Annotated in this window: 53 protein-coding genes and 1 pseudogene (2 of these 54 only partly in view); 34 read left to right on the forward strand and 20 right to left on the reverse strand. The window is 44.3% G+C overall.

The window, feature by feature from the left end; all coding sequences use genetic code 11:
* From J4N43_RS07930 to J4N43_RS07955, 6 genes are all read left to right on the forward strand, one after another.
* Positions 1-142: the final stretch of an ABC transporter substrate-binding protein gene (locus tag J4N43_RS07930; RefSeq protein ID WP_252094165.1), read on the forward strand. The gene continues 677 nt to the left of window position 1, outside the view; the window shows 142 of its 819 coding nt (coding positions 678-819); its start codon lies off the left edge, out of view; it ends in the stop codon at positions 140-142.
* A gap of 6 nt (positions 143-148) precedes the next feature.
* Positions 149-847, forward strand: a complete 699-nt coding sequence (locus tag J4N43_RS07935; RefSeq protein ID WP_005396188.1) for an ABC transporter permease — start codon at positions 149-151, stop codon at positions 845-847.
* Positions 848-897: 50 nt separating this feature from the next.
* Positions 898-1,617, forward strand: coding sequence for an energy-coupling factor ABC transporter ATP-binding protein (locus J4N43_RS07940; RefSeq protein ID WP_005396189.1), 720 nt, complete (start codon positions 898-900; stop codon positions 1,615-1,617).
* On the forward strand, positions 1,595-2,182 hold the full coding sequence (mobA, locus tag J4N43_RS07945) for a molybdenum cofactor guanylyltransferase MobA (protein WP_005453897.1): 588 nt from the start codon (positions 1,595-1,597) through the stop codon (positions 2,180-2,182). Before J4N43_RS07940 ends, mobA begins: the two co-directional genes overlap by 23 nt.
* On the forward strand, positions 2,179-3,957 hold the full coding sequence (locus tag J4N43_RS07950) for a bifunctional molybdopterin-guanine dinucleotide biosynthesis adaptor protein MobB/molybdopterin molybdotransferase MoeA (protein ID WP_140100933.1): 1,779 nt from the start codon (positions 2,179-2,181) through the stop codon (positions 3,955-3,957). Before mobA ends, J4N43_RS07950 begins: the two co-directional genes overlap by 4 nt.
* 74 nt (positions 3,958-4,031) lie before the next feature.
* On the forward strand, positions 4,032-4,298 hold the full coding sequence (locus tag J4N43_RS07955; RefSeq protein WP_005377584.1) for a DUF2960 domain-containing protein: 267 nt from the start codon (positions 4,032-4,034) through the stop codon (positions 4,296-4,298).
* 203 nt (positions 4,299-4,501) lie between these two features.
* On the opposite strand, the gene nagK is transcribed toward J4N43_RS07955, so the two are convergent.
* Positions 4,502-5,410, reverse strand: coding sequence for an N-acetylglucosamine kinase (nagK, locus tag J4N43_RS07960; RefSeq protein ID WP_005495063.1), 909 nt, complete (start codon positions 5,408-5,410; stop codon positions 4,502-4,504).
* Between the two features lie 173 nt (positions 5,411-5,583).
* Positions 5,584-6,333 carry a tRNA-uridine aminocarboxypropyltransferase gene (locus tag J4N43_RS07965; protein ID WP_252094166.1) on the reverse strand — a complete coding sequence of 250 codons (750 nt, stop codon included), beginning with the start codon at positions 6,331-6,333 and terminating at the stop codon, positions 5,584-5,586.
* A gap of 140 nt (positions 6,334-6,473) precedes the next feature.
* On the opposite strand from J4N43_RS07965, the gene J4N43_RS07970 reads away from it, so the two are divergent.
* On the forward strand, positions 6,474-7,289 hold the full coding sequence (locus J4N43_RS07970) for a sterol desaturase family protein (RefSeq protein ID WP_025766660.1): 816 nt from the start codon (positions 6,474-6,476) through the stop codon (positions 7,287-7,289).
* Positions 7,290-7,393: 104 nt separating this feature from the next.
* Here the strand turns inward: J4N43_RS07970 and J4N43_RS07975 are convergent, their stop codons facing one another.
* From J4N43_RS07975 to J4N43_RS07990, 4 genes are all read right to left on the reverse strand, one after another.
* The gene (locus J4N43_RS07975) at positions 7,394-7,612 is read right to left on the reverse strand and encodes a hypothetical protein (protein ID WP_005389537.1); all 219 of its coding nucleotides are present in this window, start codon (positions 7,610-7,612) and stop codon (positions 7,394-7,396) included.
* A gap of 48 nt (positions 7,613-7,660) precedes the next feature.
* Positions 7,661-8,041, reverse strand: a complete 381-nt coding sequence (locus J4N43_RS07980) for a hypothetical protein (RefSeq protein ID WP_025766661.1) — start codon at positions 8,039-8,041, stop codon at positions 7,661-7,663.
* A gap of 210 nt (positions 8,042-8,251) precedes the next feature.
* Positions 8,252-8,665 carry an NUDIX hydrolase gene (locus J4N43_RS07985; RefSeq protein WP_132936671.1) on the reverse strand — a complete coding sequence of 138 codons (414 nt, stop codon included), beginning with the start codon at positions 8,663-8,665 and terminating at the stop codon, positions 8,252-8,254.
* Between the two features lie 270 nt (positions 8,666-8,935).
* Positions 8,936-10,954, reverse strand: a complete 2,019-nt coding sequence (locus J4N43_RS07990; RefSeq protein WP_017820668.1) for a methyl-accepting chemotaxis protein — start codon at positions 10,952-10,954, stop codon at positions 8,936-8,938.
* Positions 10,955-11,088: 134 nt separating this feature from the next.
* Between J4N43_RS07990 and J4N43_RS07995 the strand changes: the two genes are divergently transcribed.
* Positions 11,089-11,583 (forward strand): NlpC/P60 family protein, encoded by a 495-nt coding sequence (locus tag J4N43_RS07995; RefSeq protein WP_005377619.1) that lies wholly within the window; start codon positions 11,089-11,091, stop codon positions 11,581-11,583.
* Positions 11,584-11,627: 44 nt separating this feature from the next.
* On the opposite strand, the gene J4N43_RS08000 is transcribed toward J4N43_RS07995, so the two are convergent.
* From J4N43_RS08000 to J4N43_RS08010, 3 genes are all read right to left on the reverse strand, one after another.
* Positions 11,628-11,972 (reverse strand): DUF3802 family protein, encoded by a 345-nt coding sequence (locus J4N43_RS08000; protein ID WP_005377620.1) that lies wholly within the window; start codon positions 11,970-11,972, stop codon positions 11,628-11,630.
* A 190-nt stretch (positions 11,973-12,162) separates the two neighbouring features.
* Positions 12,163-13,125 (reverse strand): GGDEF domain-containing protein, encoded by a 963-nt coding sequence (locus tag J4N43_RS08005; protein WP_005377621.1) that lies wholly within the window; start codon positions 13,123-13,125, stop codon positions 12,163-12,165.
* The gene (locus J4N43_RS08010) at positions 13,125-14,099 is read right to left on the reverse strand and encodes a response regulator (protein WP_042523017.1); all 975 of its coding nucleotides are present in this window, start codon (positions 14,097-14,099) and stop codon (positions 13,125-13,127) included. Before J4N43_RS08010 ends, J4N43_RS08005 begins: the two co-directional genes overlap by 1 nt.
* Positions 14,100-14,323: 224 nt before the next feature.
* Here J4N43_RS08010 and J4N43_RS08015 point away from each other — a divergent pair, with 224 nt between their 5' ends.
* Both J4N43_RS08015 and J4N43_RS08020 read left to right on the forward strand, forming a co-directional pair.
* Positions 14,324-15,190 (forward strand): fructosamine kinase family protein, encoded by an 867-nt coding sequence (locus J4N43_RS08015; RefSeq protein WP_252094167.1) that lies wholly within the window; start codon positions 14,324-14,326, stop codon positions 15,188-15,190.
* Positions 15,191-15,443: 253 nt separating this feature from the next.
* Positions 15,444-15,638 (forward strand): CPXCG motif-containing cysteine-rich protein, encoded by a 195-nt coding sequence (locus J4N43_RS08020; RefSeq protein WP_047102257.1) that lies wholly within the window; start codon positions 15,444-15,446, stop codon positions 15,636-15,638.
* A gap of 75 nt (positions 15,639-15,713) precedes the next feature.
* Here the strand turns inward: J4N43_RS08020 and J4N43_RS08025 are convergent, their stop codons facing one another.
* Positions 15,714-16,325, reverse strand: coding sequence for a riboflavin synthase (locus J4N43_RS08025; RefSeq protein WP_005377625.1), 612 nt, complete (start codon positions 16,323-16,325; stop codon positions 15,714-15,716).
* 392 nt (positions 16,326-16,717) lie between these two features.
* Here J4N43_RS08025 and J4N43_RS08030 point away from each other — a divergent pair, with 392 nt between their 5' ends.
* Positions 16,718-18,088: an MATE family efflux transporter gene (locus tag J4N43_RS08030; RefSeq protein ID WP_005377626.1), complete on the forward strand. Its 1,371-nt coding sequence runs from the start codon at positions 16,718-16,720 to the stop codon at positions 18,086-18,088.
* Between the two features lie 161 nt (positions 18,089-18,249).
* The gene (locus tag J4N43_RS08035) at positions 18,250-19,221 is read left to right on the forward strand and encodes a DUF3080 domain-containing protein (protein ID WP_053350553.1); all 972 of its coding nucleotides are present in this window, start codon (positions 18,250-18,252) and stop codon (positions 19,219-19,221) included.
* 15 nt (positions 19,222-19,236) lie between these two features.
* Here J4N43_RS08035 and J4N43_RS08040 read toward each other — a convergent pair whose 3' ends face one another.
* On the reverse strand, positions 19,237-20,082 hold the full coding sequence (locus J4N43_RS08040) for a DNA ligase (RefSeq protein WP_062730621.1): 846 nt from the start codon (positions 20,080-20,082) through the stop codon (positions 19,237-19,239).
* Between the two features lie 422 nt (positions 20,083-20,504).
* Between J4N43_RS08040 and J4N43_RS08045 the strand changes: the two genes are divergently transcribed.
* From J4N43_RS08045 to J4N43_RS08120, 16 genes are all read left to right on the forward strand, one after another.
* Positions 20,505-20,825, forward strand: coding sequence for an STAS domain-containing protein (locus tag J4N43_RS08045; protein ID WP_017634929.1), 321 nt, complete (start codon positions 20,505-20,507; stop codon positions 20,823-20,825).
* A gap of 26 nt (positions 20,826-20,851) precedes the next feature.
* Positions 20,852-21,718, forward strand: coding sequence for an OmpA family protein (locus J4N43_RS08050; protein WP_053350556.1), 867 nt, complete (start codon positions 20,852-20,854; stop codon positions 21,716-21,718).
* The gene (locus J4N43_RS08055) at positions 21,715-23,817 is read left to right on the forward strand and encodes an SLBB domain-containing protein (RefSeq protein ID WP_053350557.1); all 2,103 of its coding nucleotides are present in this window, start codon (positions 21,715-21,717) and stop codon (positions 23,815-23,817) included. The genes J4N43_RS08050 and J4N43_RS08055 overlap by 4 nt, the downstream gene beginning before the upstream one ends.
* A complete protein-coding gene (locus tag J4N43_RS08060) occupies positions 23,817-24,503 on the forward strand; it encodes an AAA family ATPase (RefSeq protein WP_033905258.1) in 687 nt (228 codons plus the stop codon). The genes J4N43_RS08055 and J4N43_RS08060 overlap by 1 nt, the downstream gene beginning before the upstream one ends.
* A gap of 11 nt (positions 24,504-24,514) precedes the next feature.
* Entirely contained in the window at positions 24,515-24,895 is a 381-nt protein-coding gene (locus J4N43_RS08065; protein WP_005377636.1) for an Hpt domain-containing protein, read from the forward strand.
* A gap of 308 nt (positions 24,896-25,203) precedes the next feature.
* Positions 25,204-26,730: a sigma-54-dependent transcriptional regulator gene (locus J4N43_RS08070; RefSeq protein WP_252094100.1), complete on the forward strand. Its 1,527-nt coding sequence runs from the start codon at positions 25,204-25,206 to the stop codon at positions 26,728-26,730.
* Positions 26,705-27,775 carry a glycosyltransferase family 4 protein gene (locus J4N43_RS08075; RefSeq protein WP_033905256.1) on the forward strand — a complete coding sequence of 357 codons (1,071 nt, stop codon included), beginning with the start codon at positions 26,705-26,707 and terminating at the stop codon, positions 27,773-27,775. Before J4N43_RS08070 ends, J4N43_RS08075 begins: the two co-directional genes overlap by 26 nt.
* Before the next feature lie 144 nt (positions 27,776-27,919).
* Entirely contained in the window at positions 27,920-29,104 is a 1,185-nt protein-coding gene (locus tag J4N43_RS08080) for a glycosyltransferase (RefSeq protein WP_053350559.1), read from the forward strand.
* An 11-nt stretch (positions 29,105-29,115) separates the two neighbouring features.
* Complete coding sequence (locus J4N43_RS08085; RefSeq protein ID WP_017634933.1) at positions 29,116-30,288, forward strand: glycosyltransferase; 1,173 nt, start codon at positions 29,116-29,118, stop codon at positions 30,286-30,288.
* The gene (locus tag J4N43_RS08090) at positions 30,281-31,711 is read left to right on the forward strand and encodes a lipopolysaccharide biosynthesis protein (RefSeq protein WP_186436821.1); all 1,431 of its coding nucleotides are present in this window, start codon (positions 30,281-30,283) and stop codon (positions 31,709-31,711) included. Before J4N43_RS08085 ends, J4N43_RS08090 begins: the two co-directional genes overlap by 8 nt.
* Positions 31,708-33,072, forward strand: a complete 1,365-nt coding sequence (locus J4N43_RS08095; protein ID WP_005377645.1) for an O-antigen ligase family protein — start codon at positions 31,708-31,710, stop codon at positions 33,070-33,072. The genes J4N43_RS08090 and J4N43_RS08095 overlap by 4 nt, the downstream gene beginning before the upstream one ends.
* A 115-nt stretch (positions 33,073-33,187) precedes the next feature.
* Positions 33,188-34,312, forward strand: coding sequence for a glycosyltransferase (locus J4N43_RS08100; RefSeq protein ID WP_053350561.1), 1,125 nt, complete (start codon positions 33,188-33,190; stop codon positions 34,310-34,312).
* Positions 34,309-35,742 (forward strand): GumC family protein, encoded by a 1,434-nt coding sequence (locus J4N43_RS08105; RefSeq protein WP_005377649.1) that lies wholly within the window; start codon positions 34,309-34,311, stop codon positions 35,740-35,742. The genes J4N43_RS08100 and J4N43_RS08105 overlap by 4 nt, the downstream gene beginning before the upstream one ends.
* A 221-nt stretch (positions 35,743-35,963) precedes the next feature.
* Positions 35,964-37,082: a glycosyltransferase gene (locus J4N43_RS08110; protein WP_053350562.1), complete on the forward strand. Its 1,119-nt coding sequence runs from the start codon at positions 35,964-35,966 to the stop codon at positions 37,080-37,082.
* Positions 37,075-38,265 (forward strand): glycosyltransferase family 2 protein, encoded by a 1,191-nt coding sequence (locus tag J4N43_RS08115; RefSeq protein WP_042522924.1) that lies wholly within the window; start codon positions 37,075-37,077, stop codon positions 38,263-38,265. Before J4N43_RS08110 ends, J4N43_RS08115 begins: the two co-directional genes overlap by 8 nt.
* 10 nt (positions 38,266-38,275) lie before the next feature.
* Positions 38,276-38,914, forward strand: coding sequence for a sugar transferase (locus tag J4N43_RS08120; protein WP_053350563.1), 639 nt, complete (start codon positions 38,276-38,278; stop codon positions 38,912-38,914).
* Positions 38,915-38,933: 19 nt separating this feature from the next.
* Here J4N43_RS08120 and J4N43_RS08125 read toward each other — a convergent pair whose 3' ends face one another.
* From J4N43_RS08125 to hrpA, 5 genes are all read right to left on the reverse strand, one after another.
* Positions 38,934-39,323: an ATP-binding protein gene (locus J4N43_RS08125; RefSeq protein ID WP_005377656.1), complete on the reverse strand. Its 390-nt coding sequence runs from the start codon at positions 39,321-39,323 to the stop codon at positions 38,934-38,936.
* Between the two features lie 126 nt (positions 39,324-39,449).
* Positions 39,450-41,030, reverse strand: a complete 1,581-nt coding sequence (locus tag J4N43_RS08130) for a BCCT family transporter (protein ID WP_053350564.1) — start codon at positions 41,028-41,030, stop codon at positions 39,450-39,452.
* A gap of 362 nt (positions 41,031-41,392) precedes the next feature.
* The gene (locus tag J4N43_RS08135; RefSeq protein ID WP_005377661.1) at positions 41,393-41,908 is read right to left on the reverse strand and encodes an outer membrane beta-barrel protein; all 516 of its coding nucleotides are present in this window, start codon (positions 41,906-41,908) and stop codon (positions 41,393-41,395) included.
* A gap of 199 nt (positions 41,909-42,107) precedes the next feature.
* Positions 42,108-42,587 carry an outer membrane beta-barrel protein gene (locus J4N43_RS08140; protein ID WP_021033871.1) on the reverse strand — a complete coding sequence of 160 codons (480 nt, stop codon included), beginning with the start codon at positions 42,585-42,587 and terminating at the stop codon, positions 42,108-42,110.
* Positions 42,588-42,769: 182 nt separating this feature from the next.
* A complete protein-coding gene (gene hrpA / locus J4N43_RS08145) occupies positions 42,770-46,756 on the reverse strand; it encodes an ATP-dependent RNA helicase HrpA (RefSeq protein ID WP_172677732.1) in 3,987 nt (1,328 codons plus the stop codon).
* A 185-nt stretch (positions 46,757-46,941) separates the two neighbouring features.
* On the opposite strand from hrpA, the gene J4N43_RS08150 reads away from it, so the two are divergent.
* Positions 46,942-47,526: an FMN-dependent NADH-azoreductase gene (locus J4N43_RS08150; protein WP_025766683.1), complete on the forward strand. Its 585-nt coding sequence runs from the start codon at positions 46,942-46,944 to the stop codon at positions 47,524-47,526.
* Between the two features lie 94 nt (positions 47,527-47,620).
* Here J4N43_RS08150 and J4N43_RS08155 read toward each other — a convergent pair whose 3' ends face one another.
* On the reverse strand, positions 47,621-48,010 hold the full coding sequence (locus J4N43_RS08155) for a hypothetical protein (RefSeq protein ID WP_228009997.1): 390 nt from the start codon (positions 48,008-48,010) through the stop codon (positions 47,621-47,623).
* A gap of 62 nt (positions 48,011-48,072) precedes the next feature.
* Positions 48,073-49,377: a MipA/OmpV family protein gene (locus J4N43_RS08160; RefSeq protein WP_053350566.1), complete on the reverse strand. Its 1,305-nt coding sequence runs from the start codon at positions 49,375-49,377 to the stop codon at positions 48,073-48,075.
* Positions 49,378-49,612: 235 nt separating this feature from the next.
* Between J4N43_RS08160 and J4N43_RS08165 the strand changes: the two genes are divergently transcribed.
* The 3 genes from J4N43_RS08165 (at position 49,613) to J4N43_RS08175 (ending at position 52,543) form a co-directional block, all read left to right on the forward strand.
* A complete protein-coding gene (locus J4N43_RS08165) occupies positions 49,613-49,963 on the forward strand; it encodes a VC1380 family protein (protein WP_005377676.1) in 351 nt (116 codons plus the stop codon).
* 9 nt (positions 49,964-49,972) lie between these two features.
* Positions 49,973-51,913: an alkaline phosphatase D family protein gene (locus tag J4N43_RS08170; RefSeq protein WP_017634943.1), complete on the forward strand. Its 1,941-nt coding sequence runs from the start codon at positions 49,973-49,975 to the stop codon at positions 51,911-51,913.
* Positions 51,914-52,102: 189 nt separating this feature from the next.
* Complete coding sequence (locus J4N43_RS08175) at positions 52,103-52,543, forward strand: tellurite resistance TerB family protein (protein ID WP_017820644.1); 441 nt, start codon at positions 52,103-52,105, stop codon at positions 52,541-52,543.
* 241 nt (positions 52,544-52,784) lie between these two features.
* Here J4N43_RS08175 and J4N43_RS08180 read toward each other — a convergent pair whose 3' ends face one another.
* Together J4N43_RS08180 and J4N43_RS08185 are read right to left on the reverse strand one after the other, a co-directional pair.
* Positions 52,785-53,315 carry a 3'-5' exonuclease gene (locus J4N43_RS08180; RefSeq protein ID WP_005377684.1) on the reverse strand — a complete coding sequence of 177 codons (531 nt, stop codon included), beginning with the start codon at positions 53,313-53,315 and terminating at the stop codon, positions 52,785-52,787.
* An 83-nt stretch (positions 53,316-53,398) separates the two neighbouring features.
* On the reverse strand, positions 53,399-54,940 hold the full coding sequence (locus J4N43_RS08185; protein WP_005377686.1) for a sensor domain-containing diguanylate cyclase: 1,542 nt from the start codon (positions 54,938-54,940) through the stop codon (positions 53,399-53,401).
* A 291-nt stretch (positions 54,941-55,231) separates the two neighbouring features.
* Between J4N43_RS08185 and J4N43_RS08190 the strand changes: the two genes are divergently transcribed.
* Complete coding sequence (locus tag J4N43_RS08190) at positions 55,232-55,864, forward strand: DUF2760 domain-containing protein (RefSeq protein ID WP_005389474.1); 633 nt, start codon at positions 55,232-55,234, stop codon at positions 55,862-55,864.
* Positions 55,864-57,671 (forward strand): annotated as a pseudogene (locus tag J4N43_RS08195) (Hsp70 family protein) (it continues 158 nt past the right edge of the window). The gene J4N43_RS08190 and the pseudogene J4N43_RS08195 overlap by 1 nt, the downstream one beginning before the upstream one ends.

Here is a 57,671-nt window from a genome sequence, read left to right on the forward strand (position 1 = left end):
CCCTGAGCGTTACCCAACAATCAACTACCAAGGCGCGAAAGCTTTCAGTGATTGGTTGGTGAACCCTCGCGGTCAGGAACTTATCAATGGTTTCCGCCTGAACGGTAAACAACTGTTTGTTGCGAATGCTGAGAGCAAATAACGCAATATGAATCTTGCTGATACAACACTGGAAGCGCTTCGCTTGCTGGTGAATTTTGATGCAGACCTATGGGAGATCGTCGCGGTCTCCTTTAGTGTTTCTATCACGGCAATATCCTTAGTGGTATTGCCGGCTATTTTGATGTCCTTTGTACTGGCGTATACCGACTTTCGCGGTAAATGGTTTTTGCTGTCGATCGTGAATACGCTGCAAGCGGTTCCTACCGTCGTGATTGGTCTTTTGCTGTATATGTTGCTATCACGCGCTGGCCCTTGGGGAGACTGGCAAATGCTGTTCACTCAGAAGGCGATGATCTTCGGCCAAATGGTGATCTGCTTCCCTGTTTTGGTATCGATGATGCATGGCGCATTGCAATCTAGCGACCGTCGCGCAGTGGAAACCGCCATCACCCTAGGCGTCTCCATTCCGCGCGTGGCCGCTACGATGATTTGGGAAACCCGCTTTCCTCTACTCGCAGCTATCATTGCAGGGTTCTCACGTATCGTAACCGAGGTGGGCTGCTCAATGATGGTGGGCGGAAACATTATGGGCGTAACGCGCAATATTCCGACCGCTATCGCAATGGAAAGCAGCAAAGGTGCTTTTGCGCAAGGAGTTGCATTAGGAATTGTATTACTATCTTTAGCGTTGGCTCTAAACTTCTTCTTATCAAGCATGAGAGGCAAAGGCTACCTCAGAACATAGAACATGAAGCAAACAAACGACTCACCATTAACCCCATGTAGAGGCGCATTATGACTATAAAAATCACCGCCGAGCAGTTATCCATGCGCTTTAAAGAGCGTGTGCTTTTCCACATCCCTGAGTTAGCCATCGGCCCAAATGATGCCATTTATCTCAAGGGTGACAATGGTGTGGGCAAAACTACCCTACTCAAAATCCTTGCTGGCTTGCTAAAACCTTCTACCGGCGATGTTGTTGCACCAAAAGATACGTGGCTGAAAAGACTGACGCGCCGCAACGGCCGTGTCGATGTGATTTATCTCCATCAATCTCCTTACCTTTTTGACGGCACTGTTTATGAGAACGTAGTCTATGGAGTGAAATATCAACAAGACACTCCAAAAGATAAGCGAGCTCAAGTTATTCACGCACTACGCATGGTAGGTTTAGAAACATTAGCGGACGAACATATCTCCGTGTTGTCCGGCGGTGAAAAACAGCGTGTTGCCATGGCAAGAGCTTGGATTTTAAAACCGTCGATTTTATTGATGGACGAGCCAAGTGCGTCTTTAGACCAAGAGTCCATTGAACGATTGGTGGTGATGGCGAAAGATCTTTTGGATCGTGGTTCCAGTATCGTGGTGACAAGCCATCAAACCAACGCACTGACCGACTTATGTAAAAAACAGTGGTGGATTAAAGACAAGACTTTGATAGAGTCTCCCCTGTTGTATGTCATACCAAAAGAAACATCCCAAGAGAATGCATATGCTTCAACCAACACAAACTAGTTGGGTCATTTTGGCTGGTGGCCAAGCCAGCCGTATGGGTGGAAAAGATAAAGGTCTGATTGAATTAAATCAGAAGCCACTCATCGAACACGTTATTGAACGTTTATCTCCACAAACACCACGCATTTTAATTAATGCCAATCGAAACCAAGATGCGTACAGCAAATTTGGTTTCGTATTTAGTGATCAATTCAAAGATTTCCCTGGACCTATGGGCGGTATTCACGCGGGTTTGATGCATGCTGAAACTGACTGGGTCGGATTTGTACCTTGCGATAGCCCTCAAATTAACACCGACCTTGTCGAGCGTTTCTGCCAGGCAGTCAAAGAAGACAGTGATATTTTAGTCGCGCATGATGGTGACCATCAGCAACCTGTTTTCACGCTCTACCACAAACGCGTACTGCCAAAACTCACCGCATTTTTAGAACGTGGCGACCGCAAAATCATTCTGCTCTACAAAGAGTGCAACACCAGTTACGTTGACTTTAGCGACTCACCAAACTGTTTCGTCAACTTGAACACTCCGGAAGAACTGGCGCAATTTGGACAATTAGAATCATGAAACACACGCTAAACATTCCTATTCTTGGTTTTGCAGCTTATTCAGGCACAGGCAAAACCACGCTACTTGAAGCCCTATTGCCAAAGCTGACTGAAGCAGGTTTACGCATTGGCATGCTAAAACATGCGCACCACAACTTCGATGTCGATAAGCCGGGTAAAGACAGCTACCGTTTACGCAAAGCTGGCGCGTCTCAAATGCTGATTGCTTCTCGCAACCGTTTTGCGTTAATGACAGAAACGCCAGAAGCCGAAGCGGAGTTTGAATACCTCTTAACTCGTTTTGATGAAGACAAGCTCGATGTGGTTTTGGTTGAAGGCTGTAAAAACATCGCGTTTCCTAAAATTGAATTGCACCGTGAAGAAGTGGGTAAACCTTGGCTTTACCCTCACGATGAAAACATCATTGCCATCGCTTCCGACAGTGCGGAGTTAGATTCTGAGCTCCCTCAAATGAACATCAATGATTTGGATGCCATCGCTCAATTTGTTCTTCAATACGTTCAAGATGCAAAAGCACCAAAATCTAAAGAGAAAGACGCCGCATGTTGCGACACACTTTCTCCGGCTTTCCTTTCTGTGGTTCAAGGCCAAGAAAAAATCCTTTCTTTGGTGAACACGGTTTCGGAAATAGAAGCATGCAAGATTGAAAACGCCTATGGCCGCGTTCTCGCGGAAGATATAATTTCACCAGTAAACGTGCCGCAGTACACCAACTCCGCGATGGACGGTTACGCCATCCGCAGTGATGATGTTGACCGCAGTAGCTACCAAATCGTCGCAGAAGTGATGGCGGGCCATGCTTACGATCAGCCTCTGGAAGTTGGTCAAGCGGTGAAGATCATGACTGGCGCACCAACACCACGTAACGGCGACACAGTGGTCATGCGTGAGCAAGCCTCTCAAGAAGGTGACAAGGTCACCTTTAACGGTGCGAATATCAAAGCAGGCCAAAACGTTCGTCAAGCAGGTGAAGATCTCGCTATCGGCAGTGACGTCTTTACCGCAGGCACTCGCCTAGCCTCTCCAGAAATGGGCATGATTGCTTCGCTTGGTTTTGGTGAAGCGAATGTGTTCCGCAAATTGAAAGTTGCCGTGTTCTCCACCGGTGACGAAGTACAAGCGCCGGGAACAGAGCAAAAAGCGAATTCTATCTACGATTCCAACCGTTTTACCATCATGGGCATGCTTGAAAAGCTCGGCTGCGAGATCTTGGATTTCGGTATTCTGGAAGACAACGAACAGTTAATGATTGAAGCGTTGGAAAACGCATCGGCGCAAGCAGACGTGGTTATGACTTCTGGTGGCGTATCTGTAGGTGATGCGGATTACATCAAACTTGCCTTGGATAAACTTGGTCAAATCGATTTTTGGCGAATCAACATGCGTCCGGGACGTCCACTCGCGTTTGGTCAAATCAACAACAAGCCGTTCTTTGGTCTGCCGGGCAACCCTGTTGCCGTGATGGTCTCTTTCATTAACTTTGTCGAGCCTGCACTGCGTAAGATGCAAGGCGAACAAGGCTGGAAGCCTCTGAAAGTGAATGCCATCGCGACTGAGAACCTTCGCTCTCGCCAAGGTCGTACCGAGTTTAGTCGAGGAATCTATGAACTGGATGACACTGGCCGTTTAACCGTTCGTACAACAGGCAAGCAAGGCTCTGGTATTTTGCGCTCAATGAGTGAAGCAAACTGTTTAATCGAAATCTCCCCAGCTATTGATACAGTAAAAGCGGGAGAAAGCGTGACAATTATCCCACTTCAAGGCAGAATCTAGCCCAAACTAGAAATTCAAAGGTCAGCGAGTCTGGCCTTTTTGTTTAATACAGAAACCTTTTCAGAGAGACAGCTATGGCTCGCACCATTCTTTACACTTACAAAGACCAAGACAAAGAACTGACGTTCTCATACCAGCAGCACCGCAACATTCAAGAAGCGGTTGCAGAAGCAGAAGGTATCGATATCACTGAGTTCCTAAAGATGGAGCAACAAATCGAAGCAGTGTCTGACACTAAAGCGGTGCGCAACTACCGCGATAACTACTTCAGAAAATTAGGCTTTAGTAAAATCACCCTAGCTCAAAAAGAAAACCTAGGCGTAGGCAAAAAGAACAAATAAGCTTAGCTGTAAACAGAAAACTCGCGATTCGTCGCGAGTTTTTTATGCATGCTACTTTTGTTCGTGCTCTATACCCAAGCATACCGAAATTACTTAGGTATATGAGTTACTTCGATATATAAGTAAAAAGCCCCGTTTTACCTTGATGGTCTAAACGGGGCTTTAAATTTCTTCTTACTTTATATCGAGTAAGGTTTCAGTCACTACTTGATGTTTAGGAACGCAGCGCCACGTACACCACCTGAATCACCGTGTTTTGCTTTGATGATCTTCGGACACTTCGCGACAGAAAGCAGGTACTTAGGAATACGTTTTGGCATCTCTTCGTAAATCAATTCGAAGTTGGAAAGACCACCACCCAGCACAACAACATGTGGGTCAGTCGCTGTAAAGATGTTTGCAAAACAGATAGCCAGCAACTCCATAAAACGCTCAACGTGCTCAACAGCTTTCGCCTCACCTTCTGCGTGCGCTTTAATGATGTCGATCGCTTTCTTCTCTTCACCGTAGTAATGGGCATAAAGAAGTTCGAAACCTCGGCCAGAAAGGTAACTGTCTAAACAACCTTTCTTGTCACAACCACAACCCAATAGAGGTGCGTTTTCGCCTAAGTGGAACCAAGCATCGATAGGTAAACGAGTATGGCCCACCTCACCTGCTACGTGGTTACGACCAGAGAAAACTTTACCATCGTAGATAAAACCGCCACCAAAACCAGTACCTAGGATCAAACCAAGTACAGAAGGCTCATCTTGAAGCTCTTCGTCCCATGCTTCTGATAGCGCAAAACAGTTCGCATCGTTTTCAATCTTTACGCTGCGACCGATTTTCGCTTCAAGATCCGCGCGCAGTGGTTTGCCTTTCGCCGCAGGAACGTTAACCGTTAATACCGTTGCATCGTCTGCGTCTTCCATACCTGGTAGGCCAAGACCAATGGTGCCTTCGCAACCAAACTCTGCATCGTATTTGTTAACCAATTCCGCAATGGTATCAACCAGCAGCTCGTAGTTGTCTGTTGGTGTAGGTACACGTTCCGTCGCTACACGCTCAAGCTTCTCGTTAAATGCACCAAATTCAATTTTAGTGCCGCCGACATCAAAGCCGTAATACATGTATTTCTCTCCTAAAAAATGCTTAAACGACTCCCAAAATGGCTGGAGTCAAAAGTATAAACTAATGGCATTATCCATATCTGTACGCCTGCAAACCGTGACCGAATGCAGATTTATCCCCTCGCTGAAGTCAGTTGAACAACATGCCATCAACAAAAGTTCATTCCTTAGAGTCAGCTCTCGGTTTTCACCCACTCTTTGAAACGTTTCAAATGTGGTCGATTAGGATCGTTTTTGACTCGAGTCTTGGTTAGCATGTAGGTTTCTCTAAAGGCTTCAAACCACAATTGAAGACATTCCGATGCTTTAGGCTCACCAGCTTGTTTTAAAACTAATGTCGCGACTTCGGCGGTTGAAAGATGCTGATCATTCTCGGAGCGGCGCATGATGTATTCAGACAGAGATTCCGGCTCAATGGAAAGCACAGGCAAAGATTTAAGAAAATCAGAACGACGGAATATCTTTCGTGCCTCACGCCAGCTACCATCAATAAAGATCAGCAACCATTTTTTGTTCTCGACATCTTCTTTTACCAATCGCCCTGGCTCTAGATCTTCAATTAAACGAGAGGGATCATCCACATAGTCTGCAGGAAATACAATCACCGGTTGGTAACTGTCATCCTGTAGTAGCGCTAGCATCTCTTCAGACGGTTCTGTTCGGTTCCATTGATACACGTAAGTCTCTTGAATCGTATCAGCGATTAGACGACCGGTATTACTTGGCTTAAATACTTCGTTTTCAGAAACAATCAACATACATGCAATATTAGCCTTAATGTTTGGCTGAAGGTCGCACAAACAGTGTTGCTCAGAAACCTGGCAATATTGGCAACGAACCACTTTACATCCACGCGCGTTGAAAGGCTTGGTTGAGATAGATTGTCGGTACTGATATAAACGGTGGAAAGCGTGAATTCTCATGGTAAGTAATGCCAAGTAAAAAGTAGAGCGCGATTCTACTGATATTATGGTTTCGCCTCAAGATAAGCCCATCAGCAGTGTGTTGAAATAATTTCACACTTATCTCGGTCATAGATAAAGAAATAAATAAGGGAATGACAGTGACAGAAACGACATTTCAAGAACCCTCATGGCTCAGATTAGGCTTTTTCCTTGGCGTATTATTGCTTTGTGCCATTTGGGAGAACAAATTGCCTAGAAAAACACTGACCGCTTCGCGCAGGTTTCGCTGGGTCAATAACTTGTCATTGGTCGCTTTTAACAGCCTAGTTATTGCTTTAATCATGCCTATCGCCGCCTTTCAAGCTGCGGTCATAGCTCAGGAGCAACAATGGGGGCTGCTGAATATTCTGTCCCTCCCCGATTGGTTAAACATTTTCCTAACCGTCATTTTGCTTGATTTCGTCATTTACGCTCAGCATGTTGTCTTTCATCATGTAAAACCGCTGTGGAAGATTCACCGAATGCATCACGCCGATCTCGACATAGACGTCACTACAGGCGCACGCTTTCATCCCTTCGAAATAATCATTTCAATGGGAGTAAAAATTGCAGCCGTGTTTATCTTAGGTGTTTCACCTATCGGAATTGTGGTATTTGAAATTGTGCTTAATGCGAGCGCGATGTTTAATCACAGTAATGCAAAACTGGCTTTATCTATGGACCAAAAACTGCGAAACGTCATCGTTACACCAGACATGCATCGCGTGCACCATTCAGTGATAGTAAAAGAGACCCACTCAAACTTTGGTTTTTTCCTTTCAGTTTGGGACCGCTTTTTTGGGACATACCGAGCTCAGCCTAAGTTGGGTCATGAAGATGTTGTTATTGGTGTGCCGGAAATTAGAGACGAAGAAGAGCAAAGATTAGATAAGCTGTTAACGCAGCCCTTTCGCTACAATAAAGAGAAGAAGTGATGGTTGAAAAAATATTGTTGGATGAAGTATGTCAACAAAACGAATAGACCAAGCCTAAACCCCAGTTAAACACTACTTTCATCCTCATGATGTGTAAGAACAGATTAGTTTTCTGCTAGCTGACGCTTTTTGTTTAGCTGAGTAATACCAACAAATAAACCAACAACACCAAGCACTGCACATGCCAAAGCATTGGTGTTCATTACTTGCTGTGCCTCTATTGAGCTGTATAGAAAAGCAAGGCTGAAGAAAGTGGTGGCAAAGCTCAAACCTGTCAGTACGCTGAAACCAGCAAAACTGGCCAAGTCTTTAAAATCGTTCATAACGAGTCCCTGTTTACAATCCTTAATCGAGTGTTGTGAAAATAATAATTAACGAAATATTTGGCGCGATTGACTATGTTTTCGCGCATTCCATAACCAGATAGATACCCCAAATGAGAACCCTAAAAACAGTGTCTTCATTTGTAGGGCGACGTTGTTATCTAATATTTCTAATGTATAGTGAGCGTGGGAACTAAAGATAACATTGGTTATAAGAATCAATAACATAACGACTATGCCAGAGCGGCGATGCTTGACCAATAGATACGCTGCTAATAAGTCCAATAGTCCCAAAGCGCTCCAATACATATTCAACCAGCGTGGCGCAAAATCGTAAGGTAAAAAGCCACCAACAATGTTGTCATAAAGATGAACCACTCCGCCAACTGTCATAAAAAGGCATAAGAGAAACAAGACGAATTTATCCATTACCGTTTCCTTATCTGAATGAATGAGCAAAGCATATAGAAGTCACTTAAACATTTGTAATCTCATCGCCATTTTTGAGATCGACAGTGCCATTATCAACACGATGAGAACAGTAACGGCTACTCTACCTTCTTTATTTGCTTCTAGTAGAAGCATAGTGTTTGCTTTGTCATTGTCCCAAATCCGCCAATGCAACGACAGAATCCTCCTTTAAATCACGCCTTGGTTTAGCAACTCTCGTACCTTTTCCAGCCCGCGCTGAAACACAGTATGTGCATTCGCGGGAAGGCCGCTCTCGACATCGTGCCAGAAGAACGCGAAATCATGTCCACCATCGTCTTGCGTATGAAACAGCCATGAATTAGCGAGATCAGCACACTCACACAAAACAAAATGCCATGCTTGATTTTGAAAGCCACTGTCCCATGAGCATAAATATCGTGCGGAACGAACATGTGTGATACCAGACTCCTCAGCGAGCTCCCGCTTGGCCGCTATGATGTAACTTTCATCAAACACTTCAACAGTGCCCTTGACGAGCTGAACACCCGCCAACGGATGTTTAAAAAGTAGGATCTCTTGATTTTGATTACGTAGAACGACGGGGCAAACTTTATCGACCACAAAACCACTCCTTCTTATGGCTTTAGCTTTCTCTGGATATAAAAAAATCGCATGAAGCTGCATGATTCATTCCTTTGAATTCTGGCGACATTCTAGTCAACGAGTCCCTCGAACAAAGCATTAACATCACGTTGTGATAACTAAACCCTTTAGAAATGAACGAGATGAGATGTAACTCACTTTTGCGATGCAAATAGGAGCCATTAAATGAGTAGCCGTAACAAAAAAGCAGAACCGAGGTTCTGCTTTTAGTCGGTGGAAACATCTCATTTACTTGGTCTGATGAAGCTCATACTTGTGCAGCATTGCTTGCTGGTGCCCAGCAATTTCCGCCACTTGCTCAGAACTCTCAACCATAGACTCAAGCTGCAGCTTTGTGCGTTCGCCAAGATCAGAAATATGTGTGATGGATTGAGATACATCTGCCGTCGCTCGTTCTTGTTCTTCTGTAGCAACTGAGATTTGCTCAACACGTTCTTGAATGTGCTTAACCGCGAGGTTGATATCAGAGAATGTCGATTTCACTTCATTGCTGGACTGTAGCGCGTGGGTCATTTCTTCTCTTGAATCATTAACTGCTTGGCGCGAGCGCTCTGCGGCAGTAATAAGCTCGCTCATCATTTCTCGGATGTTCGTAGTTTGTTGAGAGGTATCACTTGCAAGTTTGCGAACTTCATCAGCGACAACCGCAAATCCACGCCCTTGCTCACCAGCACGGGCAGCCTCTATTGCCGCGTTGAGAGCAAGTAAGTTGGTGTTGTCCGCGATCCCACTGATCATATCCACCATTTCACGAATCTGTTTAACACGCTGGTCTAGCTCTAACATTGACTGTTCATTTACATCCAAAGAGCTTTCTAATGACTCCAAACGTTCGCGGTTTTGTTCCACGACTTGAACCCCTTTTTCAGTGTGTTGGGTTGCAAGGAGCGAGTCCTGTGAAGATGCATTTGTCACCATTGCTATTTCACGAATAGAGGCTTCAAGCTGCGTTATGGTCGTGATCATACTCGACAACGCTTCATTTTGTGTTGCCAACCCATCACTTGTTTGTTCGGCTGCACTGTGACTTACTTCTGCCGTCTGATAAAGCGTTTCACAATTGCGCGTCACCGTTTGAATGGAGTCATGTGTGGAATCGATTACTTGATTCAACTTTCGTGCTACTTCTTTCAGCTCATAGGGGCCAACTTCTTCTGCCTTGTCACGAAAATCATGTTCGGTAAGTGCTGAAAGACGCGTTAGTACATTCCTTAACCCTCGGTTTGTCCATGACTTGAGACTAAACCAAGTAACAAGAATAATAAAAGAAATCACACACGCCGCAAACACGAGCACAACGCTCACCGATTCAATGGTCTCGTTGACCACCCGCTCCTTTTCATCGATCAACTGACCAGCGGTTTGGGAGATTTGATCAAGTAACCGCATGGTTTCATCCGCAAGCATCGAAGCCTGTTTAAACTCTGAACGTTGCAATTCCCCTTGTTCTAGTTTGGCGAGGATCAAACGCAGCACGCCCTTTTCACTAAAGCCTTGTTTCACCATCTCATATGGTGCGGTTAAGCTTGCATATTCACTTACTTCAGGATGGAAAGATTGGAAGTCTTCATAGGCGAGTTTAATACCTGCTATGCGATTTCGCATTTCTCGGTATTCTTTTTCGGCTTTGTTTAATTCTGAGTGCATCATCATGACTAAGAACGTACTTTCCATTGAGCTTGCAGAAGCAATGAAACGGTTAGCGGCATCGCTCGACTCAGGATTATCAGCACTAAGGAACGAACTGATTCGATTCATTTCCGGGCCGATAGAGCTAAGCCCATAGCGAAAACCACCAACAGCGGCATCAATATCCATTTGAATTTGTATCACCGAAGATTGCTTCAACAAAATGGACTGCGTGATGTTATGTAAACGCGCTAGTTTGGTGTCTAACTCCTCCGAGAGTTGCTGAGCTACACCAGACGCTTTCACAACCAAAGTTGTGCTTTGAGTTGCAAGAGAGTCGATTTGCTCTTTTACGAGAGGCAACTCTTTCGGCTCAGTAATCTGCATACCATGGTTGAGTAGCTTAACCATCTCCAATACATTCCTGGTTAACTTTGCGTTTGCCATCGCGATTGGTAATGCTTTTTGCGACAAGTCTTCAAATTGTTCCCCTACCTGTTCCATTCCTTTGAAACTTGAGACAGAAAGGGCTATAACAAGAGCAATGATAGTTAAAAATGTTGCACTGACAGCCTGAATCAGTGAAAGTGATGTGCGTGAGCGTTTTCGCTTTGCCATAATCAATTTTTATTCTTTCTTAAGGTTGAATCGGTTCTGCAGTGATTCCGTCACATTTGTGAGACAAAACCGTGATTTGCAGCCCATACTATGGATTGGTTATGACACTAATATTTCAGTTGTGAGTCATAGAGATGACAGGTGGTGATTTGCGTCGAGTATATTTTCCTTTGATAATCAGTGTGCTACTAAGCGCCTGCTCTTCTGGGCCTGAGCCTAGTGAGCAAGCTCAAGTGACAGCACCTACAAATCAGCTATTGTCGGACAACCCCGACTTGTTCGAGTTTTACACAGAGTGGCACGGCACGCCTTATCGCTTAGGCGGGACACAGAAATCTGGAATTGATTGCTCAGCATTTGTACAAAAAGCGTTTATTGAGGCTTATCAGCTCTCGTTACCAAGGACAACGAGGCAGCAATCAACGCAAGGTGTGGAGTTAAGTTGGACGGATGCCAAGCAAGGGGATCTAGTGTTTTTTAAAACAAGACGTACAACTTATCATGTCGGAATTTACTTGGGTAACAAGCAGTTCATGCATGCATCGACGTCTAGAGGTGTGATTATTTCAAGAATCGACAACCCATACTGGGCATCTAAGTTTTGGCAAATAAGAAGAGTTACAATGTAACTCTTCTTACTCTTAACCGGACATTGCTGTAAGTTAAAACAATATCAGTCGTAAGTCGCAACAGCATTATCGAACAGATTTTTGACCAGAGCGATGTATTCATCAAGGAACGTGATCTGTTCATTGGTCGCTTTTTTATGCCATACCCCAGCCAATATCTCACCAAGATCTTCAACAACTGCATCAGCCTCTTTCAACAATTTGAAACGTACGCTCGAGTGAAGTTCTGGATTTTGCTCAAAAATCGCCATGATGTTTGAAGCCACCATATCGGTGACAACATCTTCGATGCTTTCGGATCCAGTGTCGCCAATTTCGGTCGTAAAAATATCTAGATTTAGAGACAAGTGCTCGATAAGAGCGAGATATCCATCGGTTTCTAAAACCACTGTTTTTCTCCGTTTATTGCAAGCCTTCGAAGCTGAAAGCAGAATAGTTTCAATAGTAAGACATGCCGAGAAAATTTCATTAACTTATTTCATATTAACAAACATTCACGAACCAACTGGATGATTTTCAAACAATTGAGCTTTGCTTCACTGAATTCGGATACAGGGTTTCTTCAAACCTTTTTATATTTCAGCCATTTTCATGCAAACAGGTTTGGTTACGACCATTTTCTTTTGCACGATACAGCGCAGCATCGGCACTCTTTAACCATTGAGTGTGAGTTTCAAAATAAGGCTTATACTCGCAAACACCAATACTTATCGTGTAATTAATCAAAAAATCTTCCACTTTCACGATCTCTTGCTCAATTCTTTTGCGCAAACGCTCTGCGAAATAGCAAGCTTGCTCCTGGTTTGTGTGAGGAAGTAGTACGGTAAACTCTTCACCACCAAAACGACCGCAGATGTCACTGCTTCTTGCTGTTTTTCTCAACAAGGCAGAGGTTCGACGAATGACTTCGTCCCCTGTCGGGTGACCATAAGTATCATTCACCTTCTTAAAGTGGTCGATATCGAATATTACTAATGAGCATGGTCCGTCGATAACTTTTAAGTGAGCAAACTCATCTTTCAATGATTGCTCCCAATAAGCGCGATTAAATAAACCTGTTAAACCATCTTTGCGACTGATTTCCGACAAATGTTGATTTGTTTCTTTCAAATGAATGCGATTTCTCGCAGTTTCAGAAACATCATTGACTTGAATCGCTATGTGGCTGACCTCTCCTGAGAGCCCAATTAACGGCGTGATCACGATATCTTGATACATAAAATCACTGCTGTTTGAAACCGGAGAAAAATTGTTGAACTTAAAAAGATACGGTCGGTTTTCCCAGCTAGAAAAAGAACGAGTTTCCAGATCGGCGGCAGCTTTTATCTTGGTTTCTAGCCAAGTTCTTGGCAGCTCTTCAAAATGCTCAAATAAACATTCACCAAGAATTTCTTGTGATAGAATGCCACTGTATGACTGCATAAAACTGTTCCACACACACACTTTATACTCTTGATCCAAAACAATAAGCCCTGAATCCATCGTATCGAGAATTTGTGTGACCCAATGAAAGTCTGCTATGTCCAGCGTGATATCGGACATTAGATTAGCTCCATGATTTCATAGATTATTTCTACGGATGGCTTATCAATTAAAAACAGTACCTCGCACTCGAAATCGAGCGCTTCTGCCATGTAGGTGTATTCGATAGTAAAGAGCTCACCCAACTCGCCTTGCTCTTCACAATAAGGTGTTAAGGTATCCACAATGCCTGGCTGACGAAGTGAGAACTGCTTGTCGAGTTGATCGCCCAATGATGTGAGAAATGACGAAACCAGTAGGTTAGAGATATTCAAGATGATTTCATTATGAGGCGTAAACTCAAGGAGGTAACCTAATTTTTCCCCAATCTGATTGATATCCCTACCACGTAAGCACACCAGTGCCTCTCCGTGAATACCACCACCGACAAACCTCTGCGCTACCGCAACGGAACTGTCACGCCCAACCACATCAACCAGTGTCATATGAAGCTCGCCGTAGGACAACGGTCCAACATGAGGAACAGGAAGTTGTATGAACTCATGTAAATGGTCGGCCATAATCGCAGCCCCTTTACCAAGGGCAATGTTCGCAATTTCACGGAATTTGGCTAGTAAGGAAAGCTCTTCGCAACCCTGGTTTTTAGAATCAACCGAATGACTAGGTTTGAACGCATAATGCAGTCCTAATTGTTCGTATAGTGGGAGCACCTGCTCTTCTGTCAGAGGCTTAGCGATAAAAGCTTGAGCACCAAGATCGAGACAGCGCTGTTTTGCCTCTTGTTGAACATCTCCAGAAATAATGACGATGTTGGTCGGGTACTGACTAACAGGTAATGATTCGAGGACCTCAAAACCATCCATTATGGGCATCGTTAAATCGAGAAACAAAATATCGATATTTTGCTCAGCAAGAATATTAAGCGCCTCATAACCATCTTGCGCTTCAATAAGATGCAATGATGTATCTTGTACGATAGAACGCGCAATAAGCTTTCTTGCAACAGCTGAGTCATCACATATCAGTATTTTCATGCCACCAATGGAACTAACGTCAAAAAAATCATAATACCTGTTGTAAACGTTCATCTCCATATGCTAAGCCAACAAATCAGAGGCTTATAAGCGATTTGATTCACATTTATACAAATTGACTACACTAAGAGGAAGGTTTCTTTACTAAGTATGCTCAACATAGCGCCAACTCCCTGCTATTTATCCTAAACTATTGGTGGTCAAATAGATTCGCGAGGTTTTGTATGTGGCAAGCAATATCGCAACAGCTTTCTGATACTTTATTGTTCGATTACCAGATCACGGAAAAAGTAAGGCTGTCTGGTGGGGATATCAGTGAAAGCTACATGATCAATGATGGCGAGCAACGTTATTTTGTGAAAATTAACGATCGCGAGTTTTTGTCTAAATTTGAGGTAGAAGCTGAAAGCCTGCATCTTTTGCGTGAAACATCAACCCTATTTGTACCTGAGGTGGTATTGGTTGGTAAAACCAAAAATGCCTCATTCCTAATTCTTAACTACCTTCCAACGAAACCATTAGAAGATGGTCCCAACAGCTTTAAATTTGGGCAGCAATTAGCTCACCTACACCAGTGGGGCGAGCAAAAAGAGTTTGGTTTTGATACCGACAACTATCTCGGTTCGACTCTACAGCCCAACAAATGGCACAAGAAATGGTGTGTATTCTTTGCTGAGCAACGCATAGGATGGCAATTACAGCTCCTTAAAGAAAAAGGCGTCACCTTGGTTGATATCGATGACTTTATCGACGTCGTAAAACAGCGGCTAGCAAACCATGCTCCGAAACCTTCTTTGTTGCATGGCGATTTATGGAATGGAAATGCGGCACTCACTGCATTCGGTCCTATCTGTTACGATCCTGCGTGCTATTGGGGGGACAGGGAGTGTGATATTGCGATGACAGAGCTTTTTGGTGGATTTCAACCAGAATTTTATCAAGGCTACGAATCGGTTATACCACTTTCTTCAAGCTATGAAGAGCGTAAAGATATCTATAACCTTTACCATGTTCTCAACCATTGTAATTTGTTTGGCGGCCATTACTTGGAACAGGCTCAACTGGTTATTAATAAAATCATTTCTTATTAATTTGGAAGCCACTGCATATTTCAAGATGTAAAATCTCGAGGCACATCACTACAGAAAATCACCCTAAGCTCAAGGTTGAGTTTGGGGTCAAGTTTTGTACTTATTTCGACTCAATTAGCAACAACTCGACCTAATATCAAAGGAGACTTAACTTTGGATTGTGCCTATTTTCCTTGTAGGCAAAGTAAGTAAAGGGCTGTACTTCCTTGATGAATAGTGTGTTTAAAAGCCCTGCGAGATTAGGAGTTGTTGTATGAAAAATTATACCGAAAGGTATGTAAAGTGCCCGCATTGCGGACATTCTATCAGCATTACATTGGATGCAAGCAATGGTGACCAAGAATTTTATGATGATTGCCCAGCTTGTTGCCACGCTATCCACCTAAATATGCGAGTGGATGAGCTACAAGACAAGGTCGAACTATTTATCGATGACAATTACGAATAGCAGCTCGAGCATGTGAACATCAGAAATATAAAAACGCTTAAATGAAAAAGGAGCACTCGGCTCCTTTTTCTCATTCTAAAGCTGTTTTGCTGCAAGAACGCGCTCAACAGTATCAACAATTGCTTGAGTCTGAGGATCAAACTCAATATTAACACGCTCCCCTACTTGTCTCACTCCGAAAAGCGTTCGCTGCAAGGTTTCTGGAATTAGGTGTACCGAAAAACGACACGCTTCAACTTCACCAATAGTTAGCGAGCAGCCATCTAAACCAATGTAACCTTTCGCTAATACATATTTCATTGATTCTTGCGGCAGTTGGAACCAAATCGTGCGGTTATTGGGCGTATCGATGATATCGACAATATCTGCCGTTAAACTAATATGACCAGACATGCTATGCCCGCCTATTTCGTCACCAAACTTAGCCGCGCGCTCAATGTTTACGCTATCCCCTTCCACCAGCCGACCTAAATTAGTAAGAGCCAATGTCGCTTGCATTAAATCAAAACTGATAAGGTTGCCTTCGATCTTAGTCACAGTTAGACAACATCCGTTGTGTGCAACGGATGCACCAATTTCTAACCCTTTACAAAGTTCATCGCTTAACTCGACAACGTGCGTTTGAAAGCGTTCTTTTTTATCAATTTTAACGACCTTCGCCGTACCCTGAACTATTCCTGTAAACATTTCTTTTTACCTATTGATTTAATACCAACTGTAGTCGAAGACTAAGCCCTAAACACTGCGCTACAGGTCGGAAATAAAGACCGCAGACGATAAAGCCATGGCTTAATGAACACTGGTTTGTTCTCATGCATGCTTCAACATTACCATGATTCGCTGCTGTTCTCAGTAAAAGCGTATCCTTAGCGTGGAGAGCGTCCAGTCAGTGTTATCGACTATTCGCTACCTAGCTATGGAATATGAACATACAATTGTTTATCATTTGCGCGGAGTTTCTCCGAGGCATTTTTTCACCTTATCGTGACTAAAATCAACCATCAGATCCGTTCACCACATCTTTTGCCCTCGAGTACTCTCATTCTTTCAACTTATTGTTCCGCTCTGGAGTATTTTTCGTGCATCGCTATAAAGAAGAAGCATCAAGTCTTATCAAATTGGCGACCCCGGTATTGATCGCATCTGTCGCTCAAACTGGTATGGGGTTTGTTGATACCGTAATGGCTGGCGGCGTTAGCGCCACCGACATGGCTGCGGTTTCTGTCGCTTCAAGTATTTGGCTACCATCCATTTTGTTTGGGGTGGGTTTATTAATGGCATTGGTCCCTGTTGTCGCACAGTTAAATGGCTCTGGTCGTCGAGTGAAAATCCCCTTTGAAATTCAGCAAGGCGTCGTCTTGGCATTGCTTATCAGTGTGCCGATAATTGCAGTCCTGCTTCAAACCCAGTTTATTCTCGGGCTGATGGATGTTGAAGCACTGATGGCAGAAAAAACGGTGGGATACATTCATGCCGTTATATTAGCAGTACCCGCTTTTTTACTTTTCCAAACGCTTAGAAGCTTTACGGATGGTATGTCATTGACGAAACCGGCAATGGTTATTGGCTTTATCGGTTTGCTGCTCAACATTCCTCTAAACTGGATTTTCGTGTACGGCAAGTTTGGTGCACCTGAATTAGGCGGTGTTGGCTGTGGTGTAGCAACCACGATTGTTTACTGGGTCATGTTTGCCATGCTATTGCTGTATGTGATGACATCAGAGCGATTGAAAAGCATCAACCTATTTGGAGAATGGCATCGCCCACAATGGAAAGCGCAAGTTCGTCTATTCAAGCTCGGCTTTCCTGTTGCAGCAGCGCTGTTTTTTGAAGTGACACTGTTTGCTGTCGTTGCACTGCTCGTTTCACCACTGGGTCCTATCATTGTGGCAGCGCATCAAGTCGCGATTAACTTCTCCTCGTTGGTATTTATGCTACCAATGAGTATTGGTGCAGCAGTAAGCATTCGTGTCGGCCATCGACTTGGTGAAGAAAACGTAGATGGCGCGCGCGTAGCGTCACGAGTCGGCATTATGGTTGGTCTAGCATTGTCCGTTCTCACAGCGATTTTAACCGTCTTGTCTCGTGAGTGGATCGCCGAGCTTTATACTAGCAACCCAGAGGTAATCACTCTAGCGATGCACCTGCTCGTGTTTGCCGCTGTTTATCAATGTACGGATGCGGTTCAAGTAATCGCAGCTGGTGCATTACGCGGCTATAAAGACATGCGAGCCATCTTCAACCGTACTTTTATTGCTTATTGGATTCTTGGCTTGCCAATTGGTTACGTCCTTGGCCGTACAGACTGGATTGTTGAGCCAATGGGAGCACAAGGCTTCTGGCTTGGTTTTATCATCGGCCTATCTTCTGCGGCCTTTATGTTAGGCGTCAGAATGCGTTGGATGCATCGCCAAGAGCCAGAAGTGCAATTGAACTTTTCAGTTCAATAAAAAGTAAAAAAAGCCAGCATCCGCTGGCTTTTTTGATCGAATAATCACACGGTTGAGTATACTTATAACAAGATTACAAAGCGGTTGATTTTGCTCTCTAGACAACGGATACGAAGTTAGAAAAAAGGATATTTGTGCGGTCTATTTTATTGTTCTTAATCATGATTCTTAATGGTTGTGATAACTGGTTCAATCCAGAGAACGCCATGTTTGATAAGTATCATCAACGTGTAGCCAATGTATTGGACGTTCCTGCTATTCCAATAACACTACAGTCTACGGTAACGATTCCTGCGAAACGCGTTTTGTTCGAGCCATTGCCAAGGCTATCTATTGGCCTGCTAGAGAGCTATCAATTACGACAATGCGGACTCTTTAATTTACTTGCCGAGAAAAACTCACAACTTGGAAAGGTGCAGGATGCCTTTCATGATTTTGATTATCAAACTGCCCTTTTAAGAGTCATGAATCGATGTTTATCCGAATTTCCACTTAGCGATGAAGAACGCGCGACATTGACAGAGCTTTACTCAACCAAGTGGCAGCATTTAGACATTCATCTCGACAACTTACTACTCGTAAGTGATGCCATGCAAAAGCAACTAACTGCCTCTGATTGGCTATCTCAAAATACGACGAATGATATTGCACGCATTAACGATGTCTATCGTATTTTCAGCGAAATGTATGATTTACCCCACCGCGCGGTCTCACGTCTACCCGATGTGGAAGTTACTCAATATCAAGAAGAGTTAGAGAAATCTCGTTTACTCGGACGACTTTACTATTCAATGGTAAACACATCCCTTTGGTTAAAAGCAACAACTCAGCTACTTGAGCAGAACCAGAGCAACGTATTGTGCGGGCCGAACAGAGACACCACCCAGTTCCGCTACTTAAGAAATGTCTTTCAATCCATTTACGTTGAAGAAGTGCAACCTTATTTGGCTTATTTAGACAGTACCTATCAACAACTTAATGATGGTGCCACTTTGGTGGAGAACCGTATGCAACTCCATGGTCACCAGTATGGCATCATTGAGGCACATAGAACATTTAGGCAAGAAACCCTAAACCACGTTCAGTTTTGGCAGGGTCTCTTCAAACGATGTGGCGTAACCGTTGGCAACTAGTAAGTGCAGAGCGTTCTATTCCTTCAACCTTTCACGCAAGAATCGAGCAAAACGTGGTTTACCAGTATGTGTAAAACCGTTATATCTAAATGTAATGGTTGAACCAATTTTCGGAGGCTGGCGACGCACTTCATCGGTAAATCCGCTACCGATGTAAAACTCAATGCCATTTGGTAAGCGAACTAACATTGCTCCCATCATACCTAATAAGCGCCCTGTTCCTGGCTTATAACCCACAACTAACGCTTCATCATCTGCGTATCGTTTTAGTTTAAGCAAATCACTACCGCGTCCAGCCTGATAGCGGCTTGATACCTTCCGCAACATCACCCCTTCACCGTCGGATATTGAAATTTTATCCAACTGTGTAAACAGATGAGCTTCATTTTGAATGGCTCGGTGCTCGACATATTTGATATGAGGCTGGTCGACTTCAAGCACTAAATCTTTGATGTTGTAATAACGCTTCCGATAATCACCAGCGGAATATGGCATATCAAAGATCATAAAGTCGATATGTCGCCAAGCAGACTCTACAGGAGTTTTATCTAATACCGTTTGCTGAACAAGATGGAAGTTACCTCTCCCAGCCCAAAGTTCACCGTCCAACGGATAATCAGGCAAAGGTCCTGTAAACCAATCTGGGGCGTAGATTCGATTACCATTTCTCGTCACGAGATGTTGCCCAGTCCAATAAGCGCGAACACCATCAAGTTTTTCGCTATACCAATATTCAGACACATCAATACCATCCTGATAGCTTTGTGCAAGAGAAACTGGTGGTGCGAAAGACGTATCCGCTTGAAGCTGTGAAGACGCTGCCATAACAGCCAGCGCAATTAATGTCATTTTTAATGGCATAAGAAGACCTTGTACAAAAAATCGTCTTTATTGAAACGTAAGTCCTCTCGATGACCTATTTATTACTAGTTGTTCTTCGACTCATAACAATCAACATTAGTAATAATTTGCAAAGATAATCATAAACTTTAGACAGGTTTTGCATTTAGTCGTTACACGTTATTCACTTAAGGCGGATGGTTCGTCAATCGAGTTGGAATCTAATCATGACGAGATCCCCCGCTCTAATGACTTCTTTAGGTTCAACACCTCTTATAAGCAAACCATTTCTCTGTGCATTTTTGATTCTCAATTTGAGAATCAGTCCTTTCTCAAATTGAACAACATCATCAACAGCGCTTAAACTTTTGATTTTTAAATAGTTTAAAATTGGCACGTTACCTGCTCTATATCCAATTAGAAAAACAAACGGAGACAGAGTCATGGAATTACGCAAACTAGAAATCAATCAAGACAAGTTAGCCATTGAGTTTTTTGGTGACTTAGACGCAAGCGGCTGTCGACAAGCACAACATCACATTGATGAAGTAATTCACAACAATCATCACAAAGAAGTCGAAATTAACCTACAGCACGTCCAATTTCTTGATTCTTCAGGGATTGGTGCCATTGTTTACTTATATAAGCGTCTAGTTGAACGTGAAAGAAGCATGAGTATTGAAAACGTATCAGGCCAACCTTTAGAAATCATGAGCTTGCTTCGTATCAACCATGCCATTCCCGTTAACTCAAAAGGACATTAAAAATACCGGTTTAAACGGAGGTTGGCATGGTAAATCTTATACGACGATATGCATTAAGCGGTCTTGTTGTCGGCATGTTTGGTTGTTCGTCGTTTGACTACCCAGAACACGGAAAAGGTGGCTTGGCGGAAAGCTATCAAGATATCTCGATCGAGAATTATCAGTTTTCCCCTGTGATGCCTGACGAGCCTTTAGGTCCAGAACATGGGTTAAGGTTTGATTGGCAACTGACCAAGTTACATCTAGACGCACTAATCCAAGAGGGAGCGCGCTGGTGTTTTCCTGCGGCAGTTGTTCAGGCCCTTGAAAAACAAAATAGAATTGCGCGCGAGTTGGAAGGTGGGCTTTTACTCGACGCTGCCAACGACCTTGTGATTCAGCGTCGACGCTTAAACCAGCTCGAACAACAACTCGACTACGTACTGAGCCAAACCACTTGCACACCGCCCGATGATATTGAAGCACTACGTAGCGACCTAAACATAGTGTCGGATATCTATGCACTACTTAATATCGACAACCAGTTTGCTGTCGATTCAGCAGAAATCAACCCGAAGTACATGGGACATTTGGCAGAAGCAGCCTACATTTTACGTGACCACCCTAACCTATCTCTTGTAGTAACGGGGCATGCGGATGCAACTGGAACACCCGATTACAACCAGAAACTTGCTCAAGCGCGTGCAGAACAAGTAAAGCGTTACCTAACCGTATTTGGTATCACTTCAGAGAGAGTCACTACCAAATCTGTCGGAGATAACCTGCCACTCTATGAAGGTGAAACATCCGCCGTGCGTTTAACTAATCGTCGAGTAAGCATCGAGGTTATTAGCCCTAATTCAGATAGCGATACCTCAATAAACCGCAACCCAACGGCAGGAGGCGCGCTATGAACACGATGAAACCATTTATCCTCTTAATGTTGTTGTGTCTGGTCGCGTGGGTACCTTCTTCCATAGCGGATGAGAGCAATACTGTTAAGGTCGGTGATTTAATACAGATTAACTTACCTGGAGAGGCGTCGTTAAACCAAGGGTTTCAGGTTGATCGTCGTGGACGAATTAATTTACCAGAAGTCGGCCCTGTATTAGTGGCCGGCTACAATGAACAACAACTCCAAGACGTGATTATCGACAGGCTAAAGACCGTGTATCGTGACGTTAACAACGCTCGAGTTTTTATTAAACAGCAACAGTTGTTAGTGTCCGTTCAAGGCTACGTGGTCAAACCCGGTGAATATACCTTACCTTTTGGGTCCAACATTCAAATGTTTGTGTACGAAGCTGGCGGCCTGCGCGCTGGGGCTCAGCTTGATAAAATGATCGTGAAACGTGGAAATAAAAACATTGAATTTGACTACAAACGCTTCCTTGATACGGGTGACAATAGCCAACTGCCAAAACTAGAATCACTGGATGTCTTATTTGTCCCCGCTTCCCCACTCGTAGGGAATATTGAGCAAGAGTTTGATGCAGCAAAACTCGCGAATTCAGGTGACAGCGCAGATTCCGCTCGTGCAATCAAAGTCTTTGGTGAAGTCAACGCACCTGGCTCGTTCTCATACAAGCCAAACACCACGCTAGTTGATGTCGTAATGCGAGCTGGCGGCGTGACACGATATGCCAGTGTTGAGCAAATTCGCGTGATAACAAACAATAACCCAACCATGTTTAACCTGAAAAAGTACCTTGATACTGGAGACCAAAGCCTACTGCCGGAGATCCTGCCAGGTGCCACCATCTTTGTCCCAAAACAGGAAGAAGAAATCAAAGCAGGTGCAAATGTGGTTTACGTGATGGGTGAAGTCGCCCATCCTGGGGCATACGAAGGCAAGCAAGGCGCTAGCTTCATGGATATCCTCGCCAACGCTGGCGGGCCCACTCGCTACGCAGAATCTCGCCAAATTCGCGTTATAAAAGCCGATGGCAAAGTCATCAAATTCGATCTTACCGCGCATACAGAAGGACTATCTTCAGCCAGACCACCAAATGTTGGACCAGGAGATGCGATTTTCGTGCCGGAGAAAACCGATTTCAATGAGAAGTCTTGGTTAAAAGTAGCACCTAGTAGAGCGGTCGCAGTGATGGGAGAAGTTGTTCGCCCTGGACGCATCGAGTGGTCAGACGAAATGGATTTGATTGATCTGCTTGCACACGTTGGTGGCCCAACTCGACGAGCTGATACCACCAAAATTGAAGTCGCCAATAACGGTCAAATGACACAATTTGACTTAGACCAATACATTCTGGATGGCTCACCAACATCAAGCCTACCTCGAGTTTACGCTGGTACAGTCGTAAGGGTACATGCTTTGCCTGACGACCCATCCGATAATAAATCGCAATGGGTAAGCCAAAGCTCTGACGCATCGATATACGTTTTCGGGCAAATCAATGCACCTGGGCGCTATCGTTTCACTGAAGATATGCATTTTCTGGATATTTTGTCTGCCGCCGATGGACCGACAATGGATGCAGATATTCACAACATCCGTGTCACACACCGAGGCCTAGGTTATGCCAAAGTGAGTAAATTGAATTTATCGATGTACTTTGAAACAGGTGATGAATCAATTCTGCCCCACGTTCGTCCTGGTGATACCATTTACATTCCAGAAAAAAACAAAAACTGGTTAGATCGTTCAAAAGAGTCCACGGTACGCGTATTAGGTGAAGTAAGAGACCCAGGGCGATACGTATTCAATGACAACATGACTGTGCTTGATCTGTTAGCGGAAGCAGGAGGACCAACTGACAATGCCTACCTTGAAAAGATCAGTGTGGTCAATATGTCTTGCTGCCAGGGCCAAGCCCGAACATTTGATTTGGTGAACTTTAGTAAAACAGCCAACATTTATGAGCTGCCAGTCATTCGCGCAGGCGACACGATTTACATTCCCCATAAAGACGAAAGCTTTGTTGAAAAAGCGAGGGCCGGATTAAGAGATATTTTACAAATCACCACAACCATCGTGTTAATAGGAGCGTTGTAATGACTATTCCTGCAACTCACGCTGAGATTGAGCAAATTTATCTTCAGAGTGAACAGAAAGGCCACAAAACGATTTGTGTTGTGGGTTGTAAATCTGAAGATGGTGTCACTTCCGTGGCGTCATCTCTTGCAGAGCGCTTGGTTTTAGCAGGCCACAATACTTTGTATGTAGACCTTAACTTATTCAAACCCGCTTATCACACTGTTCACGACTTTGATGATGACGAGAAGGTTGGCCATTTGATCACACGAGAGAATACACATCAAACTTTAGTCGGCCTCCCTGCTCCATCTCTCGCCAGCACTCAGTTAGCGTACCGAGACCCAACAATGCTGAAACGAAACATTGCACAATGGTTAACGCAGTACGAGCGCGTCGTGATAGATACATCACCACTTCTCAGTGTCAACCGAAGCAATATTGCGCCTCAAGTGATTGCTGGCGTATGTGATGCTACTTTGTTAGTAGCGCATTATGGTTCTACGACTGCAACCCAGCTCGAGCAAGCCAAAAAGCTACTCGATGCTAGCGATGCGAACTTGATTGGTTCTGTACTGAACATGAAGCACACTCCAAGCCTGAAAGATGAGTTAATCCGCCAAGTTTCCAAGCTGCGTTTCTTACCAAAAAAGTGGAAAGAAAAACTGTCTCAGCAAATTAAAAAAAGCGAACTGTTTATGTTATAGGGAGCGCTATTATGACGATAAATAACACATTGACTATCGAGCAAGAATTAGTGGATGAGCATATTCTTCAGCAAATGATCAAAGATACGTGCGCCGAAATCATCCCTACCTTGATTGATCACTATGTCGAAGAGTCACGCGATCGCATGGAGAAAATAGAGCAAGCATTAAGCACAAAAGACCTTCAAACATTAGAGTTCGAGGTTCACACACTGGGCAGTTCTGCTCTCGCTCTAGGCAATCGAACGCTTTCAAGACAAGCAAGAATGATTGAGAAGTACTGTGTCGAAGGAAAAATACCAAAAGCATTGGAGCTTTGTGAAACACTTCCTCAACTCGCCAATGAATCGTTTGATGCGTTAGAAAAGCGAAAAGCTCAAGGGTTTGAGTAGTATCAGTGTCTTACTCCCTAGCGAAGCATCGCGTTTGATAAAGCGCGATGCCTACATCATCTCAGAAATTTAGGCTCCAAATTCAGTCACCCTCGCCAAGCCACACACCTTGAAGTTATTTGGGCATAACTTAATCAATTAAAAAGTATGGATTTTTCGCAAATTTCCTACCTTGTGCTAATACTTAAATAACGCTTTTCTCAAATTGAGAATTTTCAGCACTAGAGAGCAATAAACCACTCATAACGCCAAATAGTAGTGCTGACAAAAATCATAAAAAATGAAACAAACTACGTTGGGATGGGACTATGAGACCAAGGGTGTTACTGGTAGAGGACTCTACTTCACTAGCCATACTTTATAAGCAGTATGTGAAAGACGAACCTTATGACATTTTTCATGTCGAGACAGGTCGCGAAGCGATTCAATTTATTGAAAGAAGCAAACCTCAGCTCATCATTCTCGATTTGAAACTGCCCGACATGTCTGGCGAAGACGTGTTGGATTGGATCAACCAGAATGACATTCCTACGTCCGTTATTATTGCTACGGCACACGGCAGCGTCGACTTAGCCGTTAATCTAATTCAAAAAGGTGCGGAAGATTTCTTAGAAAAGCCCATAAACGCTGATCGCCTAAAAACATCAGTCGCATTGCACCTCAAACGCGCCAAATTGGAAGATTTGGTGGAAAATATTCAGTCCAAGTTTGATCGCCACAACTATCACGGATTCATCGGTTCAAGCCTCCCGATGCAGGCGGTATACAAGACCATTGATGCTGTTGCGCCAACTTCTGCCAGTGTGTTTATTGTGGGAGAAAGCGGCACAGGTAAAGAAGTTTGTGCTGAAGCCATCCACCGCCAGAGCGACCGTAAAGACAAGCCTTTTATTGCAATTAACTGTGGGGCTATTCCACGAGATTTGATGGAAAGTGAGATTTTTGGTCACGTTAAAGGGGCCTTTACTGGAGCAACAACAGATCGAAAAGGTGCGGCGACGCTGGCACATGGTGGCACGCTTTTTCTTGATGAGCTGTGTGAAATGGAACTAGAGATGCAAAAGAAGTTGCTCCGCTTTCTACAAACGGGCACTTACACCCCTCTTGGTGGCACTCGAGAAATGAAAGTGGATGTGAGAATCATTTGTGCCACTAACCGAGATCCATTAACAGAGGTAGAAGAAGGTCGTTTTCGTGAAGACTTATACTACCGTGTGCACGTTATACCTATCGATATGCCCCCATTACGTGAACGAGGAAGTGACATTGTCACGCTTGCCAGGCACTTCTTGACCACTTACGCCAAACAGGACAAAAAGAAATTCTCAACAATCGACAGCGAAGCTCAACATATCATCAAGCATTACGAATGGCCGGGTAATGTAAGGCAACTACAAAACATCATACGTAACATTGTGGTGCTTAATAACGACGAAAAAGTCACGGTGAGCCACCTACCCGCTCAACTTACTAAAAAGTCTAAAGTGACGAAAACAACGACGCCTGCGCATGTTGCTCAAGAGTCAGCAAACATTGCACCAATCACACCACCACCTGTTTATACTGAGGAACCTTCACCTTCTGCGGTCGAACCGTCGATTACCGCAGCGGAGCTGCCTGGTACACCGTCCTCTGCTGCTACCTCACCGTACTTTAACTCTGATGGAACCATTCGTCCTATGTGGCAAGTAGAGCGTGAAGCAATTCAAAACGCAATCGCGTACTGTGATGGCAACGTCCTCAACGCCGCTGTCATGCTGGAGTTAAGCCCATCTACGGTTTACCGAAAAAAACAAGCGTGGGAAGCGGATGAAATTAATCTCGAACAATCTTGATAAACCTGCCATTGGTGAAATTTGGATCTTGCTTGATAGCCGTCTATTCGGCGGCATTGAAAGTCACGTTATCGAGCTAGCTCGGGGATTAATCGCCTTTGGAAACAAAGCTCGAGTTGTGCTAACCACTGAGTATTCGCCAGCCGCTCAGATTGTACAGAAGGCAAAAGAAGCCGCGATCCCTGTGAGTTACTTAAACTATTTGTCTGGCGAGCCCAATAAAGCTTTAAAAATTAAACACCTAACAAGCGCCGTCGCCAATCACCAACCCTCAGTGGTTCACTCCCATGGTTATAAAGCGTCGATTTTGTCGCGCTGCGCCAAACTGCTCACCCGTACGTTTCCTCGTTTGATTTCAACTTATCATGCTGGTGAATCGTCCTCAGGGAAACTATGGCTATACGATTGGCTTGATAGAAGCTCCGGCAGCCTATCTGACCATTGCTTTGCTGTCAGTCCAAGTATTCAGCGCAAAGTTTTTTGTTCTTCAGAACTGCTGAATAACTTTGTTTCGATTCCCAACAGTCAACTCAACTATCAGGAGATCGCTTTTGTCGGCCGATTGAGTCAGGAAAAAGGCGCCGATCAATTTATTGAGGTAGCGAGGCTCTGTCCAACATTACAGTTTAGTGTGTACGGTGATGGCCCGGAAAAAGAGTCGCTTAATCAAACTGCCCCTTCAAATGTGACTTTCTTCGGCCATCAAACCGATATGGAAGGTGTTTGGGAAAATATCAGTGTACTTATCATTTCTTCTCGTTATGAGGGTCTTCCAATGGCGGCGCTTGAAGCCATGTCGAGAGGCATTGCCGTGATGAGCTTACGTGTAGGTCGTCTTCCAGATATTATCCAAACGGGTAAAAATGGTTTTATCGTCGAAGACATTCCCTCTCTTGCTAAATGTCTTCATGACTGGATGTCGATTGGTGAAGCGCAACAATCACTCATTCGCCAGAATGCTCGACAAACCATCATTGATGATTTCTCAGCGCAAAGTGTGATTCCCGTATTGCTACAAAAATATCAAATTGAAACGGATCACTAATCCATATTGGTTCTCAATATGAGAATGATGAGTTCCAAACATAAATATCATATAAGATTCAATCACATAAACTAATAGCATATTTTGGCATCTCTATTGCAGCTCAGCAGTTAACGCAGATTAATGATGAGACAGAGGTGACTTATGACTACGCCAAAACGCATTCTATATGTTCATTATGGTGATAATTGGATTCGCGGCAGTGAAGTGGTGCTTCTGGATCTCATTTCAGGAATCGACCGCAATAAGTTTGAGCCATTCGTATGGTCAAACTGCCAACCATTAATCGATAAGTGCCATTCGCTCGGAATTGAAGCGGAACATTCATCCTTCAATTTGGTTGGTGGTTGGAGCGCTCCACGCTGGGATATTAGCGGGTGGAATAGCCTTATCAAACAAGGCTCAGCTTTGATCGAAAAGCACAGCATCGACTTGGTACACGTCAATAGCGGCGGCCCTTGTCAATGGATGTGTTTGGCTGCTCGCATGAATCATATACCACTTGTCACGCAACTTCATTGCCATTATACATTGCGCGATCGCTTCTCTCTCGGACTTCACCTCTCTCCAAAATTGATTTGCGTTAGCAAAGATGTTGGACGCGAAATTCTTCAGGACGGCTACCCGCAAAACCAACTTCATGTCGTACACAACGGCGTGTCACTTCAAGGCGTGGATACACCCATCGACATTAAAGATCGACTCGGAATCCCATCACAGGCCTTTACCTTTCTGTCGGTGGGTTCGCTGATTAAGCGCAAAGGGTTCGACCGCCTTATTCGCGCAATGCGCATGCACAACTACCACCACCACAACCCTCACCTTGTTATTGTTGGTGACGGCGAAGAAAGAGAAGCATTGCAACAGCTTGCCGCGGATCTTGGTATCCAAGAGCGAGTGCACTTTGTCGGGGAGCAACACAATGCCGGAGAGTGGATGTGTGGTAATGCAGACGCTTTTATTAGCGGCGCCTATGAAGAGGCCTTTGGTCTCGTGCTCGGGGAAGCGGCTTTAGCTCAACTGCCTATCGTGGCTCCTAAAACGGGAGGCATTCCTGAGTTGTTCGAGCATAATCACTCTGCATTGCTGTACCAGAACAGTGGAATGGCGAGCCTGTTAAACGCGATTCAACAAGTCATGCAAGACGCGGCATTAAGAAACAAGCTGGCGGAAAACGCTTACCTACATGCTAGCCAGAACTTAACGACGACTGCATCTATCAACGCTATTGAACGTATTTACGAAGGTGAACTTAATAACAACGCCATTACACCAATGCCAATGACTCACTGCATGAAGCCTCTTTCACGCTGGTTGAGCATCAATTGAGGAGCCCGGTCATGAAACGTGTATTGATGTTCGACGCCATCCCAATGCAAGGTGGATCCAAAATCGCGAATGCAGAGCTCCTTAAGCAGTGCGATAAGCTGAACGTGATTGGTTATCTACTCACTACAAATCCAGAGCATTGGGCGTCACTGCTTAGTGATACACCGCGTGTGCAAGTTATAAAAATAAAACCATCACCATTTAACTCGACTCATGGCCTGACCTACTGGTTGATGAACGCTTACTACTTTCTCCAACTTCTCTACGCGTGCATGAAGCTGCCAAAAATAGATAGCTTTTTGGGCCTATCTTGCCCAAGTAATGATATGCCTTTGTACTTACTACGATTAATTAGCAAAAAGCCTGTGGTACAGATGGTTCATGGCCCTATTGGACGATCGAGATCTGCTGGCTACTGCTTAGTAAAAGCATCGGCAATTTACTACTTGGCAAACACCCGCGAATCAATGGTAGAAGCATTACAGGCCTACCTCAAAACAGAGAAGCCAGCCACCGAACGCTATTGGTGTGGTTTGAATACATCTACGTTTGTTAATGGATTATCGAAAGATCGCTGGCCAAAACAAGCGAATCCGATTTCAAGCCGCGTTTTCTGGGCAGCTAGCTTACTAAAATGGAAGAACATCGATCTTTTGCTTGATGCTTTAACACTTGATGAGTCGAAAAAGATCAAATCCACCGTGTGTTACATCAAACCTAACGTGGCAGGTGTGGAATATTCAACACCGGACTTCAACACACAAGGTGTTGAATGGCATGAGTGCCCAAACAACTTAGATGAATTGCGTTCACAGTGTGGTGTGTTTGTTTCCACCAGTATCAACGAACCTTTTGGGTTATCTATTTTGGAGGCTCTCGCTGCAGGTATGTGTGTCGTCATTCCACATGATGATAGTTATTGGGACCGCGTGTTAACTCACGGCCGAAATTGTATTAAATACACGCCTAACAATGTGGCTTCGCTACACAACGCAATTCGCCTTTTGAATGAATCGCCGTGGATGAAAGTAACGATGGGTATCGAAGCACTTAATGTTTCTCAACTATACACAGCCGAACGTTGTTATTTGCCAATCGCCCAGCACCTTGCTGCCGAAATTGCTACCAACAATGATTGCACACTCAAGACACCGCGAGACATCAAAGGATATGATCATGTCTAAAGCAATGACCAACATGACGCTATTTGCTATCGCCTTAGTGATCAATAAAAGCATCAGCCTAATCATGCTGCCTGTATTGCCCCACTTTCTCTCACCAGAACAAATGGGCAAGCTTGAGCTTCTAACAACCTTTGGTGTTGTTACGACCTTGTTTGTCAGTTTCGCTTTGCATGAAGCGCTTTATCGATTCGTCGGCGTTGAAAAGGATCAAAATACGCGCACAAGCCTACTAAACCAGCTGTACTCACTTGCTTTACTCATCGCTGGCGTCGTCGCTCTTAGCTTGCTCACTATCATTTTAATCGCCCCCATTCCCGCGCCTTTTGCGCGAGTCGAATTTGCTATTGTTATGTTTGCCATCGTTCTAGAAGGCAGTATTGCAATCGGCACTGCCTGGTTAAGAACACAAGACGACAAAGCAAGAACACTGCTTAACGTCATGGTCACTACCACCATTTTTCAGGTCATTTTTATCGTCGCGGCGCTGTCTGTTCATCCCCATGTTATTTCTGTTTTGTGGGGGGGCTTGTTGGCTGCTATTACTCAATTTGTTTGGCTGCACATCATTAACCGTTACAATGTCACCCTTCCTAAGCTGACATTGGCAAAACAATACCTAAACTACTGCCTACCAATGATGATGGCCGGTTTAGTAGCATTTTGTCTCAATGGCGCTGAACGCTGGTTCATTGGTGCCAACACTTCTCTTGCGACGTTAGGGATTTACGCGATAGCGGTAAAATTTGCAGTGGGCATGTGTATTTTAGTGCAGCCGTTTGGCATGTGGTGGATGCCACGTCGATTTAACTACTTAGAAGGGCGCAAGAGCACTGAAGCAGTGCGCATCACACACTTAGGTATGATTTACATTACAGGTTTGAGTGTAGTGGTCGGCACATTAGCAATGGTGATGATCACCTACTTACTGCCAGAAACCTATCATGAGGCGGTACTATTCAGCTTATTCTTGCTACCTATCGCCATGTTAAAAGAATGGAGTGAGTTGATTAACATCTCCATTTTGTACAAGCGTCGTACTCGCTGGCTACTGGGTATAAATGTCGTCTCTGCGTGCGTTGCGATTGCTTTGCTGTTTGGCTTATCTTCTCTGGGTATTTATGGGGTGTTCATTGCGCTTTATTACGCACAACTGTGTAAGTTGGGCCTGACTTATGTAGTAGGCCAACAATGTATGACGTTGCCTTTTCACCTCAGTCTGATGGTTTTATTACAGATTATATCCGGTGTGGCACTGTTCCTGCTTCACTCTTCACAATCAATAGGAATCGCCATCGCAATTTGCATTTTGACATGCAGTTTGCTGGCAGGGATAGCCACTCGCTACATGAGTAAAGAGACGCTCAATGCTCTCACTCGATACATAGTGAAACGGCGTGGACAGGTGAAGAGATACTCGTTATGAATGAAACCAAGGTGAGAACAAAACAGTCCATCGCAGCACTGACGATTACAGTCTGTATCGGCCTGCTTTGGATTGTTATGCCTCATCCCATTTTGATTGTTGCGTTGTGTTTCGCACCACTCGCGTTACTGTTTGTTCTCAATCAAACGTTTTGGCTTGTCACACTGTTCGTTATTTTTTCATTCTTTCGTATTCACGAAGCCTTTCCTGTTATCTATAACTTCAAGATCCCATTACTGTTATCATTGGGGGCACTCGCCGCACTCGCTTTTCACCTTCTTATAAGCCGCCAGATTACAGCTTTTTGGCACCCTTCATTAAAGTGGCTGTGTATATTTTGGGGTCTGGTGATCATCGGAATCATATTCGCTTCCAGTCGTGATATCGCAATAACGGTGTTCAAAAACACCTATTGGAAAATCATCATTATGACGTTGGCCATCACCTGGCTTATTACTAAACCTTCACAGCTCGCACAGATGTCAAAAGCAATTATTTTCGCCGGATTATTGATTGGCTTAGTGGCATTACAAAACGCTGCGAATGGCATTGATTTGGTTGAAGGGACGCGCGTGTCGATAGGACGATCCATAGGTTCAGTACTTGGCGATCCTAACGATTTGGCACTAGTGCTGATGTTTCCCCTTGCCTTTACCGTTAGTCAATTGATGGAGAAGCATTCCCCCAAGCATCTCAGGCTCTTTGCCCTTATCACCTGTTTGGTTTTGTTCTTTGCGATCATTGAGACGCAGAGCCGCGGGGGGTTACTAGGTTCACTGTCTGTATTTGCCTACTTTGCTTTTAAACACATCAAAAGCAAAACATTAGTCTTGGTATTAGGCGCTATCGCAGCGATCGTACTCTACGCATTCGCTGGTATTTCAGGACGAGAATCGGGGGGAGCCGCTGAGGATGGTATAGATGCCTCTGCGATGGGGCGACTTTATGCGTGGGAAGCGGCATTTAAAATGGCGCTGCATCACCCGTTGACTGGCGTAGGTCTAGATAACTTCTACTTTAATTACTATTTCTACAGCCCACACTGGGATGGTATCAACCACGCCGTCCATAGCACTTGGTTTGGCGTGTTAGCAGAAACGGGTTTTGTCGGGCTCGCGGTGTTCATTACTTTAATTGTGTCATTGATCCGCACCTCTTTGCATTCCATCTCATTGTTGACACCAAAATCAGATTACACCCTCTCTGTTGGTGCAAACGCCGTGTTAAGTGGGCTTATCGGTACCATCGTATCAGGTACGTTTCTGACTCAAGGTTTCACTTGGCCAATTTACATTCTAGCGGCATTAACAGTTGTCGTTAGCCGAATTGTTCAAAGTGACTGTCAAAATGAGAAATCCTAGTTTCAAACATAAACAAAACCCATAACTCACTGTTTTAAAATGGCTAATTCCTTGGCACGCATTGTGATTACTCACTTAATTAGTAATCAAATAACCAAGACTCAAGGAGAGCCACATGACGGACATCGTAGTATTTGGAGAAGATTTTGGTGGGTTACCCTCTTCCACTCAGCATATTGTCAAGCGACTAGCAGCGAACCATCGAATCCTTTGGGTGAACTCCATTGGCCTTCGTCAACCTAAGCTGGATTCTAAAGACATACAGCGTGCGTTAAACAAACTCACTCGTGTATTTCATAACGTAGGCTCACACAAGCCAACATTGGACTCTGAAACAAACCCAAACATTCACATCATCAACTTGCTCACCATTCCTGCCCCTAATTCTGCATTAGCAAGAAAAGTGGCCGCTAAGATGATGAAACACCAACTCAACAAACAATTACAAGCTCTTGGTTTTGATAAGCCTGTATTTTGGACGTCGCTCCCGACTGCTGCCGATGTTTGTGCAGAAATGAACCCACGTGGACTGATTTACTATTGTGGCGATGACTTTAGCGCTTTAGCTGGTGTTGACCACGACACGGTAACAAAGCACGAACGTACTCTTGTTAATGCGGCCAACGTTATCTTTACGGCAAGCGATACGCTCTCCACCAAGTTTCCATCACATAAAACCGTCACTTTGCCTCATGGTGTCAACGTTAGTCTGTTTTCTGAGCCAGCACCGAAGGCCAAAGACTTGCCTGACAACGGCCGCAAAGTGCTGGGCTTTTATGGTAGTTTGTCTGAATGGTTAGATTACGACTTAATTGCCCAAGTCGCAGACCAAGCACCTGACTGGGATCTGGTTTTCATCGGCCCCAACGAACTCAGTGACAATCCGCTACCTCAAAGAAGTAACGTTTACTATCTCGGCCCAAGAGCTCATCACACTTTGCCAAGCTACTCTCAACACTGGGACGCAAGCTGGTTGCCCTTTGTTAATAACGCTCAAATCAAAGCGTGTAACCCCCTCAAGCTTCTTGAGTATTTGGCAACGGGAACCCCCGTTATTAGCACGTCGTTTCCTGCATTAATGCAGTACAAGCATATGCTCCACATAGTTCAAAATGTCGAAGATGTATGCGCCAGTCTCGATCACCTGATACCACCCCCGGCAAACTCAAAGCAATATGTTCAACAGCAAAGCTGGGAAGCAAGAGCCAACCAAGTTGAGAAATTAGTGAGGACGCTATGAACGATTTGAGAGAGAACCTTAGTGTATTACTACATGGCGCTTGGCGACGTCGTTACATGATCGTTATACCAATGCTTGTCTTACCGGTGCTGGGTTTCATCGTAAGTAAGCTGGTTCCGACGACTTATGTTGCTCATACCAGCATGCTTATTCAAGAGACAGCGAAAATGAACCCGTTCCTTCAAGATCTTGCCGTCTCAACAATGCTTAAAGACCGATTGAGCGCACTCAGTACTCTGCTAAAAAGCCGACACGTTTTGTATTCTGTCGCAAAAGAACAATCGCTGATCAATGACGAGATGAGTGCAAAAGAGCAAGAGTTCATCATAAAAGATCTTGCGTCGCGCCTGTCTGTTCAGCCACTCGGTAAAGACTTCATTCAAATTCAATTGCAAAGTGGTAAATCAGAAGGAATGGAGTCGATGCTGCTCTCTGTCAGAGAGCATTTTGTCGAACAGCTTTTGGCTCCTGAGCGTTCTTCGATTAAAGATTCGAGCCATTTTTTGACTATCCACATCAACAAACGCAGGGAAGAACTAGACAAGGCAGAGCAAGCCTTTGCAGAATATAAAAATACTTACTCAGACGCGACGCCCGAAATGCAAGCTCAAAGCCTTACTCGCCTTGCTAGCCTCAAACAAACGCTAGCCGAAAAGGAGGCGGAGCTTGCTGGTGTTTCACGAAGTCTAGGCAGTTTGGATCAACAACTATCCAAAACGAACCCGGTTATCGGTAAACTGGAAGAGCAAATCATCGACATTCGTAGTGAACTTACCCTGCTTCGCGCTAAATACACAGAGGCGCATAGTTTAGTGCAAGGTAAGTTGCGAGAATTAAACCGGTTGGAGCAGGAACGCTCGGTACTCTTGAACTCTAAACAACCAGAACTAAACAGTGCTCAACTATGGGATATCGCGAGCAATACCACAGTAAACAGTCTTGGCGAAGCACAGCCTCTACTTGTCTCCCAACTACATCAATTACAAATGATGCGCGGACGTTTTGAAGCACTTACGGAAGAAACCAACAGCTTGCGAGACATGATCCAAGAATTAGAGCGAAATGCGCACCAATTTGGGAGCACAGCGACAGAAATCAACCGCTTAGCTCGTGACGTCGCAGTGAAGAGAGAAATGTATGATGAACTCGTCGAACGCTATGAGATGGCCCAACTAACGGGTTCTTTGGGAGAGTTTGAAGAGAATAAGCGCGTAAAAATCATTGATGAACCGTTCACGCCAACGATTCCAACTAACTTACCTAGTTTTGTATTTGTCATTTTAGGATTTATTGGTGGCGCTGGTTTAGGCATTGGATTAGCGACGATACTAGAGTTAGCCGATAACTCTATCCGCTCTAAAAGAGCATTAGAAAAACACCTTGGTGTTCCTGTCATCACCACTTTACCTAACGTAGTGTACGGAAACTAACCGCCATAAGAACTCATTTACAAGCACTCGGTCGGCGAGTGCTTTTCTTTTACTACTGCCTTATACAGCCTCATAGCATGTCCACTAATATGAATCTCAAATTGAGAATAAACATAAAGCCTCACAAGCATCAATGTTAACCTATTGTTTTTAAATGATTAATTTTTTGGCACGCAGTCTGCAACTCCTAAATAAACAAAGAACTCAACGAGGGTTTGAAAATGGAATTCAGACAAAAACACAATAACACTAAGCACAGCAAAAAAGTGATATTACACGTCGTGCAACACTTAGCTCCTGGTGGTTTAGAAACGCTCGTACTAGAAATGCTTCGTTTTGCGCAGCCAAACCATTCCGTTTTTGTCGTGAGCTTAGAAGGAAGCAAAGAACATGCACTACAAGGCTGGCAAAAACTATTGCCCTACCAAGGCCAACTGCACTTTCTTAATAAGAAACCTGGATTCAGCGGAAAAACCATCAGTACGCTGACTTCCATGCTCAAAGGACTTAAGCCTGACGTGGTCCACACCCATCATATCGGCCCACTTCTGTATGGTGGTATTGCTGCACGTTTAGCGCACGTACCTGTAGTGATTCATACCGAGCACGACGCATGGCACCTTAATAACAAAAAATCAGCTCGACTGCAGTCCCTACTGCTAAAAATGATTCGCCCGCAAGTAGTTGCCGATGCTAACTTTGTCGCCCATCAAATACAGACTAAGTTAAAGTATCGCAAAGTTTGTACTATCCATAACGGGATTGACTGTCAGAAGTTTAAAAGCGGTGACCAAACGGCAACAAGACACTTGTTTGAACTTCCAACCGACAAAATCGTGATTGGCGTTGCCGGGCGTCTAGAAGCAGTTAAAGGCCATAAAGTGCTTATCGAAGCATTCTCTCATCTTACGCCAAACACACACCTAGCCATTGCTGGAGATGGTTCTCAGCGAGCTCAATTGGAAGCACAAGTTAGAACGTTAAAACTTGAAGATCGAGTAACCTTTTTAGGCTTGGTCGACGATATGCCCAGCTTTTACCAAAGCCTAGACTTGTTTTGCTTACCATCACTTCAAGAGGGATTTCCTCTCTCAACCCTCGAGGCTCAAGCATGTGACATTCCTTGCGTCGCGACGGATGTTGGCGGCGTGAAAGAGACGCTCTGTCCGAACAACAGCACACTGGTTGAAGCAAATCGCGTGTTTTCGTTGGCCGAAGCGTTATCACAGCAACTGGAATCATCACACCGCTCTCCTCGAACTTTTATTCTCAAACACTTTGATATCAGAGACATGGTGAGTCGCTACTCACGTTTGGCCAAGGAGGCTAGCTATGAATGATTTACTTTGGATTATAGGGTTTGGTTTATCCGCGTTTTTGATTGTCTATCATCACGTTGGGTACCCACTGCTCCTTAAGTGGCTTCCTTTAAAACAGCAAGACGAAACCAAAGCACCATTTGTAGAGCGAGCTTACAAAGCCTCCAAAACAGACAGCCAGCTACCCTCTATTACTGTCATCGTGCCCGCCTACAATGAAGAACAATGGATAGCAGAGAAGATCCGTAACCTTGCGAGCCTAGACTACCCGAGGGATAAATTAAGAGTAGTGATCGCATGTGATGGCTGCACAGATAACACAGCCGAGATTGCTCAAGCGACAATTCAAGAAGCAATCTGCTCTGATACTCTGTTCATTATTAATGATCACCAAGTCAATCGCGGTAAAGTTGCCCTACTCAACGAAGAAATGCGTCATGTTAGCTCGGACATTACCGCACTGAGTGACACGTCGGCATTGATTTCTTGCGATTCTCTATTGCTAGCTAGTCAGCATTATCAAAATGAGAACGTTGGAGTGGTTAACGCAACATATCAAATAATGAGCACTGATAACCAAGGTGAAGCGGCGTATTGGCAATACCAGTCTCGAGTAAAGCACCAAGAATCTTTGTTAGGTTCAACGATTGGTTCCCACGGTGCGTTTTACACTTTCAGAACTCACTTATTTGAACCACTGGAAGTTAGCACCATTAATGACGACTTTATTCTCCCTATGAGAATCGTTTTGCGAGGCTATAGCGCTATTTACGAGCCAAACATGCTGGCTCTTGAACTAGAACAGAGCTCAGACAACGCAGATTTCAAGCGGCGCCTAAGAATTTCAGCGGGTAACATGCAGCAGCTCATGCAATTAAAGAAATTACTGCTACCTCGTTATCGTGGCACTGCCTTTGCTTTTCTATCGGGAAAGGTTCTGCGCTTAGCAACACCCTATTTGATGATTGTTTGCTTTATTTGCTCACTACTACTGGCACACAATCCGCTGTTTCAAGTAATGCTGTCCGCACAAGTTGGTATTTATAGCATCGCGCTTATCACTTACTTGATGCCAGCACTTAACACAATTAAACCTTTTAAGCTGATTAGCTACATCGTCATTGGTCATCTCGCCAACTTTATCGGCGGTATGAAGTATTTACTCGGAATGGAAAATGGACGTTGGAAACGCGTCAACCAATAAGGAAAGCATCATGAAAAACTCACGCTACGATTCAAATGTATGCCACGCGAAAAGAACGTTTGATGTACTGGTTGCAATGCTTATTTTGGTCGTCACTGCACCACTTTTCCCATTTATCGCGCTAGCTATAAAAATCACATCGAAAGGCCCAGTGCTCTATCGTCAACTGCGTGTTGGGCGCTGTACACCAGAAAAAATGGATCTTTTTCAAATCATGAAGTTTCGCACCATGTATATTGATGCAGAGCAACGCTCTGGCGCAGTATGGGCAACTGAAAATGATCCCCGCATCACGCCAGTAGGACGCTTTTTACGCAAAACGCGTTTAGATGAACTACCTCAACTGTTTAATGTGTTGAGAGGTGAAATGTCGATGATTGGGCCGCGCCCAGAACGCCCAGCTTTCTACCAGAAATTGGAAGATGAAATCCCCTATTTTGTAGAGCGCACATATGGCGTGTTACCAGGTATCACAGGCTTAGCTCAGGTTAACCAAGGCTATGATGCATGCATTGAAGATGTAAGACGCAAAGTTGGGTTTGACCACAGTTACGCACTAAGCTTAGGTTCGTTTTACTCTTGGATTTCAATGGACCTTTCAATCATGAGCAAAACATTCGTTGTGATGATTGACGGACGAGGTCAATAACTTCCGGTTCTGGTAACGGTCATTCTTGCCACTGGCGTCGCATCTTTTCTATCGTCGCTGGTGGTACATCATGAATGCTTTGATACGCTCCGTGGCACACTTTAATTTCCACCTCGATGCGCTTCTTCATGCAGTAGTCCATGTAACGCTTCATCTCCCAATGTCGAACAAACGTATTGCTCACAATCACGACTCTCCCTTTGTTCAACCACTTTCTAGTTTGCTGAAAACACCACTCATGCGCTTGAGGTAATTGAACTGGTTCAAAGTGATAATCACCTTCATCATTTTCAAAATACATGTCAGCTTCAAAATGCTTAGCACCAAGCTCTATCGCTAGTTGTTTTGCTAAGGTTGTTTTACCTGAACCCGGAAGTCCACGAATAAGAATGAGTTTAGCCAGTGACATAATGCAGTTTAATGAGGTGGGAATAAGCCTAAACTGTAACGAAATTATTGGAAAAGAAAAGTAGAAATAAAAAATGCCGAGCACATTAGGCTCGGCATTTAAACTCAATCATGGATCGTGTTGTATTTATTTGTAAGCTGGCAGTTCTGTTCTTAACCCTTTCACCAAACTTACGCACATCAACAGCAGAACAAAAGTAAACGGTAATCCTGTTGCAACAACACCTGATTGCAATGCTTGCAGGGCTTCTTTACCACCAACCCAAAGCATTACGGCTGCAATTGCACCTTCAATACACGCCCAGAAAATGCGTTGCGGTACTGGTGCATCAATCTTACCACCGGCGGTAATACTATCGATAACCAGCGAGCCAGAGTCTGACGATGTAATAAAGAATACCAGAATCAGCACGATAGAAAGCATTGAAATCACTGAGCTATACGGAAGCGCATCGTAAACATGGAACAGAGTCAATGAAATATCAGTTAGGCCATTTGCACCTAGCTCACCAACTTTATTCACCACTTGGTCAAGCGCGATACCACCAAACACAGACATCCAAATCAAAGTAACAACTGTAGGAATAACGATGACTGCGAATAAGAATTCTCGAACCGTACGACCTTTAGACACACGCGCGATAAACATACCAACAAACGGTGACCAAGATACCCACCAAGCCCAGTAGAATACCGTCCAGCCGTGCATCCAAGTTTCATCTTCACGACCGTGAGGGTTACTCAATGAAATAATATTTTCAATGTAAGCCATTGTTGTGTCGCGTAGCGAGCTCCACGCCGTATCAAACGTGATGAAGGTAATGAAAATAAGCAGCGCAAACGCAACCACCATGTTGACGTTACTCAGTAGCTTAACACCACCATCAATACCACGAATTACTGATAGCACCGCGATAAAGGTAACGAAGGTGATCACAATCATTTGTGTACCAATGCCGCCTTCTAGACCAAAGACATGGTTAATACCACTGGTCGCCTGCTGAGCACCTAGACCTAGCGACGTTGCAAGACCAAATAGCGTCGACAAAACGGCAAGGATATCAATAACGTGACCTAACCAACCCCATGCACGGTCACCAAAAATTGGATAGAACGCCGCGCGCAATGAAAGTGGTAAACCTTTGTTAAAGGCAAAAAACGCTAATGCTAGTGCAACGAGTGCGTAAATACTCCAACCATGCACACCCCAGTGGAACATAGTGGCACCCATCGCAAGGGATTTTGCTTCTTCGGTGTATGGTACTGCGTTAAGTGGCATTCCCCACCAATCAGTGAAATACGCGGTCGGCTCAGCCACACTCCAGAACAGAAGACCAATACCCATACCCGCGGCGAAAAGCATCGACAACCAAGAAACGGTTGAGTGATCCGGCGTTGCTTCTTTGCCTCCTAAGCGGATTTTACCTAGCGGAGAAAAAAGAAGAGCAACGGCGAACAATAAGAAGAAGTTTGTCGACCACATAAAGAACGCATCAAACTGTTCGATAATTCCGTTTTTTAGACCGTTTAATACGTCACGAGCAGTGGTTGGCTCAACAAGAAGAAGTGAAATCAGACAGAAAACAACGAGCCCCGCACTAATGCCAAAAACCGGGTTATGTATATCGAATCCCCACTTTTGAACGTTATCCTGTCCAACCTGATAATCGGTTGTATCAATACTATATTTTTTAAATGCATTATCCATAAATACAAATTTAACGTGAATTTGAAACGCCCCTCAGGTGAGAAGAACTCCAATACCGCCCTCCATTAATTTGAACTCTAAAGTTTTAAATCGGGACGAATTTTAGCAACAATCACATATTTTTGCAAAAAGTCGTGATTTATTGCATTTTAAGCTCAATTCGAGACAGATGAAGGGGAAATAATATCAACACAAAAATTATGAGGTCTAACGATTGATTTTGTCGTAGGTTGTAGACTAGAAAAGACACAAGAAATACTTAAGTTCATAGCCAGTCACTGCGCAAATAGAGAAGACCTGCGCTGATTTGGTTTCACAATTAACGACGAAACCAAATCAGCAAACCTTTCATCCAGCGAGCGTTATAAGAAATGGAAGGTGATGTTCCCTGTTACGCTGCTAACGGTATCGCTATCGCCTTCAATATCCACGCCAAACGCTTGATAACTCGCGCCCACAGACACATTGTCAAGCAAGAAGTATTCGGCACCAACACCATACATATAAGAGACGCCATCATCTTTGTCTAAGTTTCTAAGTCCACCGTCATAATCAACGTTGAATGCATTGATGCCGCCTTTTGCGTAAACGTGTAACGGGCCGAAGTCGATACTAGGTTTCGCCGCTAAATAGAATGAATCAAAATCAGCACTACCCCTGCTGCCACTCAAAGATAAATCCACTTTGCCGTGGTTAAAGTAGCCTGCCTCAATGCCAATGAATGGCAAAATACCAGTACCGACATGAATACCATAAGTTGTATCATTTTCGCTGTCGATATCGGACTGACCAATTTGGCCACCAGCGTAAATCCAAGAGTCAGCCATTGCTGACGTTGAGCACAACGTTAGAGCGAATAACGAGAGTGTTTTTTTCATACTATCCCTTCCTGATCGATTCCTAAGCGAAACATTATGCAAATATGCGCATTTAATCGCCACTATATATTGGAAAGCATAGGCATTTTAAGACTCTAAAAGTGAATAATTTATGTTCAACTTTTGTTTTGTGACTTCCAGACAAAAAAACACCGACATAAAGCCGGTGTGTTTCATATGGTGTTAGAAAGCTTGACGCTTATAGGAAATGTAGTGTTGCGTTAACAGAGAACGTGCTGATATCGTCTTTACCAGCAGTGTAGTTCATGTAGCTAGCACCAACAGACATTGGGCCAAAAATGAAGTACTCAGCACCCACACCGTACATTAGGTCCAAATCGTCATCGTCTTTGCCGCCTTTCACTTTTTTGTCCCACTGATGGAAACCACCTTTTGCGTACACGTGTAGCGGACCGAAGTCGATGCTTGGCTTAAGTGCTGCGTAGTAAGAAGTTAGCTTAGTGTCTTGACCATTTACGTTGAACTCACCGTGTTGTGTTACACCAGCTTCAACACCAATGATAGGTAGAATGCCTGTACCAACGTGAACAGAGTATGATGTGTCCGTCTCACCTTTGTAGTCAGACTGACCTACTGTTGCACCACCGTAAATCCAAGAATCCGCCATTGCCGCAGAAGATGCGCCAAGTAGCGCCACTGCTAATAGAGTTTTTTTCATCATCTACCTTTACTCTTTATTATTCCCACGTCTGCATAACTCAGTCGTTGGTACTACAAATAAAGGGAGGCGAACTATTGCCTCCCAGAACTAAAAAATAATGCTTATTGAGTTACTAGCAATTAGTGTACCAGCAACTTCTTAAGCGATAATTACAAATCTGACACTATTTTACTGGTTGATTAGCAAGCATCAATCGCGTTTTTGACTCGTTTATCAGAAACAGGATAAGGAGTGCCTAATTGTTGAGCAAAGTAACTCACGCGAAGTTCTTCAATCATCCAACGCACTTCTTTTACATTTTCAGGAATGGCCACACCTTTCGGGATCTTGTTCAGCAACTCTTTATAGTCTTGAGTCACAGATTCAATCTTCAGCATATGTAAACGATCTTTGTTTGGATCGATTGGCAACTTCTCCATACGGCGCTCTATCGCGCGCATGTAGCGAAGAATATCCGGCAAGCGCTTCCAGCCACATTCCGTTGCAAAGCCTTTGAAGATCAAGCCTTCAATTTGTGCTTTGATATCGGACAGAGCAAACGCCATTGTGAAGTCGATCTTGCCTTTTAGCTTCTTATTGATGCTAAACGCCGTGGTCAGAATAGTCTCAACCTGTTGAGCAATCTCTACAACGGTGTCACCCAATTCAGCACGAACGTGTTCTTTCAACGCTTCGAACTTCTCTGGCTCCCAAACTAAACCACCCTGCTCTTCAATAAGCTTATCGACACCACAGGCAATGCAGTCATCTATCAGATCAAGCACTTTGCCGTATGGATTAAAGTACAGACCCAGCTTCGATTTGTTCGGTAAGTTGGCGTGCAAATATTTAATTGGCGACGGCACATTCAATAAAATTAGGCGACGCTGACCAGCACGCATTGCCGTTATCTGCTCGTACTCTGTTTCGTAGAGTTTGATTTCAACGCTGTCTTTGCTATCAACAAGTGCCGGATACGCTTTTACATCGTAGCCGCCACGTTTTTGTTGATACACTTTCGGCAATTCGCCAAAACTCCACGTATGCAGACCTTGCTGTTCGATATCGTCATCCGCAACTTTGGAAAGCGTTTCTTGAACTTTGTCTTTCAAACTTTCTTTCAGTTCATGAAGGTCTTTATGTTCCTTCAGTTTACGATTTCGATGATCAACCGCACGGAACGTGACTTTCAAGTGCTCAGGTACTTGTTCCAAGTTCCAGTCTTCACGCAGTACCTCTACGCCCGTCATGCGTCGCAACTCTTTCTCCAATGAATCTAACAGCGGCGCTTCCATTGGCGTAACGCGCGCTAAGAATGCATCGGCATAGTTCGGCGCAGGCACAAAGTTCTTACGAATTGTCTTTGGCAACGATTTAATCAAGCTAACCACAAGCTCATGGCGTAAACCTGGGATCTGCCAGTCAAAGCCCGCTGGTTCAACTTGGTTTAAAATCGGCAACGGCAAATGCACTGTGACACCGTCACTATCATCGCCTGGTTCAAATTGGTAGCTCAATTTGAGCTTCAAACCATTTTGATGCCAGAAGTTCGGGTAATCCAAATCGGTCACATGGCTAGCATCACCCTTGAACAGCATCTCTTTTTCAAAGTTCAGCAGTTCCGGATTTTCTTTAGATGCCTTTTTCCACCACGTATCGAAATGCTTACCAGACACCACTTCGGTGCCAACGCGTTGATCATAGAAATCAAACAACTCATCATCATCCACCAAGATGTCACGACGACGAGATTTATGCTCAAGCTCTTCCACTTCTTGCAGAAGCTTACGGTTTTGCTTAAAGAACGCGTGTTTGGTTTCCCATTGACCCTCAACCAATGCACTACGAATGAAGATTTCGCGACTTACGGTCGAATCGATACTGCCGTAGTTGACCAAGCGTTTCGGTACGATTGGTACGCCGTAAAGCATCACTTTTTCGTGCGCCATCACCGCAGCGCGTTTCTTCGACCAATGTGGTTCGCTGTAACTACGTTTAATAAGGTGTTTAGCTAACGGCTCAATCCATTCTGGCTGAATCTTTGCGATGATACGACCCCAAAGTTTTGAGGTTTCCACCAACTCAGCAGACATGATCCACTTAGGCTGTTTCTTGAATAGACCTGATGCAGGGAAGATATGGAAACGAGCATTACGCGCGCCTTGATATTCATTCTTTTCTTGGTCTTTCATGCCGATGTGCGACAGCAAACCAACCAAAATGGCACTGTGTACGCCATGGTAAGAAGCGGGCTCATCGTTAAGCTTGAACTCCATCTCACGCATCGACTGATGAATTTGGAAGTACACGTCTTGCCACTCGCGAACGCGCAAGTAGTTCAAATAGTCTTGCTTACACTGTTTGCGGAACTGATTGCTAGACAAGGCTTTTTGCTGCTTTTGGATGTATTCCCACAAATTCACAAATGTCAGGAAGTCCGACTCTTCATGGAAGAAGCGACGATGTTTATCGTCTGAAGATTGTTGTTTGTCGGAAGGACGTTCGCGTGGATCTTGAATCGACAAGGCAGCTGCGATGATCATCACTTCTTTAAGCGCACCATATTTTGGCGCTTCCAATACCATACGCGCCAAGCGCGGATCGATTGGCAAACGCGCTAATTGGCGACCAATGGAAGTCAGGCGTTTTTTCGGATCTTTTACCTCAGAGTTAATCGCACCAAGCTCTTCCAGCAAACGCACGCCGTCTTGGATGTTACGTTTATCCGGTGCTTCCACAAACGGAAACGCTTGAATATCACCCAAACCAAGTGCCGTCATTTGCAAGATAACCGACGCTAGATTGGTACGTAGGATTTCAGGATCAGTAAACTCTGGGCGTGACTCAAAATCTTCCTCTGAGTACAGACGAATACAGATACCCTCTTCCACACGACCACAACGACCTTTACGCTGGTTCGCACTCGCCTGAGAAACTGGCTCGATTGGAAGACGCTGAACCTTAGTACGGTAACTGTATCGACTGATACGCGCCGTACCCGGGTCGATAACGTACTTAATGCCCGGAACAGTTAGCGAGGTTTCTGCCACGTTGGTTGCCAGTACAATTCGGCGACCAGTGTGAGGTTGGAAAATCTTATTCTGCTCACCTGCCGACAAACGCGCGTAAAGCGGCACAATTTCCGTGCTCTTCAGATTACGTTTGGACAATGCATCTGCGGTATCACGGATTTCACGTTCACCGTTCATGAAAATCAGGATGTCACCTAAACCTTCATCGCACAGTTCATCTACCGCTTCGAAGATGCCTTCAAGCTGGTCACGATCATTGTCGTCATCACCGCTTAGTGGGCGGTAACGTGTTTCTACTGGGTAAGTACGACCCGATACTTCAATGATTGGTGCATTGTTGAAGTGTTTTGAGAAGCGTTCTGGGTCGATGGTTGCCGACGTGATGATCACTTTCAAATCAGGACGACGTGGCAGCAACTCTTTCAAGTAACCCAAGATGAAATCGATGTTAAGGCTGCGCTCGTGCGCTTCATCGATAATGATGGTGTCGTATTGATTCAAGAAACGGTCATGCTGAATTTCAGCCAGCAAGATACCGTCCGTCATCAATTTGATTTGGGTATTTTCAGAGATCTGATCGTTGAATCGAACCTTGTAACCAACAAACTCACCAAGCTTGGTTTCCATCTCTTCGGCAATACGGTTAGCAACCGAACGCGCTGCAAGACGACGAGGCTGAGTATGACCAATCAGACCAAATTTACCGCGACCAAGCTCAGCACAGATTTTTGGTAGCTGAGTGGTTTTACCAGAACCGGTTTCACCCGCGACGATAACCACTTGGTTTTCTTCGATCGCTTTCGCAATATCGTCGCGTTTTTGGCTTACAGGCAGGATTTCTGGGTATTCAATCGTTGGTTTGTAGTTGCTGCGCTGCTCTGCAACCATCATGGATTTTGCGATGTCTAATGCGATTTCGTCGAACACAGCATTACGCGCTGCGTCCTTCTTAATTTTGCTTGCACCAGAAATACGTTTACTCAAGCGGAAACGGTCGCGCATCATGCACTGATTCAGCGCTTTACGCAGAGATGCAGCACTATTCACTTGAGCCTGAGGTGTTTGAGCTTGTTTCGCTGTCGCTTTTTGCGCACCATTTGACGGTGTCGCTTGCTCTTCAGCTAGATTCTTTTTTGGGGGCTGTGACGAAGTCAAAGCGTTTCCTATTCTTTTCATTACAAAAACTGCGCGGATTGTATCACACAAGATCTGTAACAAGATAACCGAAAGCTCATTCAATTTTTTCGAACATGTTCAGCGAATCGCTAGGCTTTTGAACTCACTTACGTTGCTTATAATGGCTCCCATAGTCGAAAGCACTTATTTAAGGAATAACCATTATGTCTCGTGTACTAGCTCTAAAATCAAGCATCCTTGGCGATTACTCTCAATCAAACAAATTGGTTGAAGACTTCATCAAAAATGTAGACCAAGACAAGCTTACTGTTCGTGATTTGGCTGCAAACCCGCTACCTGTTTTGGACTTCGCCGTTGCGACTGCACTGCGCGCTACGGAAGATCTTTCACAAGAACAGCAAGCGGTAGTCGACTTGTCTGACACCCTTATTGAAGAAGTAAAGGCCGCAGACACTTTGGTTATTGCCGCTCCAATGTACAACTTTACCATCCCGACTCAGCTTAAAAACTGGATTGATTTGATTGCTCGTGCAGGCGTGACATTCAAATACACAGAAAACGGCGTTCAAGGTTTGATTGAAGGTAAAAAGGCGATTGTAATAACGACTCGTGGTGGTATTCATAAAGATTCACCAACTGACAACGTTACGCCATACCTACGCACTGTGCTGGGTTTTGTAGGAATCACTGATGTGGAATTTGTTTACGCAGAAGCGCTAAACATGGGTGAAGATGCGGCTGCAAAAGGCATTTCAGAAGCGCAAAGCCAACTTGCAACAATGGCGTAAGTTAGAATAAACCAGAATACAAAAGGGATTGGTTCGCGCCAATCCCTTTTTGGATCCTGATGCCTTGATCGTATTTATAGGGTCTCTTACATCGTCAAAAACGATTCACTTTCTCCAAGTTGCGTATTGCATCGAGGTAGACTTTTTCTAAAGACCGCTCAGCTTCGCTTATCATATTCTCGATCATCGCATTAAACGCGACATCGCTACGGATTTCTATATTGTCTCCCGCCTTAACGTCAAGAGAGTTGACGTACAGCACCAACCATTCATCGCCCTCCAAGTGCCCTTCTCCGTGAATGGCAAAAAAGCGTTTGGCAAATTCAGCGTTGGTACAATTTATCGCTTCAATTTGAAGATTGAATGAGGAGTCGATACTCATGGTGCTTATGCCATCCGATTCATCAGATGCATCACAAACAGCCTTAACTCTGGCACGATATACGAAATTTCTCGTTGAAAGCAGCATAGTATTATTCATCATTACTCATAATGGGCGATAAATAAGTCAGTTGCAAATCCGACCTATATGCATCTCGTGATGCGCTAAAACTCGAACTGGAAATAAATAGTATTGTAGTTGCTCCCACCTTTAATTCGCCCAAACTGCGAAGCGCTTTCAAAAATCGCCGAGCGGTGATGCAATGAATAGCCCACCCACATATTGTTCCAGCTCTTTTGGTTGAAGAGATCGCCTACATTGACATCAAACGAGAAATCTAGGTAGTTGAGCAACTTGCTTGGTGTATAACCCTTGTCTTCCATTTCTGTGCCTTCAATATAGGTAATGCTATCAATGTATGACACACCTTCCGCTACACCAAATCGCCAAGTCGTAGGCCAATTAACCGTATAATAAGCCTTAATCGCCATGACGTATTCTGTGCTCGTAGACTGAACACTGGACGACCAGTGATGAACCAACCCTGGCGTTAAATAAATATCAAGAGGAAAACCAAACAGCTCATCCGTTAATGGATGCCCATAAAACAATGAAGTAAGTTGATTGTCGTATGGGTCTTTTTCTCTCTCAAAGCTAAATATTTCACCGATGTTCGAAGGCGTCGCCCAACCATGCGCAATACGTAGATATGCTTTATTGCTCAGTGTCGGTTTCGGAGCTTTGCTTTTATCGTTGAAAAAGCCAAAACCGACAAACACTTCTCCCTGATATCGATCTTCTACAAGCTGACTGTTGTAGGCGTTATCATCTAAGCGAGTAACACTCGTCTCACCCAGTAAATACAAATTTGAAGTTACATGGTAACGCGCTTTAATACCAAGATTGGTGTCAAGTCCAGCTCCAATTCTCTCGCCAGTAATATCCTTAAAGGAGTAATATTCACTATTGAAATCAGCGTCTTTGTATCGAATCGTAATCGATGGCTCTAATTCCCAATCCCCAAATACATAATTGGCAGCAAGGCGGTAATTAGAGTGAAACTGGAGTTCGTCGTCCGTCATCAACTCTACTTCTGCGCGCCAATTGTCGTTAATGCTATAACGCACTTGCCCACCGAAATCGACTCTGTCCCCTTCATTAGCATTTTGTAGCGACATGGGAATATCGACAAATCTCAATCGCATGAGTGCGCTCGCACGCCAGTCGGAATCACTCTCATTATACAAAAAAGCGCCACCTTCAATGCCATTGATATACACATGTTCGTTTTCAAAGAACATCATTGGTACAAATGTACTCACCGTAGAGTCATTATCGGCGGTATAAAACGGAATCGATGCTGTGCGATACATCGCAGCAATCCCCCACGTTTGTTCTTCTGCACCATGCGCAGAAGAAACTACCGCAGCTAAAGGTAAAGCGAGTGTTGTTAGAATTAATCTCTTCATGAGTTCGAAAAATGTTGGTTGAGAAGCAGGCAAACATCAATGATTTGCCATTAAAAGCTTATGTTCTGCTGATGATAGCCGTTACAATGGCAAATGTTGTCATCCTCGTGACAGTTTGAGTCCCAAGATCATATTAATATTGCACGACTAGGTGAGCTTGTTTGCGAATATTTTACCATTACAACAAGCGCTTAAACTCTAGCTTAGGTCTAAATCAAACATAATGAAGTAAAAAGTGAAAGCATCAGAACTCATCTCTACCTTGAATCATTTACCCGCAGACACAGACCCAGACATTGTGATGGGAGAAGCATGGCTGCCAGAGAGGTTGATAGGGACTCAACTCGATGGTGACATGTTGTTTTTGCACTTTGATAATGCACCAGAAGATGGTCAAGGTGACGAAGAAGGGCGTGGCTTCGTCGAACACGAAATCGACCTAATTAGAACTCGGCTTCAGCAAATTTTGGATGAAGACAGTGATAACGCGTCAAAAGCCGATGCGATGCTTGGTTTGTTCCTTATGGGACATGAACTTAGTAGCTCGCAAGTTATCGAAATATTAGAAGAAGAAGCTGACACATAAGGAGCCGTTTTGCCAGCATTGATGAACACGACTGAAATTTCTTCACTTCCTCTTGTCGTTGCAGGTCCGATCCTACGTAAAGTGACCGCAACTGAAATCAATATTTGGCTAGTCACCACCCAACGCTTGGAGGGTATGGTGCAAATTACGGATGAAAATGCCTCCATCCTTTATCAAGCCCCTTTAAGTGAACAAAAAGAACAGCTTCAAATCGGCCTCAATGCGTGGTGTTGCTTACTTAAATTAGAAGGCGAGTTTCCAACCCATCAAGCGTTACGCTATCAAATAAAAACGCAATATGGCTTAGTGACGGAACTGCTCCCTCACCTGACTTATGAGCGAGATAATACGCCAAACTTGGGTATTGAGTTCCTCGTTAGTGAAAAAGCGGATTATCTCTTACATGGCTCTTGCCGTAATCCCCATCACTTCAGTGATGATACATTGGTCGCTGCGGATCATAAAATCGCGTCTCAATCCATTGAAGAAAGACCAGATATGCTCATCATGAGTGGTGATCAAATCTATGCAGACCATGTTGCAGGCCCCACTCTCGATGCCATTGAGCAAGTCATAGCTTTATTGGGCTTGCCAGGCGAAGAATTCGATCAAGCTCCGATAAAAAATACCAATGACCTCTACCAACACCCTGCTTGCTATTATGGTCGAGATAAATTGTTGCCTCATTATGTGAGTGATGACAGTTTACTAAGTAAGTTTTTTCCACACCGAGGGACACCAATATTCAGCGCCAAAGAGTGTGAGAATCACCTAATAAGCTTTGCTGAGTGCTTTGCAATGTACTTATTGGTTTGGTCTCCGACCTTGTGGAAGCTTGTTCGAACGGATCGTTTATTAGAAAACGAATTTACTGTCGGCGGAGAAGTTCTTGAACCCAAATGGCAGCAGCAATGGCGCGAAGAAAAAAAACAAATTGATAAATTCGTCGCAGGTCTGGACAAGGTTCAACGCTTACTCGCTCACATTCCAACCTATATGATTTTTGATGATCACGATGTCACCGACGATTGGAATCTCACCATAGGCTGGGAACAAGCCGCATACAGCAACACGTTTGCAAAACGCATTATCGGTAATAGCTTGATTGCTTACTGGCTTTGCCAAGGTTGGGGAAATGCGCCAGAAAAATTCAATGATGAATTTATGAGCCTCGCTCAACGCTTTATCGATGAGCGAACCTCGCAAACCCAAGATGCATTTATTCAATATTTGTATCGCTTTGAGAATTGGCACTACACCATTCCTACGACACCAAAAGTTGTCGTGCTAGATACACGAACCAGACGCTGGCGTTCTGAGTCTAAAATGAACAAACCTTCTGGCTTAATGGACTGGGAAGCGATGATTGAGTTCCACCAAGAACTCGTGCACCAAGACAAAGTTGTTATTGTTTCTGCCGCGCCAATGTTTGGTGTGAAATTTATCGAAGCACTACAACGTGTGGTGACCATGCTTGGTAAACCATTGATGGTTGATGCTGAAAACTGGATGGCTCACCCCGGAAGTGCGAATACTCTTATTAGTATTTTCACACACACAAAGACACCAACTAACTTTGTTATTCTCTCTGGCGACGTACACTACTCTTTTGCATACGATATTAAGCTCCGCTATCGAAAAAACAGTCCGAATATCTATCAAATCACCTGTAGTGGAATTAAAAATCAGTTCCCTACACAACTGCTCAATATTTGTGATGGCCTAGATAGACTGCTATACAGCCCTCGCTCACCTTTAAACTGGTTCACAAAACGTAAACGACTCAAGATTTACAAACGCGCACCAAGTACGCACAACTTTTATCGCTTGGTTAACCATAGTGCCATTGGTGAGCTACGTCTTGATGATGAAGGCAAACCAAGTCAAATTAGTATTCTGACGAGTGATGGTGACGAAGTTCATTTTCCACCGACACGTGCTGAAAGCTGAGTATCAATCCCAAAATGACTTGCCCTTTGTAAGAGGCAAGTCACCTTGAACTAACTCAGGAGTTTAGTTTTTTTGGGGAGAAAGTGGCCGTTCTTAAATGTCAACGGCGTGCTAAATTTGGTATCGCACCTTGAGATCTTCCGTATTTATTACCATGTTAACCAAATAAACAATAGCTCGGTGTTCATTATGTTTAATTCTCTCACATCATTATTTAAACAACTCATTGATGGCTCTGATTTAAGCCAAACCAACACACTTTCCCCTAACATGGCTATCGCGTGTTTGCTTTGTGAAGTTTCTGGCGCAGACCATAGTGTCGATGATAGAGAACAAGAAACAAAGCGCTCTTTATTGATGAAACTGCTTTCGTTAAATGAAGAAGAATCAAATACTTTGTTAGAGCAAGCGCAACAGAAAATAAAAGATTCCGCTTCGCTGTACGACTTTACCTCTCAACTAAGAGAACTGACTCAAGAAACTCGTTACAACTTAATCAAAAGCATGTGGGAAGTCGCTTACGCAGACGGCGAAATTGACCCGCTAGAAGACGCGGTGATCCGTAAAACAGCAGAGCTACTCTATGTTGATCACAGCGAGTTCATTCGAGCGAAGTTACAGTCTCAGTAAAGTGACGAGATGAGTATATAAGTCGCTGGCTAACTCTAAGCTACCCCTAGAATGACAACAGATATCGCTTCTGTAGCCATAAAAAAACGCGCACTCTGCGCGTTTTTCAATAAGCCAATGACATTGTTATTAAAATACTGGTCAAGGTATGTGTTTAGCTCTTTCCACACTAAACAGACTGCATGACAAAACAACAATGGTTGGATGATTATTTAATTACAAGCTAGCTAGGTTCGAATAACTAAAACATGGTCAAAGCAAGCTTAGCTAAGTTGTATGCATCTACATAGCCAGAGTGTTGACGCCCTTCCCAGTCTATTCCTTTTGCTTCTTGAGCGGCTCGATGGCCTATACGTTTATCTTTAAGACGATTTTGAATACGGTAGAGTGTCGCTAAGTTGATGAACTCTGTGAACGGTGCTTCAATACCTTTTTGCTTACACTCTTCTAGAAGAATGAGGTCATCTCGCCCCCAAGATGCAAAGATTTTGTTGCGACCACCGAAGTTCTTAACCATGGATTTAAGCACTTCTTCTAGTGGGCGTCCTTGTTTTTCAATCTTACGTGGTGTGATGCCCGTTAACTCAGCGCAAAACAGAGACACTTCATCGTGTTCTGGTTTCACGTAGTATTGAGCACGCTTGACTATCTCACCTTTAGACAAATCTATTTCAGCTAACCCCACTTCGATAATTTCACCCGTGCTGCCGACGCCATTTTCGTTCCAGCAACACATTTCTAAATCGAAGCATACAATACGGTTATGGTTCATAGTTTGCCTTGGTTCCTAACATAAAAATTTAAAGCGTGCGATTCTATCGTAACACGGCGTAAAACTCGAATTTGTGCGCCCATTTAATCGCCGATCGACACATTATTACGGCCGTTTTTTTTACTCAAATAGAGTTGACTGTCCATTTTGTGATACAAGCTCTCAGGATCTTCTTCTTTATGGATAACCGCACCGATACTCAACGTACAGATGATTGACGCATCACCATAATCAAAAGCCGTACTTGCCACAACACTCCGTAACTTTTCTAGGTAAGCTTCTAGCACCGCTCTATCAATGACTTTAGAAATAATACAAAACTCGTCACCACCAGCGCGGTAAAACTTATCTCCCGGTTTTAAATTAGCACTGACCAGCTTAGTGACATGTTGCAACGCTTCATCTCCACCTAAATGGCCGTGTTTGTCATTAATCACTTTGAAGTGGTCGATATCAAAACCAACCAAGGCGAAGTTAACACCTTTGTTTATCTGATTAAGCAAGTGATCGTTGAATGCTCGGCGATTCAGTAGTTGAGTTAGAGGGTCTCGCTCTGCCATTCTTTTTAATTCAACGGTTTTGAGCTCCAACATGACCGCTAAGCGCTCTTTTTCTCGAGACTGTAAATTCACAATCCAACTGATCAAAAAGGCGATTACCAATCCGGCTAGCGTCGTGCCCGCTAAAATAGAACGCTCCCAAGCTGAGACTGCGTCAGAAAGTTTAAAGTCAATACGCCATTCACGGTTAGGCAGTTGAATGGTTCGGCTTATAACGGTTCCTCGAATGTTATCCCAGCTAGCACTTTGAAAGAGAACAGGGTCATCTGCTGCGTCGAATCCCAAGTCTTCTACGCGCACCGACATATCGAGCTCCGTCGCGGTTTTCGTAATCAAATCCTCAAAGTAAACCGTACTTCGGATAACACCGGTCACTACTCCTAATAAATATTTGTTCTCGAAGTCGAACACTGGATGGAACACCAGCAACCCAGTCTTAGGTATGGACTTGTCATAACCATCTTGCAGTAAGCGAACTTTATCCGAGACATTCGCTCGCCCATTTTCGGAAATATCATCCAAGATTAAATCGAAGCGTTTGCGCGAAAAATAGAAACCCAATAGAGAAAGGTTTTCCGGTGTTCTTGGGTAAATATCCGACGCGATAAAAATTGGCTCATTGTGTTCAAAAATGTACCCGTAGGTTTTGGGACCATCTTTAGGAACGGTAAACGGTTGGAAGTTTGGAAATTTTTGACGGGTCTTTAATATATGTTCATCAAGATCTTCGAATTCGACCTTTTGCATCCATTGAAGTCCAATGAGACTTCGCGAGCTATTAATCACTTGTTCCGCATACATGGGAAACGATGGCCAATAGCTTCGCTCAATCGAATGGAAAAAGTTTGCGCCCGCACCAATGAACTTTAGATCATTCTCGACGTTTGCTTTAAGTGATTCTGCTTGTCGGTCGGCTAAAGTATCAAACGTCGTCTGTGTATACCGTTGCTGCATTGTATAAGCAGCACCGACTACACCAGCAGTGACACATAAAGTCGCCAAAAAAGCTAAAATAGAGTCTGAATGTCGTTTTATAAAGCTCTTATGAGCGGTGCTTTGTGTCATATCGTAATTTTTGATACTTCCGTAAGTTAAACTTCGGGATCTATTGAAATACTGCGTTAGCAATGCACAAACATCAAGCAACAACCTATATTGGGGAGTCTGATCGTCGATTTTTCACGCTGTTCGTACGGTATAGTCACGAATTATTACAGCCTTAAGCCTTGAATATGCTACCATCCGTCATCATTTTAATGTCTAAACTTGGTGCAAGATCGCAAAGACGATCGTTTTAGTGAACAAATATGAGCCAATACTGAGCACCAATAAATCAATAGAAAGAGAAAAAACGTCATGAACATTGATTTGAACCTAATTCCTCAAACGTTCGATATGCTTCACGCTGGCCTAACCGCATCGAGCGTTTTGCTTCTTCTAGTTGCAGTGTCGCGCAAATCAAAAGTGGTCGAGAAAGTGGTAGAAAAACCAGTCGAGAAAATCGTCGAGGTTGAGAAACCAGTTGAGAAGATCGTTGAAGTAGAAAAAGTAGTGGAAGTAGAGAAAGTCGTCGAAAAAGTGGTGGAAGTTGAATCAAAACTTGCAACCGCGTCAACGGACTCTGCAATGCAGCTGCTTTCTATCATGCAACAAGAAGCTCGCCTGATTGACTTCCTAAAAGAAGACCTAACGTCATTCTCTGATGAAGAAGTAGGCGCAGCCGCTCGCGTAATCCACACTGGCGGTCAGAAAGTACTGAACGACTACGTGACGCTAGCGCACGTTCGTAACGAAGACGAAGAAACTCGCATTACGGTTGAAGAAGGCTTCAACCCACAAGAAATCCGCCTAACTGGCAACGTAACAGGCAGCGCGCCATTCAACGGCACGCTAGTTCACAAAGGCTGGAAAGCAACATCAATGACGTTGCCTAAACTTGCTGAGAACTACGATGCTTCTGTGATCGCTCCAGCTGAGGTTGAGCTGTAATGGAACACATGAACCAAGAAAACCATTCTCAAGAAGCGTCTGTTGAAACTCAACAGACACCTAAATTCAGTGTTGGTATCGACTTAGGTACAACACACTGTGTCATGTCTTTTGTTGATACACGCAACGAAGATGTTCGCGTTGAAGTGATGCCAATCCCGCAGTTGACTGCGCCGGGTACGGTAGAGACTCGTAGCCAATTAGGCTCTTTCCTTTACCAACCACACGAACACGAAATGAACCCGCAATCACGCGTTCTTCCGTGGTCGAGCGAGCCAAAAGCTCTGGTTGGTGCGATTGCACGTAACCTAGGTTCGAAAACGCCAATTCGTCTTGTTGCAAGTGCGAAATCTTGGCTTTGCCACGCTGGTGTAAACCGTCGTGATGCTTTCCTGCCAGCAGGTAGCCCAGAAGAAGTGGAAAAAGTATCCCCTCTTCGCGCGACAGAGCTTTACCTAGAGCATCTAAAAGACGCTTGGAATCACGCGAATCCAAATCACAACCTTGCCGATCAAGACGTAACTATTACAGTTCCTGCTTCTTTTGATCCTGCTGCTCGCGATCTAACAGCAGAAGCAGCACGCAACGTTGGTTTTGTGCACCTAACGCTTCTAGAAGAGCCACAAGCTGCACTTTACAACTGGATCGACAACAGCGATGACAAATGGCGCGACGAAGTTGAAGTTGGCGACATCGTGCTTGTAGTCGATATCGGTGGTGGTACAACCGACCTTTCTTTGGTTGAAGTAACTGAAGACGACGGCAACCTAACTCTGAACCGCATCGCGGTAGGTGAACACATCCTACTTGGCGGTGACAACATGGATCTTGCACTTGCGTACCGCTTGAAAATGAAGCTAGCGCAAGAAGGCAAAGAGCTACAGCCATGGCAAGTTCAGGCAATGACACACGCATGTCGTGACGCGAAAGAAGCGTTATTGAACGACAGCGAACTTCAGTCAGTGCCAATCGTAGTACCAAGCCGTGGTTCTAAACTGCTTGGCGCAACGCTGAAAACAGAACTGACTCAAGAAGAAGTACAACAAACACTGGTTGATGGCTTCTTCCCTCAAGTTGCAATTACTGACCACCCTGTTCAACGTAACCGTGGTGCACTAACGCAAATGGGTCTGCCTTACGCACAAGATGCAGGCATTACTCGTCACATTGCAGCGTTCTTGTCTAAGCAAGCCAATGCTCTTTCTGCTTCAGGAAATGGCGCAGAAGCAGCAGCTCAAGATTTCAACCCATTCGCTAACATGCCTGGTATGCCAGATTCGGACAGCGCAATCGGCTGACTTCATCAAGCCAACGGCAATCCTATTCAACGGTGGTGTTCTGAAATCGAAACTTCTAGCAACTCGTCTAGAAGACACGATCAACGAATGGCTAATTGAAGCAGATGCAGAAATGGCAAAACGCCTAACAGGTGTGGATCTAGACCTTGCAGTTGCTAGCGGTGCGGCTTACTACGGCTCTGTGCGTCGTGGTCAGGGCGTTCGTATCCGTGGTGGTATTGCTTCGGCGTACTACGTGGGTATCGAAAGTGCGATGCCAGCTATTCCGGGCATGGCGGCGCCGCCAATGGAAGCACTTTGTGTTGCACCATTTGGTATGGAAGAAGGCTCAAGCGTTGACGTACCAAGCCAAGAGTTTGGTTTGATCATCGGCCAGCCAGTTAACTTCCAATTCTTCGGCTCAACGGTTCGTCGTGATGACCTAGCAGGTACTCACCTAGACTACTGGGCACCAGAAGAGCTTGAAGAGCTTCCAGAAATCCAAGTAACGCTGCCTGTATCTGAAGGTC

Source organism: Vibrio sp. SCSIO 43009 (assembly GCF_023716525.1).
Classification (GTDB): domain Bacteria; phylum Pseudomonadota; class Gammaproteobacteria; order Enterobacterales; family Vibrionaceae; genus Vibrio; species Vibrio alginolyticus.

Excerpts from the sequence above, each read along its gene's own strand:
- J4N43_RS08115 (WP_042522924.1), top strand. The coding sequence starts at position 37,075 with ATGAATGATTTACTTTGGATTATAGGGTTTGGTTTATCCGCGTTTTTG.
- J4N43_RS08130 (WP_053350564.1), bottom strand. The coding sequence starts at position 41,030 with ATGGATAATGCATTTAAAAAATATAGTATTGATACAACCGATTATCAG.
- J4N43_RS08120 (WP_053350563.1), top strand. The coding sequence starts at position 38,276 with ATGAAAAACTCACGCTACGATTCAAATGTATGCCACGCGAAAAGAACG.
- J4N43_RS08040 (WP_062730621.1), bottom strand. The coding sequence starts at position 20,082 with ATGCCATTAAAAATGACATTAATTGCGCTGGCTGTTATGGCAGCGTCT.
- J4N43_RS07995 (WP_005377619.1), top strand. The coding sequence starts at position 11,089 with ATGACAGGTGGTGATTTGCGTCGAGTATATTTTCCTTTGATAATCAGT.
- J4N43_RS08095 (WP_005377645.1), top strand. The coding sequence starts at position 31,708 with ATGAATGAAACCAAGGTGAGAACAAAACAGTCCATCGCAGCACTGACG.
- J4N43_RS08185 (WP_005377686.1), bottom strand. The coding sequence starts at position 54,940 with ATGACACAAAGCACCGCTCATAAGAGCTTTATAAAACGACATTCAGAC.
- J4N43_RS08090 (WP_186436821.1), top strand. The coding sequence starts at position 30,281 with ATGTCTAAAGCAATGACCAACATGACGCTATTTGCTATCGCCTTAGTG.
- J4N43_RS08100 (WP_053350561.1), top strand. The coding sequence starts at position 33,188 with ATGACGGACATCGTAGTATTTGGAGAAGATTTTGGTGGGTTACCCTCT.
- J4N43_RS08025 (WP_005377625.1), bottom strand. The coding sequence starts at position 16,325 with ATGTTTACAGGAATAGTTCAGGGTACGGCGAAGGTCGTTAAAATTGAT.
- J4N43_RS08155 (WP_228009997.1), bottom strand. The coding sequence starts at position 48,010 with ATGATGAATAATACTATGCTGCTTTCAACGAGAAATTTCGTATATCGT.
- J4N43_RS08180 (WP_005377684.1), bottom strand. The coding sequence starts at position 53,315 with ATGAACCATAACCGTATTGTATGCTTCGATTTAGAAATGTGTTGCTGG.
- mobA (WP_005453897.1), top strand. The coding sequence starts at position 1,595 with ATGCTTCAACCAACACAAACTAGTTGGGTCATTTTGGCTGGTGGCCAA.
- J4N43_RS08050 (WP_053350556.1), top strand. The coding sequence starts at position 20,852 with ATGGTAAATCTTATACGACGATATGCATTAAGCGGTCTTGTTGTCGGC.
- J4N43_RS08160 (WP_053350566.1), bottom strand. The coding sequence starts at position 49,377 with ATGAAGAGATTAATTCTAACAACACTCGCTTTACCTTTAGCTGCGGTA.
- J4N43_RS08065 (WP_005377636.1), top strand. The coding sequence starts at position 24,515 with ATGACGATAAATAACACATTGACTATCGAGCAAGAATTAGTGGATGAG.
- nagK (WP_005495063.1), bottom strand. The coding sequence starts at position 5,410 with ATGTATTACGGCTTTGATGTCGGCGGCACTAAAATTGAATTTGGTGCA.
- J4N43_RS08085 (WP_017634933.1), top strand. The coding sequence starts at position 29,116 with ATGAAACGTGTATTGATGTTCGACGCCATCCCAATGCAAGGTGGATCC.
- J4N43_RS07965 (WP_252094166.1), bottom strand. The coding sequence starts at position 6,333 with ATGAGAATTCACGCTTTCCACCGTTTATATCAGTACCGACAATCTATC.
- J4N43_RS08140 (WP_021033871.1), bottom strand. The coding sequence starts at position 42,587 with ATGAAAAAAACTCTATTAGCAGTGGCGCTACTTGGCGCATCTTCTGCG.
- J4N43_RS08020 (WP_047102257.1), top strand. The coding sequence starts at position 15,444 with ATGAAAAATTATACCGAAAGGTATGTAAAGTGCCCGCATTGCGGACAT.
- J4N43_RS08035 (WP_053350553.1), top strand. The coding sequence starts at position 18,250 with ATGATTCTTAATGGTTGTGATAACTGGTTCAATCCAGAGAACGCCATG.
- J4N43_RS08070 (WP_252094100.1), top strand. The coding sequence starts at position 25,204 with ATGAGACCAAGGGTGTTACTGGTAGAGGACTCTACTTCACTAGCCATA.
- J4N43_RS08190 (WP_005389474.1), top strand. The coding sequence starts at position 55,232 with ATGAACATTGATTTGAACCTAATTCCTCAAACGTTCGATATGCTTCAC.
- J4N43_RS08055 (WP_053350557.1), top strand. The coding sequence starts at position 21,715 with ATGAACACGATGAAACCATTTATCCTCTTAATGTTGTTGTGTCTGGTC.
- J4N43_RS08110 (WP_053350562.1), top strand. The coding sequence starts at position 35,964 with ATGGAATTCAGACAAAAACACAATAACACTAAGCACAGCAAAAAAGTG.
- J4N43_RS08125 (WP_005377656.1), bottom strand. The coding sequence starts at position 39,323 with ATGTCACTGGCTAAACTCATTCTTATTCGTGGACTTCCGGGTTCAGGT.
- J4N43_RS08080 (WP_053350559.1), top strand. The coding sequence starts at position 27,920 with ATGACTACGCCAAAACGCATTCTATATGTTCATTATGGTGATAATTGG.
- J4N43_RS07980 (WP_025766661.1), bottom strand. The coding sequence starts at position 8,041 with ATGGATAAATTCGTCTTGTTTCTCTTATGCCTTTTTATGACAGTTGGC.
- J4N43_RS08075 (WP_033905256.1), top strand. The coding sequence starts at position 26,705 with ATGAAATTAATCTCGAACAATCTTGATAAACCTGCCATTGGTGAAATT.
- J4N43_RS08045 (WP_017634929.1), top strand. The coding sequence starts at position 20,505 with ATGGAATTACGCAAACTAGAAATCAATCAAGACAAGTTAGCCATTGAG.
- J4N43_RS07940 (WP_005396189.1), top strand. The coding sequence starts at position 898 with ATGACTATAAAAATCACCGCCGAGCAGTTATCCATGCGCTTTAAAGAG.
- J4N43_RS07935 (WP_005396188.1), top strand. The coding sequence starts at position 149 with ATGAATCTTGCTGATACAACACTGGAAGCGCTTCGCTTGCTGGTGAAT.
- J4N43_RS08105 (WP_005377649.1), top strand. The coding sequence starts at position 34,309 with ATGAACGATTTGAGAGAGAACCTTAGTGTATTACTACATGGCGCTTGG.
- J4N43_RS08135 (WP_005377661.1), bottom strand. The coding sequence starts at position 41,908 with ATGAAAAAAACACTCTCGTTATTCGCTCTAACGTTGTGCTCAACGTCA.
- J4N43_RS08150 (WP_025766683.1), top strand. The coding sequence starts at position 46,942 with ATGTCTCGTGTACTAGCTCTAAAATCAAGCATCCTTGGCGATTACTCT.
- J4N43_RS08060 (WP_033905258.1), top strand. The coding sequence starts at position 23,817 with ATGACTATTCCTGCAACTCACGCTGAGATTGAGCAAATTTATCTTCAG.
- J4N43_RS07990 (WP_017820668.1), bottom strand. The coding sequence starts at position 10,954 with ATGGCAAAGCGAAAACGCTCACGCACATCACTTTCACTGATTCAGGCT.
- J4N43_RS08015 (WP_252094167.1), top strand. The coding sequence starts at position 14,324 with ATGTGGCAAGCAATATCGCAACAGCTTTCTGATACTTTATTGTTCGAT.
- J4N43_RS07955 (WP_005377584.1), top strand. The coding sequence starts at position 4,032 with ATGGCTCGCACCATTCTTTACACTTACAAAGACCAAGACAAAGAACTG.
- J4N43_RS08175 (WP_017820644.1), top strand. The coding sequence starts at position 52,103 with ATGTTTAATTCTCTCACATCATTATTTAAACAACTCATTGATGGCTCT.
- J4N43_RS08005 (WP_005377621.1), bottom strand. The coding sequence starts at position 13,125 with ATGTCCGATATCACGCTGGACATAGCAGACTTTCATTGGGTCACACAA.
- J4N43_RS07950 (WP_140100933.1), top strand. The coding sequence starts at position 2,179 with ATGAAACACACGCTAAACATTCCTATTCTTGGTTTTGCAGCTTATTCA.
- J4N43_RS08010 (WP_042523017.1), bottom strand. The coding sequence starts at position 14,099 with ATGAAAATACTGATATGTGATGACTCAGCTGTTGCAAGAAAGCTTATT.
- J4N43_RS07975 (WP_005389537.1), bottom strand. The coding sequence starts at position 7,612 with ATGAACGATTTTAAAGACTTGGCCAGTTTTGCTGGTTTCAGCGTACTG.